The organism is Halomonas sp. AOP13-D3-9, from assembly GCF_052379125.1.
GTDB lineage: Bacteria > Pseudomonadota > Gammaproteobacteria > Pseudomonadales > Halomonadaceae > Vreelandella.
Genome location: NZ_JBQSYH010000028.1, coordinates 1 through 46,069, shown reverse-complemented (window position 1 = coordinate 46,069; position 46,069 = coordinate 1). Strand labels below are relative to the sequence as shown.

The 46,069-nt window shown below is 53.9% G+C and carries 50 protein-coding genes and 1 pseudogene; 26 read left to right on the top strand and 25 right to left on the bottom strand.

Translation table 11 applies throughout. From position 1 onward, the window contains the following. From ACT3UM_RS23190 to ACT3UM_RS23180, 3 genes and pseudogenes are all read left to right on the top strand, one after another. Nucleotides 1-123: CcdB family protein (locus ACT3UM_RS23190; RefSeq protein WP_498902368.1), on the top strand; the 123-nt coding region annotated here is incomplete at its 5' end. A 124-nt stretch (nt 124-247) separates the two neighbouring features. Then, nucleotides 248-469: a TA system antitoxin ParD family protein gene (locus tag ACT3UM_RS23185; protein WP_007113097.1), complete on the top strand. Its 222-nt coding sequence runs from the start codon at nt 248-250 to the stop codon at nt 467-469. Continuing rightward, nucleotides 462-751: pseudogene (locus tag ACT3UM_RS23180) on the top strand (type II toxin-antitoxin system RelE/ParE family toxin). Before ACT3UM_RS23185 ends, ACT3UM_RS23180 begins: the two are co-directional and overlap by 8 nt. Nucleotides 752-835: 84 nt before the next feature. Here the strand turns inward: ACT3UM_RS23180 and ACT3UM_RS23175 are convergent. Continuing rightward, the gene (locus ACT3UM_RS23175) at nt 836-1,156 is read right to left on the bottom strand and encodes a VOC family protein (RefSeq protein ID WP_498902367.1); all 321 of its coding nucleotides are present in this window, start codon (nt 1,154-1,156) and stop codon (nt 836-838) included. Nucleotides 1,157-1,703: 547 nt separating this feature from the next. On the opposite strand from ACT3UM_RS23175, the gene ACT3UM_RS23170 reads away from it, so the two are divergent. After that, a complete protein-coding gene (locus tag ACT3UM_RS23170) occupies nt 1,704-2,330 on the top strand; it encodes an OmpW/AlkL family protein (RefSeq protein WP_498902366.1) in 627 nt (208 codons plus the stop codon). Between the two features lie 80 nt (nt 2,331-2,410). Here the strand turns inward: ACT3UM_RS23170 and ACT3UM_RS23165 are convergent, their stop codons facing one another. After that, nucleotides 2,411-2,746 carry a YqcC family protein gene (locus tag ACT3UM_RS23165; RefSeq protein ID WP_022522982.1) on the bottom strand — a complete coding sequence of 112 codons (336 nt, stop codon included), beginning with the start codon at nt 2,744-2,746 and terminating at the stop codon, nt 2,411-2,413. A 328-nt stretch (nt 2,747-3,074) separates the two neighbouring features. Here ACT3UM_RS23165 and ACT3UM_RS23160 point away from each other — a divergent pair, with 328 nt between their 5' ends. The 4 genes from ACT3UM_RS23160 (at nt 3,075) to ACT3UM_RS23145 (ending at nt 6,074) form a co-directional block, all read left to right on the top strand. Further along, nucleotides 3,075-4,112: a DUF3549 family protein gene (locus ACT3UM_RS23160; RefSeq protein ID WP_498902365.1), complete on the top strand. Its 1,038-nt coding sequence runs from the start codon at nt 3,075-3,077 to the stop codon at nt 4,110-4,112. Nucleotides 4,113-4,148: 36 nt separating this feature from the next. Further along, complete coding sequence (locus tag ACT3UM_RS23155) at nt 4,149-4,589, top strand: ATP-dependent zinc protease family protein (RefSeq protein ID WP_498902364.1); 441 nt, start codon at nt 4,149-4,151, stop codon at nt 4,587-4,589. 41 nt (nt 4,590-4,630) lie between these two features. Continuing rightward, a complete protein-coding gene (gene rimK, locus ACT3UM_RS23150; RefSeq protein WP_035580267.1) occupies nt 4,631-5,539 on the top strand; it encodes a 30S ribosomal protein S6--L-glutamate ligase in 909 nt (302 codons plus the stop codon). 88 nt (nt 5,540-5,627) lie between these two features. After that, nucleotides 5,628-6,074, top strand: a complete 447-nt coding sequence (locus ACT3UM_RS23145; RefSeq protein WP_035580270.1) for a hypothetical protein — start codon at nt 5,628-5,630, stop codon at nt 6,072-6,074. Here ACT3UM_RS23145 and ACT3UM_RS23140 read toward each other — a convergent pair. From ACT3UM_RS23140 to ACT3UM_RS23110, 7 genes are all read right to left on the bottom strand, one after another. Continuing rightward, nucleotides 6,071-6,793, bottom strand: a complete 723-nt coding sequence (locus ACT3UM_RS23140; protein ID WP_498902363.1) for a SanA/YdcF family protein — start codon at nt 6,791-6,793, stop codon at nt 6,071-6,073. The genes ACT3UM_RS23145 and ACT3UM_RS23140 overlap by 4 nt on opposite strands. A gap of 18 nt (nt 6,794-6,811) precedes the next feature. Then, a complete protein-coding gene (gene sufT / locus ACT3UM_RS23135; protein ID WP_498902362.1) occupies nt 6,812-7,381 on the bottom strand; it encodes a putative Fe-S cluster assembly protein SufT in 570 nt (189 codons plus the stop codon). A 36-nt stretch (nt 7,382-7,417) separates the two neighbouring features. After that, nucleotides 7,418-8,698: a cysteine desulfurase gene (locus ACT3UM_RS23130; protein ID WP_498902361.1), complete on the bottom strand. Its 1,281-nt coding sequence runs from the start codon at nt 8,696-8,698 to the stop codon at nt 7,418-7,420. Nucleotides 8,699-8,724: 26 nt separating this feature from the next. After that, nucleotides 8,725-10,065 (bottom strand): Fe-S cluster assembly protein SufD, encoded by a 1,341-nt coding sequence (gene sufD, locus ACT3UM_RS23125; protein WP_498902360.1) that lies wholly within the window; start codon nt 10,063-10,065, stop codon nt 8,725-8,727. Beyond that, entirely contained in the window at nt 10,062-10,811 is a 750-nt protein-coding gene (sufC, locus tag ACT3UM_RS23120) for a Fe-S cluster assembly ATPase SufC (RefSeq protein ID WP_308323654.1), read from the bottom strand. The genes sufD and sufC overlap by 4 nt, the downstream gene beginning before the upstream one ends. Before the next feature lie 74 nt (nt 10,812-10,885). After that, entirely contained in the window at nt 10,886-12,328 is a 1,443-nt protein-coding gene (gene sufB, locus ACT3UM_RS23115; RefSeq protein WP_035580285.1) for a Fe-S cluster assembly protein SufB, read from the bottom strand. Between the two features lie 78 nt (nt 12,329-12,406). Continuing rightward, nucleotides 12,407-12,871 carry an SUF system Fe-S cluster assembly regulator gene (locus tag ACT3UM_RS23110; RefSeq protein WP_035580287.1) on the bottom strand — a complete coding sequence of 155 codons (465 nt, stop codon included), beginning with the start codon at nt 12,869-12,871 and terminating at the stop codon, nt 12,407-12,409. Nucleotides 12,872-13,167: 296 nt separating this feature from the next. On the opposite strand from ACT3UM_RS23110, the gene ACT3UM_RS23105 reads away from it, so the two are divergent. Beyond that, the gene (locus tag ACT3UM_RS23105) at nt 13,168-13,368 is read left to right on the top strand and encodes a putative motility protein (protein WP_498902359.1); all 201 of its coding nucleotides are present in this window, start codon (nt 13,168-13,170) and stop codon (nt 13,366-13,368) included. An 83-nt stretch (nt 13,369-13,451) separates the two neighbouring features. Here the strand turns inward: ACT3UM_RS23105 and ACT3UM_RS23100 are convergent, their stop codons facing one another. From ACT3UM_RS23100 to ACT3UM_RS23090, 3 genes are all read right to left on the bottom strand, one after another. After that, nucleotides 13,452-13,793, bottom strand: a complete 342-nt coding sequence (locus tag ACT3UM_RS23100) for a zinc ribbon domain-containing protein YjdM (RefSeq protein ID WP_498902358.1) — start codon at nt 13,791-13,793, stop codon at nt 13,452-13,454. Between the two features lie 77 nt (nt 13,794-13,870). After that, nucleotides 13,871-14,347, bottom strand: a complete 477-nt coding sequence (locus ACT3UM_RS23095) for a YbhB/YbcL family Raf kinase inhibitor-like protein (protein WP_498902357.1) — start codon at nt 14,345-14,347, stop codon at nt 13,871-13,873. A gap of 78 nt (nt 14,348-14,425) precedes the next feature. Beyond that, nucleotides 14,426-14,800 (bottom strand): thiol-disulfide oxidoreductase DCC family protein, encoded by a 375-nt coding sequence (locus ACT3UM_RS23090; protein ID WP_498902356.1) that lies wholly within the window; start codon nt 14,798-14,800, stop codon nt 14,426-14,428. A 93-nt stretch (nt 14,801-14,893) separates the two neighbouring features. On the opposite strand from ACT3UM_RS23090, the gene ACT3UM_RS23085 reads away from it, so the two are divergent. Together ACT3UM_RS23085 and ACT3UM_RS23080 are read left to right on the top strand one after the other, a co-directional pair. Then, nucleotides 14,894-15,370, top strand: a complete 477-nt coding sequence (locus ACT3UM_RS23085) for a flavodoxin family protein (protein ID WP_498902355.1) — start codon at nt 14,894-14,896, stop codon at nt 15,368-15,370. Nucleotides 15,371-15,505: 135 nt separating this feature from the next. Further along, nucleotides 15,506-16,594, top strand: a complete 1,089-nt coding sequence (locus ACT3UM_RS23080) for a histone deacetylase family protein (protein ID WP_498902354.1) — start codon at nt 15,506-15,508, stop codon at nt 16,592-16,594. Nucleotides 16,595-16,830: 236 nt separating this feature from the next. Here the strand turns inward: ACT3UM_RS23080 and ACT3UM_RS23075 are convergent, their stop codons facing one another. Next, complete coding sequence (locus ACT3UM_RS23075) at nt 16,831-17,262, bottom strand: MarR family winged helix-turn-helix transcriptional regulator (RefSeq protein ID WP_498902353.1); 432 nt, start codon at nt 17,260-17,262, stop codon at nt 16,831-16,833. A gap of 795 nt (nt 17,263-18,057) precedes the next feature. On the opposite strand from ACT3UM_RS23075, the gene ACT3UM_RS23070 reads away from it, so the two are divergent. The 5 genes from ACT3UM_RS23070 (at nt 18,058) to ACT3UM_RS23050 (ending at nt 21,646) form a co-directional block, all read left to right on the top strand. Then, nucleotides 18,058-19,440, top strand: coding sequence for an MFS transporter (locus tag ACT3UM_RS23070; protein WP_498902352.1), 1,383 nt, complete (start codon nt 18,058-18,060; stop codon nt 19,438-19,440). Nucleotides 19,441-19,600: 160 nt separating this feature from the next. Further along, a complete protein-coding gene (locus ACT3UM_RS23065) occupies nt 19,601-20,245 on the top strand; it encodes a DsbA family oxidoreductase (protein ID WP_498902351.1) in 645 nt (214 codons plus the stop codon). A gap of 51 nt (nt 20,246-20,296) precedes the next feature. Continuing rightward, a complete protein-coding gene (locus ACT3UM_RS23060; protein ID WP_498902350.1) occupies nt 20,297-20,620 on the top strand; it encodes a DMT family transporter in 324 nt (107 codons plus the stop codon). Between the two features lie 67 nt (nt 20,621-20,687). After that, nucleotides 20,688-21,080, top strand: coding sequence for a DMT family transporter (locus tag ACT3UM_RS23055; RefSeq protein ID WP_498902349.1), 393 nt, complete (start codon nt 20,688-20,690; stop codon nt 21,078-21,080). A gap of 83 nt (nt 21,081-21,163) precedes the next feature. Beyond that, on the top strand, nt 21,164-21,646 hold the full coding sequence (locus ACT3UM_RS23050; RefSeq protein ID WP_498902348.1) for a nucleoside deaminase: 483 nt from the start codon (nt 21,164-21,166) through the stop codon (nt 21,644-21,646). 185 nt (nt 21,647-21,831) lie between these two features. Here the strand turns inward: ACT3UM_RS23050 and fadA are convergent, their stop codons facing one another. Both fadA and fadB read right to left on the bottom strand, forming a co-directional pair. Next, nucleotides 21,832-23,010 (bottom strand): acetyl-CoA C-acyltransferase FadA, encoded by a 1,179-nt coding sequence (gene fadA, locus ACT3UM_RS23045; protein WP_035580305.1) that lies wholly within the window; start codon nt 23,008-23,010, stop codon nt 21,832-21,834. Between the two features lie 23 nt (nt 23,011-23,033). After that, nucleotides 23,034-25,229, bottom strand: coding sequence for a fatty acid oxidation complex subunit alpha FadB (gene fadB / locus ACT3UM_RS23040; RefSeq protein WP_498902347.1), 2,196 nt, complete (start codon nt 25,227-25,229; stop codon nt 23,034-23,036). A 309-nt stretch (nt 25,230-25,538) separates the two neighbouring features. Here fadB and ACT3UM_RS23035 point away from each other — a divergent pair, with 309 nt between their 5' ends. Together ACT3UM_RS23035 and slyA are read left to right on the top strand one after the other, a co-directional pair. After that, nucleotides 25,539-26,693, top strand: coding sequence for a DUF5924 family protein (locus ACT3UM_RS23035; RefSeq protein ID WP_498902346.1), 1,155 nt, complete (start codon nt 25,539-25,541; stop codon nt 26,691-26,693). Nucleotides 26,694-26,769: 76 nt separating this feature from the next. Continuing rightward, nucleotides 26,770-27,222: a transcriptional regulator SlyA gene (gene slyA / locus ACT3UM_RS23030; protein WP_498902345.1), complete on the top strand. Its 453-nt coding sequence runs from the start codon at nt 26,770-26,772 to the stop codon at nt 27,220-27,222. Here the strand turns inward: slyA and ACT3UM_RS23025 are convergent. Next, complete coding sequence (locus ACT3UM_RS23025; protein WP_498902344.1) at nt 27,201-27,767, bottom strand: preprotein translocase subunit YajC; 567 nt, start codon at nt 27,765-27,767, stop codon at nt 27,201-27,203. The genes slyA and ACT3UM_RS23025 overlap by 22 nt on opposite strands. A 196-nt stretch (nt 27,768-27,963) precedes the next feature. Here ACT3UM_RS23025 and ACT3UM_RS23020 point away from each other — a divergent pair, with 196 nt between their 5' ends. Further along, on the top strand, nt 27,964-28,416 hold the full coding sequence (locus ACT3UM_RS23020; protein ID WP_498902343.1) for a universal stress protein: 453 nt from the start codon (nt 27,964-27,966) through the stop codon (nt 28,414-28,416). A 62-nt stretch (nt 28,417-28,478) separates the two neighbouring features. Here the strand turns inward: ACT3UM_RS23020 and ACT3UM_RS23015 are convergent, their stop codons facing one another. Then, nucleotides 28,479-30,395 (bottom strand): ATP-binding cassette domain-containing protein, encoded by a 1,917-nt coding sequence (locus ACT3UM_RS23015; RefSeq protein WP_498902342.1) that lies wholly within the window; start codon nt 30,393-30,395, stop codon nt 28,479-28,481. Nucleotides 30,396-30,580: 185 nt separating this feature from the next. On the opposite strand from ACT3UM_RS23015, the gene ACT3UM_RS23010 reads away from it, so the two are divergent. Further along, the gene (locus ACT3UM_RS23010; protein ID WP_498902341.1) at nt 30,581-31,576 is read left to right on the top strand and encodes an AraC family transcriptional regulator; all 996 of its coding nucleotides are present in this window, start codon (nt 30,581-30,583) and stop codon (nt 31,574-31,576) included. Nucleotides 31,577-31,581: 5 nt separating this feature from the next. On the opposite strand, the gene ACT3UM_RS23005 is transcribed toward ACT3UM_RS23010, so the two are convergent. Genes ACT3UM_RS23005 through ACT3UM_RS22985 form a run of 5 tightly spaced genes read right to left on the bottom strand, consistent with a single transcriptional unit; the run spans nt 31,582 to nt 38,516 of the window. Then, nucleotides 31,582-33,234: a fatty acid--CoA ligase gene (locus ACT3UM_RS23005; RefSeq protein WP_498902340.1), complete on the bottom strand. Its 1,653-nt coding sequence runs from the start codon at nt 33,232-33,234 to the stop codon at nt 31,582-31,584. Nucleotides 33,235-33,275: 41 nt separating this feature from the next. Next, a complete protein-coding gene (gene bktB / locus ACT3UM_RS23000) occupies nt 33,276-34,463 on the bottom strand; it encodes a beta-ketothiolase BktB (protein ID WP_498902339.1) in 1,188 nt (395 codons plus the stop codon). A gap of 46 nt (nt 34,464-34,509) precedes the next feature. After that, entirely contained in the window at nt 34,510-35,652 is a 1,143-nt protein-coding gene (locus ACT3UM_RS22995; protein WP_498902338.1) for an acyl-CoA dehydrogenase family protein, read from the bottom strand. 2 nt (nt 35,653-35,654) lie between these two features. Further along, entirely contained in the window at nt 35,655-37,223 is a 1,569-nt protein-coding gene (locus tag ACT3UM_RS22990; RefSeq protein ID WP_498902337.1) for a fatty acyl-CoA synthetase, read from the bottom strand. Between the two features lie 39 nt (nt 37,224-37,262). Further along, nucleotides 37,263-38,516 (bottom strand): ABC transporter substrate-binding protein, encoded by a 1,254-nt coding sequence (locus ACT3UM_RS22985; RefSeq protein ID WP_498902336.1) that lies wholly within the window; start codon nt 38,514-38,516, stop codon nt 37,263-37,265. 237 nt (nt 38,517-38,753) lie between these two features. Here ACT3UM_RS22985 and ACT3UM_RS22980 point away from each other — a divergent pair, with 237 nt between their 5' ends. Beyond that, nucleotides 38,754-39,605, top strand: coding sequence for a TatD family hydrolase (locus tag ACT3UM_RS22980; protein ID WP_035580345.1), 852 nt, complete (start codon nt 38,754-38,756; stop codon nt 39,603-39,605). Between the two features lie 13 nt (nt 39,606-39,618). Further along, nucleotides 39,619-40,098 carry a hypothetical protein gene (locus tag ACT3UM_RS22975; protein WP_022522953.1) on the top strand — a complete coding sequence of 160 codons (480 nt, stop codon included), beginning with the start codon at nt 39,619-39,621 and terminating at the stop codon, nt 40,096-40,098. A gap of 32 nt (nt 40,099-40,130) precedes the next feature. Here ACT3UM_RS22975 and ACT3UM_RS22970 read toward each other — a convergent pair whose 3' ends face one another. Then, nucleotides 40,131-40,724, bottom strand: a complete 594-nt coding sequence (locus tag ACT3UM_RS22970; protein ID WP_442905673.1) for an elongation factor P hydroxylase — start codon at nt 40,722-40,724, stop codon at nt 40,131-40,133. Between the two features lie 138 nt (nt 40,725-40,862). On the opposite strand from ACT3UM_RS22970, the gene ACT3UM_RS22965 reads away from it, so the two are divergent. The 3 genes from ACT3UM_RS22965 to ACT3UM_RS22955 all read left to right on the top strand — a co-directional run bounded on the left by ACT3UM_RS22965 (nt 40,863) and on the right by ACT3UM_RS22955 (nt 44,094). Continuing rightward, nucleotides 40,863-42,278, top strand: coding sequence for an MATE family efflux transporter (locus ACT3UM_RS22965; RefSeq protein WP_498902335.1), 1,416 nt, complete (start codon nt 40,863-40,865; stop codon nt 42,276-42,278). Nucleotides 42,279-42,280: 2 nt separating this feature from the next. Continuing rightward, on the top strand, nt 42,281-43,270 hold the full coding sequence (locus ACT3UM_RS22960; protein WP_498902334.1) for a DUF3080 family protein: 990 nt from the start codon (nt 42,281-42,283) through the stop codon (nt 43,268-43,270). A 128-nt stretch (nt 43,271-43,398) separates the two neighbouring features. Then, a complete protein-coding gene (locus ACT3UM_RS22955) occupies nt 43,399-44,094 on the top strand; it encodes a hypothetical protein (RefSeq protein ID WP_498902333.1) in 696 nt (231 codons plus the stop codon). A 181-nt stretch (nt 44,095-44,275) separates the two neighbouring features. Here ACT3UM_RS22955 and tusA read toward each other — a convergent pair whose 3' ends face one another. Next, nucleotides 44,276-44,530 carry a sulfurtransferase TusA gene (tusA, locus tag ACT3UM_RS22950; RefSeq protein ID WP_498902332.1) on the bottom strand — a complete coding sequence of 85 codons (255 nt, stop codon included), beginning with the start codon at nt 44,528-44,530 and terminating at the stop codon, nt 44,276-44,278. A 29-nt stretch (nt 44,531-44,559) separates the two neighbouring features. Here tusA and ACT3UM_RS22945 point away from each other — a divergent pair, with 29 nt between their 5' ends. Continuing rightward, a complete protein-coding gene (locus ACT3UM_RS22945; protein WP_007113141.1) occupies nt 44,560-44,847 on the top strand; it encodes an antibiotic biosynthesis monooxygenase family protein in 288 nt (95 codons plus the stop codon). A gap of 19 nt (nt 44,848-44,866) precedes the next feature. Here ACT3UM_RS22945 and rlmM read toward each other — a convergent pair whose 3' ends face one another. Next, the gene (gene rlmM, locus ACT3UM_RS22940) at nt 44,867-45,937 is read right to left on the bottom strand and encodes a 23S rRNA (cytidine(2498)-2'-O)-methyltransferase RlmM (RefSeq protein WP_498902331.1); all 1,071 of its coding nucleotides are present in this window, start codon (nt 45,935-45,937) and stop codon (nt 44,867-44,869) included. Nucleotides 45,938-46,069 lie beyond the last annotated feature (132 nt).

Here is a 46,069-nt window from a genome sequence, read left to right as displayed (position 1 = left end):
CTCTTACTCACTCCGCAGATTTCTTCAGTGCCAGCAAAGCACCTAAAAAATCCCGTCGGCTCCCTCTCGCACTTCAGAGATCGCATTATTGCCGCACTGGATCTCGCGGTCACTGGCATTTAACGCCGCGCTTTGCGGCTGCTTTGTAGCGCCAGCGGAAAAGCAGTTCGCTAACAACACCTTGTTACAATTTGCCACAATTGTGGCGCCTTTCTACAATTTAGCCAAATCTACGTTGGAGGTACAGATGGCTACTAACAGCATTCGCTTAGATCAAAACCTTATTGAAAAGGCCACGATTATAGCCAAAGCGCTTAATCGAACTCCTCCCAAGCAAATAGAGCACTGGGCGAAAATCGGCGAGATGATGGAAGATAACCCCGACTTACCCTATGAGTTTGTGAGGCAGGCCATCATCGCGCAGGCCGAACGGGATGCCGGAAAACTGGAGGCCTACGATTTTGGTTAAGGCCACGAGTGTATTACAAACCCCTACATTCAAAAAAGCGGTAAAGAAACTCAAGCCCAACCAGAAACAGGATCTTGATTTGGCCGTTAAGGAGCTTATGACCAACCCTAGCATCGGAGAACAAAAGAAAGGTAATTTGGCCTTTCTACGAGTCCATAAGTTCAAAATGAATAAGCAGTTCACACTGCTGGGTTACAGCTTTGACGATGGCGCTCTTGTCCTTGAATTGATGGCCCTGGCTCACACGAAAATTTCTACCGCGATCTCAAACGGAAGAAGTGACGTTGTAACGCCTAAGCGCATCGGTGGTCTTGTTGTAGCGGAACGGAGACATAACAATCCGTGTGACGCGCATTGTTATGGTCATTATTCCCTAAGCTCAACCTTTCTCCCATCAGGATCTCGAACGATGCAAACCTGTTTGCCATTGGATTCTTGCTGGGTTGCAGTTGCCATCTGGGAGAGAACCTGCGGTATGTGCTTTACCGAAAAACCAACTCTGGTATTTCCTACCGTCTCGTTCTCCGCCAAGGGATAAAGCTCAAATACGAAACCGGCATTTTGCGACGAATAGTGCGAAGGCCCGCCCCCGTGTTTTTCCTTGACGAAGGTAAACCCTAGTAGTTCATAAAACTGCTTACTCGTCTCCAATTCTTTGCACCGCAGGACAAGGAGATTAAGTTTCATAGCCCACCCGAAAACCATAACAGTTTATTTCTAAGCATGCGTATTTTTCTAGAAAGCCTAACACCATAAAAAACCTTCAAGGTATTGATAGAAATAAAAAAACCAATCTCCACTGCAACGCTTGCTAGAAAAATGCGCAAGCTCATAATCATTTCTGACTATCTTTTCGCATTGCCTGTAAACATGAACAGATTCTTCACAATTCACTGCTTTAAATTGGTTTTATAATAAATGCCAGAAAATTTGAGCACGCCTTTTGCTGAGCGTACCAGAAAAACACGCACCACAGACTCAAAATACTTCATATAATAGAACATATGCCTAAGCTCATGAGTTATCAAAATAGCCAGCAGCCCGCTCCTGAATTAGACCTCCCTGGGCACCACCCTTCCGCCAATAACACCTGTCGAATAACCCTTGCCCTGGATCAATAATCCACTCTCTGGATCTCGTTACACTTGCTTCATCGTTAAGCGGCTATCGAATAGCCACCCAACTTTTCAACGAGTCGTTTGAAGCTGACTGTTTTAACACCAGGAGTGACCCCATGCGTAAAGCCGCCCTGCCTACCCTACTTGTAACCACTGTTGCCGCTGCGGCAATCATGACCAGCAGCCAGGCATTCGCCTATGGCGCTGGCGACTTTTTCACCCGCGTCGGTGTGGCCAAAGTCGCCCCTAAAAGCGACAACGGTTCACTGGCCAACGGTGCATTGTCCGTGGATGTACAGGATAAAACCGATTTCGCGTTCACCTTGGGCTATCGCTTCCACGATAAAGTTGGTGTGGAACTGCTGGCGGCGTTACCGTTCGAGCACGATATTCATTTGAACGACGCTAATATCGCTTCCACCAAGCATCTACCGCCGACCTTAACGCTGCAGTACTACCCGCTGGGTGGCACTCAGTCCCGCGTACAGCCTTATGTCGGTGCGGGCATTAACTACACCCACTTCTCCGATGAAGAGCTGACGATTGGTGATTTAGACCTGGATGATTCCTGGGGTGCAGCGGGCCAGGTAGGCGTTGATCTACTGATTGATGATCACTGGGCGCTGAACGCCGCGGCTTGGTACATCGATATCGATACCGATGCCAGCGTTAATGGTGCGGGAGTTGGTACCGTTGAGATCGATCCTCTTGTGGTCATGGCAGGCCTCAGTTACCGCTTCTAAGCCGCCTGCAAAACCGCTAGCGGATGTTATCCACAAAGCCTGCCTCACGGCGGGCTTTGTGCGTTTAGTGGTATGCCGCTTTAAGTGCTTTCAGTGACGATTTGGTCGACCTTCTCTACCGCACGCACAATCAGCAGTTGGTGGTGGGCGGGTGTTTTTTCCTGCTGCAAGTAGGCTGCCACGGCGGGGGCTACCTCGCATTTAGCGGGCATGGCGGCACGCGCATCCATCAGGGCATTCAAGCGGGCAATAAACACAAAGCGTATCCATTGCGGCAGCGACATGGTGTCGATGCAAAACGGCTGCTGGCTGGCAAATGCCTCTGCATCGGGTGTTGGCATGCGCCATAGATCGGCGGCTTTCATCGACGCTTCTAGCTCTAAAAGCGCTGTCTGCAGCGGTTGGTAAGTACTCATAAAGTCGCTTGTCACTACCTTGAGAAATGAATAAGTGTATCGTCTACCCATTATCCCCACTCAGCGAGCGCCTTGCCAACTATCAACGCTTGCGAGAAGTTATCCATAGACTCACAGAAAACCTGCACGAGCCTGTGGATAAACTATGGAAAGGTGTCGCAGCGCCTGCTCTCATGGGGCTTTGGCAAAGTTGATTAATTTTTAACCGCATTGTCATTAATGCTAATGCCTTAAGGCACTGTCATTAACACCATGTTTTATCAGTCACTGCGGCTGACAGTGCCACATCAGCAAGGTAGAGTGCAGGCTTGCAACGCGGAAGGATGTCATGCAACCGATTCAAACCCTTGATGAGTTTTTTACCCGCAGCGGCGGCGAGGTTTCCCTTTACCATATGGGGCGCCATGTCGTGCCCTGCCCACGGGAGTCACTGGCGACTTTTGAAAGTGGCGAAATGGCCTGGCCAGAACCCTGGCAAGGCCAAGCGCGCTTAGCCATTGTGTTTCGGCTTGGCGATATGCCCGAACCGGCTATCTGGTTCTTAGCCTTGCCGTTGGATGAGCAGGGCATGATAGCCCCCGCCCAGCGCGATGCGTTTTTAAACCGGCTGCTGGAAACACTGGGGCGCGCGGTTTCTAACGTGGGTCGTGAAGAAACAGCGGACGTAGATCACTTAATGAAGGATAATCCCCTCGCCTTCACGCCTAGCGTCACTTTCCAAGCCATGCTCAATGCCCGTGCTACCCACGAGAGGGGGCTGTCGGCCAGCCAACATTTTGAGCCGGTTGAGGCCTACTTGAGTGGCCAACAAACGATTGATTGGCAGGCGCTGGGATTACAAGGGATTGCCGATTACGTCGTTCGTATGGAAACGCTTGACGCTGATTCGTTGGCGCCGCGTCTGCCTGAACTACCCACCGCCGTTATCCACTCCTTGTGCTACTGTTTAGAGCACCAGCCATTGCCACAGGCGTTAGTCGACGCACTGCAGCGTCGCGGCGAAGCCGCCGCACAAGCGGGCGACATTGAAACCCTGTGTGCCTGTCTGCGCGCAGTGGGTAATACGGACGCATCAGCGGTGGGCGATTGGTATACGGCCTTACTCAATGACACCGCGGCCTGTGTGCCGGATGTTCTGGCGGCCATCGCCGGTCGTGGCTGGGGCTATTTGGAAGACGCGCAGCGCCTGCCGCTTTTTCTGCAACGCTTAGCGGAAGAAGAGCGTAGCGACTTTGCCGCCGTGGTACGTGATATTGCGTTAATACCCAGGCTACGCTTACCGGTCATGATGGCACTGCGGGATGCGCCTACTGGCTCCCCTATTCAACGCCGTTTGACCCTGATGATGTCACAGAGGAATGCTTGATCCGATGTTGTCACTTTTAATTGCAAGGAGTGAGCCGTGAAGGAATTACCCTATCAGGCCAAAGCGGTCATTGGCCGCCGCGAGATGGTGACGCTACCTGAGCTAGGGCTTCACCTATGCTGCAAAGCAGACACCGGCGCACGCACTTCTGCGCTGCATGCAGAAGAGATAGAGACACATGAAGACGAACATGGTCAACTGTGGGTAAGTTTTATTACTCACAGCGGTGGCCCGGAGACGCCGGCCCACCGCTACAGTTTGCACTTGCATGACCGGCGCCAGGTCACCAGCTCCAACGGTCATAGCGAGTGGCGTTATGTGATACGTACTCCCATGCAGATGGGCGATTTGAATTTTCCTGTTGAACTGTCGCTTACTGACCGCAGCAATATGCGTCACCCGATGCTACTAGGACGCCGCGCCATGCGCCGCCTGCTGGTTGCTCCGGGTGCTGCATTTTTGCACGGTGAGCCTTAACCCCTTATTAGTCGCCTTAATCTAGGCTCGGAGTCTTCTATATGCATATCGCTCTGCTGTCACGTAATCGCAATTTGTACTCTACCCGCCGCTTGGTTGAAGCCGCAGAGCAGCGTGGGCACACCGCCCGCGTGGTGGACACGCTGCGCTGCTATATGAGCATTACCTCGCACCACCCTTCGATTCACTATAAAGGCCAAGAGATTGAGCCTTTCGATGCGGTGATTCCGCGCATTGGTGCCTCCGTCACCTTTTACGGCTGCGCGCTGTTGCGTCAGTTTGAAATGATGGGCACCTACGTTATCAACGATAACGTCTCTATTACCCGCTCACGGGATAAGCTGCGCTCACTGCAGTTGCTGTCGCGCAAAGGGTTGGGGTTGCCGATTACCGGCTTTGCCCACTCACCCGACGATATTCCTGATCTGATCACCATGGTCAAAGGAGCACCGCTGGTCATCAAGCTGCTTGAAGGCACCCAGGGGATTGGCGTGGTATTGGCGGAGACTAACCAGGCCGCAGAATCGGTGATTCAGGCGTTCATGGGCATGAAAGCCAATATCATGGTGCAGGAGTACATCAAAGAGGCGCGTGGCGCCGATATTCGCTGCTTTGTGATCGGCGATAAGGTCGTCGCCTCAATGAAGCGTCAGGCGGCGGATGGCGAGTTCCGCTCGAATCTACACCGCGGTGGCTCGGCCAGCGTGATCCGGATCACCCCTGAAGAGCGTTCAACGGCTATTCGCGCCGCCAAGGCCATGGGCCTGCGCGTCGCCGGTGTCGACTTGCTGCGCTCTAATCACGGCCCGGTGATCATGGAGGTCAATTCTTCGCCTGGTTTGTTCGGCATTGAGAACGCCACCGGCAAGGATATTGCGGGAATGATCATTGAGCATATTGAAAGAAACGCCACGCCAGCCCGTAAAGCGCCGCCCAAGCCTAAAGGCTAAGGCAAGATTGTAAAAATAATCCGATTCAGGGGTGGCAAATCGTCGCTGTCACCCCCACAATCTGCGTCACCGAAGGAGGTAGACGCTCATGTTTCTCGATAATCGCCAAGTGGCGATGGACAGCGTATTGGAAGCGCTGGCCGATAGCATTGATTATTTCCAAGACAATATTGAACGCCTGCGCCCCTCGCTGCGTGACGCTTTAAAGCCGCATTACACAGCACGGCTTAAGCAGATGCGCCAGTTGCAGGATCTTGCCCGTGCGCATCTAAAAATGCTGCCCAGGGACGCGGACGTTGAGCGCGATGATTTTTTATGGCTGTGGAGTCGCCTAAAAAGCTTCGTCGGCAACGATAGCCAAGTATTGATCAATGAGCTATTGGAGCAAGAGCGGGTGTTAATGCAGGCGCTCTCCTCGCTGTATACCCACCCACTACCCGATCCGATCGAACCGGTGGTAGAGGAGTGTATGCAGGGGTGCCGTAAGCTTATCCGCGAGCTTTATGCGCTGCAAAAGCGCAAAACGCACCGTTAAGGGGCTGCAAAGCGCTCGTTTAGCGAAGGCAGGATAAGATCGATGGGCGCCCGCCTAGGTAACTCGATGGGCTCGGGCGTACCGAGAAAATAGGGCTCCCTCCCCCATACATAGAGATCTCCCAGGGTGGCCACACGCGCTGCCCATTCGCGTAGCTTTAAACGCCACCCCACGGTTACCGTAGGGTCATCTGCCACGCAGCCAGTGACGTCGATACCTAGCGCACGACCAATATAGACCGCGCGGGGAAGATGCCAGCTCTGGGTGATCAGCAGGGCTTTCTCAAGTTGAAAGACATCCCGGGCACGCGCCAGCGTGTCATAGGTGCTAAAGCCCGCAAAATCCATGGTCAACTGCTCAGGCGCGACCCCACGTCGATACAGCTCACGCCACATTGCCCGTGGCTCGTTATACGCCTGAGTACGATTATCCCCTGAAAGCAACAGATGCTCGACCTGGGACTGTTCAATTAAGGTAGCAGCGGTTCGCATACGCGCATGGAAGTGCGGGTTTCGTCCCCCTCTGCGCGTCCAATGAGACGTGCCAAAGACAATCCCCACCTCTGCCGGGCGGCACTGCTGTGGCTGACGCTCAATATAAGCCGCAGTCGTCGCGAGCACCCAAAAATTACCACCTATAAACAGCAATGTCGCCAGCAGCAATAGTGCTCCTAGCGACATTAATAAACGCTTTAGCCATATTAACAAAACGTTATGCATCCAGCTCCCCAGCCGGGATTAGAACATGCCGAGTTCAAGCTTGGCCTCGTCACTCATCATGTCACGGCTCCAGGGTGGGCTGAAGACTATTTCGGTGTGCACTTTGCTGATCTGCGGCGCACCGAGAATCTTATTGCGCGCATCCGCCGCGATCACATCGCCCATCCCACAGCCGGGCGCCGTTAACGTCATGCGAATAGTGACCATCCGCTCACCACTGATTAAACGCTCAATGCGGCAGCCGTAGACCAAGCCCAGGTCAACGATATTAACCGGGATCTCTGGGTCAAAGCAGGTACGTAGCTGCTCCCACACGAACTGTTCTATGTCTTCCTCGGTAGCCGTTTCGGGCAGCGTAGGACGTGGTAGCGACTCAAGCCCCAAGGCATCCAGATTGCGCCCCTCTACCAAGTAGAGGCGCCCTTCAAAACCGACGCTTACCGTACTGCCTTTCGCCTGCATAACGCTAACAACGCTATCTTCAGCCAGTGTTTCCGTACTGCCAAACGGAATGGCAATGGCTTCCACATCGCGCTGGAGCGGTAACTGTTGGCCACGTTCCAGACTGGCAACTTGCTCAAGATCCATAACTGTCCTTAAATGACGATTCTTAAAGAACCGACCTTAACGCACCATACCAATGACACGTTGGAGTGCTTCTACAAAGCGATCCACTTCATCAAGGGTATTATACGCCGCAAATGAAGCACGGCACGTCGCGTCGACCCCGAAATGATGCAACAAGGGTTGCGCGCAGTGGTGACCGGTACGAATAGCGACGCCAAGCTGATCGATCAGTAGACCGATATCCTGGGAGTGGGCACCCTCAACGATAAAAGAGAGCACTGCCGCTTTATTTGGCGCCGTGCCTAGAATACGCAGGCCATCAATTTTACCCACCGCCTGGGTCACGTGGTTCAGCAGCTGGCCTTCCCAGGCTCCGATCGCCGCTATGCCAGTGCTCTCCATCCACTCCAGGGCGCGGCCCAGGGCGATCACCTCCGCGATAGCGGGCGTGCCCGCTTCAAACTTATGCGGAATAGCAGCAAAGGTGGTGCCCGCATCAAAAGAGACGGTGCTGATCATCTCGCCACCGCCCTGCCAGGGTGGCATGGCTTCAAGCAGTGCCTGCTTGCCGTAAAGCACGCCTACGCCGGTCGGCCCATACACTTTATGGCCTGAGAAAGCATAGAAGTCGGCATCGATGGCCTGCACATCAACCACTTGGTGCGGTGCTGCCTGAGCGCCATCGATCAGAATCAGCGCGCCCTGCTGGTGGGCAAGGGTTGCCATCTCTTGCACCGGGTTAACGGTACCCAACGCATTGGAGACATGGTTAACCGCCACCAGCTTGGTGCGCTCACTCAGCAGCTCGCGGTAAGCGGACATATCCAACGCGCCGTTGGCCTCAACGGGAATCACCTTAATGGTAAAGCCAATCTCGGCGGCCAGCAGTTGCCAGGGCACAATATTGGAGTGATGCTCCAACATCGAAATCAGCACTTCATCGCCAGGCGCTAGATTTGCGCGCCCCCAGCTATGAACAACCAAATTAATAGCTTCCGTGGTGCCGCGGGTAAAGATGATCTGACGCGCATCTTCCGCATTAAGAAACGCCTTAACCTGTTGGCGCGTGCCTTCAAACGCCGCCGTCGCCTCATCGGCGAGGGTATGCAGCCCGCGGTGAATATTGGCGTTATAGCGCGAGTAGTAATCGCTAAACACATCAATCACCTGCTGAGGTGTCTGGCTAGTGGCCGCATTGTCTAAATAGATTAGCGGCTTGCCGTGCACCTCACGGCTCAGCACCGGGAAGTCCTGACGTAGGCGCATAACATCAAAGGTCGCTTGCGCAGGGCTCGCTTGCTCAGGGCTGGGCGTTGGCTCAATAACGGGATGTGACATCAGACGCTCCTGATTGGGTAGTGGCGCTAGTCGTTAAGTGAGACAGCCGCTTCGACAAGCCCGGCAAGATTGAAGCGCTCTGGCAGCTTGCCAGCAACCGCTAATTCAACGCGCTCGGCAATCTCATCCAGAGTAACTTTGTCCAACACCTCGCCAGCAAAAGCGAGCGTGAGCAGCCCACGGGCAGTGGCTTCATCGATACCGCGCGTACGCAGCGCGTAGATTGCCTCTTCGTCTAACTGACCCGTGGTGGTGCCGTGTGAGCACTTGACGTCATCCGCATAGATCTCAAGCTCCGGCTTGGCATCAATGTGGGCGCGATCCGATAGCAGTAGGTTTTGGTTGCTCTGAAAACCTTCAATCTTCTGGCTATCGCGCTTGACGTAAACTTTGCCGTTAAACACCCCGTGGGCGCGGTCATCCAGAATGCCCTTGTAGTTCTCATTGGAGAACGTCAGCGGCGCATTGTGGTTGACCTTGGTGTGGTTGTCGACGTGCTGGCGACCCTGGCCAAAGAACAGCCCCAGGAAGTTGGTTTCCGCACCCTGGCCGTTCAAATCGCTGATCAGGTCGTTGCGCACCAGCGCGCCGCCCAGGCTCAGGTTGTAGGAGGTGTAGCGGGTATCGCGGGCTTGCTCCACGTGAATGCTAGCCACGTGCATATCGCCCAGCGGCGCTTCTTGCAGCTTGTAGTGGGCCAGGATCGCGCCACGGTCAAGCATTAGCTCACCCACCACGTTGGTGAAGTTAGTCGCTTCGCTTTCGCCGGTATAGTGCTCGATCAGCGTCGCTTCGCTGCGCCCGCCTGCTTCTACCAATACACGCGGGTGGCACATTACTGGCTGGCCCGCACGGGACAGAAACTGCAGCAGGATGGGTTTATCAACCACGGTTCCCGGGGCAATGCGAACCACGGCGCCCTCTTCCATAAACGCCGTGTTGAGCGCGGCGAAGGGCGAGAAATCAACCCCGGTTAAGCGCCCCAGCGGGCCACCCACGGCTTCGTGGTTCTCTGCTAGCGCCTTGGAGAGCGGTAACACCTGAACGCTCGAAGGTAATGAATCCACATCCGAGAGCGCCGATGAGAAAACGCCATCCACAAACGTCAGCCGGTAAGCATCAATCGGCAGCGTTAGCGCCGCGGCACTGGCCGGTGAGAACTCGGCGTTGTCGGCGAGGGCAAAGTTGCCCTGGGCGATTGAGCGCACATCGGTGTATTTCCACTCTTCATCACGGCGAGTAGGAAAACCCAGCGCTTCAAAACGCGCAGCACCCGCTTGACGACGCGCGGCGATCCAGGTGGGTTCCGCCGTGTAGTTCGAGCTGCGCGCCTTCAGCGTATCTAAAAAGGTTTGCGTATCGCTCATGCCACAGACTCCTCAATACCTTCGTACCCGTTGGCTTCCAGCTGTTTGGCCAGCTCGGCGTCGCCGGTTTTAACAATACGGCCATCGACCAGGACGTGAACCTTGTCCGGCACGATGTAATCCAGCAGCCGCTGGTAGTGAGTGACCAGCAGAATGGCGCGGTCTTCAGCGCGTAGGCTGTTAACACCATCGGCGACCACTTTCATGGCGTCGATATCCAGGCCGGAATCGATCTCATCCAGCATCGCAAGCTTCGGCTGAAGCACCAGCATTTGCAGGATCTCGTTGCGCTTTTTCTCGCCGCCGGAGAAACCTTCGTTAACGGCGCGCTGGAGGAAGCTGGCGTCCATTTTCATATAGCCCAGCTTCTCTTTGACCAGCTTCATAAACTCCGGCGCGGGCATTTCGCCTTCGCCGCGGGCTACCCGCTGGGCATTAAGCGCTGATTTCAGCAGGTAGATGTTTTTAACCCCTGGAATCTCCACCGGGTACTGGAAACCCAGCAGCAAGCCGGCCTGGGCGCGCTCTTCAATCTCCATCTCCAGCACGTCTTTGCCTTCAAAGGTAATCGTGCCCTGTGTGACTTCGTAGCCATCTTTACCGGCAATCACCGCGGATAGAGTCGATTTACCCGCGCCGTTCGGCCCCATAATGGCGTGCACTTCACCCGCCTTGATGGTCAGGGTCAGGCCTTTGAGGATTTCATTACCTTCGACGGAGACGTGTAAATCATTCACTTGCAACATATTGATTACCTTCTGATTCTGGCGAGTCGCCACGGCGACACTACTATAATTAAGTGGAATAAATAACCAGCGGTTTAGCCGACCGCGCCTTCCAGGGTCACGTTGAGCAGTGCTTCTGCTTCAACGGCGAACTCCATGGGTAGCTCTTGGAAGACGTCTTTACAGAAACCGTTAACGATCATGCTGACAGCGTCTTCTTCCGAGATACCGCGGCTCTGGCAGTAGAACAACTGGTCTTCACCGATTTTCGAGGTGGTCGCCTCGTGCTCAATGGTCGCCGTGCTGTTGCCAATTTCCTGATAAGGGAAGGTATGCGCACCGCACTTATCACCGATTAGCAGGGAGTCGCACTGGGTAAAGTTACGCGCCCCTTTCGCCCGCGGGCCGATTTTCACCAGGCCACGGTAGGATTGGTCACTCCTGCCCGCTGAGATACCTTTGGCGACAATATACGAACGCGTGCCTTCGCCAATGTGAATCATCTTGGTGCCGGTATCGGCCTGCTGACGTCCATTGGTAACGGCGACGGAGTAGAACTCGCCGATACTGTCTTTGCCGCGCAGTACGCAGGAGGGGTACTTCCAGGTAATCGCCGAGCCGGTCTCCACCTGGGTCCAGCTAATCCGTGAACGGTCGCCGCGGCAGTCGCCACGCTTGGTCACAAAGTTGTAGATACCACCGACGCCATTCTCGTCACCGGGGTACCAGTTCTGCACGGTGGAGTACTTGATGTAAGCGTCGTCTAAGGCGACAAGCTCGACCACGGCGGCGTGGAGCTGGTTCTCGTCGCGCATCGGCGCGGTACAGCCTTCCAGGTAAGAGACCTGGGCACGGCTTTCGCAAATAATTAGCGTGCGCTCAAACTGGCCGGTGTTGGCCGCGTTAATCCGGAAGTACGTAGACAGCTCCATCGGGCAGGTCACGCCTTCCGGCACAAACACAAAGGAGCCATCGGTAAACACCGCTGAGTTCAGTGCGGCAAAGTAGTTGTCCGCCACGGGGACCACGGTGCCCAAGTACTGCTTGATCAGTTCCGGGTAGTCGCGAATAGCTTCAGAAATCGAGCAGAAAATAACGCCCGCTTCGCCCAGTTGCTTCTTAAAGGTAGTGGCGACAGAAACGGAGTCAAACACCGCATCTACCGCAACGCCTGCCAGTGCTGCACGCTCATGCAGAGGAATACCCAATTTTTCATAGGTTTCCAGCAGCTTGGGATCAACTTCATCCAGGCTCTGAGGACGGTCTTCCGGGCGTTTCGGCGCACTAAAATAGGAGATCGATTGATAATCAATCGGAGGATAGTCGAGATGCGCCCAGGAAGGGGCTTTCATCTTCAGCCACTGGCGGTAGGCATCCAGACGCCACTCAAGCATCCACTCCGGCTCGCCCTTCTTTTTGGAGATAAAGGCGATGGTGTTTTCATCCAGGCCAGGTGGCAGGGTGTCGCTCTCAATATCGGTTACAAAGCCATCTTTGTATTCGCGACGAACCAACTGTTCCATTTCTTCGCTTGCCATGGTGATACCCTCCGGGCAGTTGGGTGGCGAGGTCATCGCCTTTAATAATAAATAGGGCCTGCTGTGCTTGCGCCGCTGTTAGGCAGACGCTGCCGACAGGCTGATCGTTTGAATAGGCAGCTGTACTGGCAGCTTAATCGGCGCTGTATCGGCCAGATGCGCCAGCGTTACGCTCTCTAGCAGCGTACGCATGGCCAATGAGACCCGCTGCCAGTTGTCGGCCACACCGCAGGTAGCCACAAGCTCACAATCACCTTCTGCTTGGCTGCACTCGGTCATGGCGACAGGGCCTTCAATTGCCGCAATAATATCGGCGGCGGTAATCTGCGATGCAGGCCGGGCAAGGCGGTAACCGCCTTGGGCGCCACGCTGGGAAACCAGCAGCCCTGCCCGCACCAGCATTTTGAGCGTCTTACTCACCGTCGGATGGGGCAACTGCACGGCCTCAGCTAACTCTGTCGCTGCATGCGACGCCTGGGGGTGGCGGGCAATTTGCGCCATGACCACCGCGGCATAGTCTGTCAGCCGAGAAAGCTTAAGCATGTCGACTCCCTTTATGTCATCAGTACGCAGCGAATCAAATGGTCACCACGTCAATTGAGTACCATTTTAGTCCTGTATAAATTTGATGTGAAGCCCTAGAGCAAAATGGATAGCAATTTACGCATAATATCGGCACGTTCGCCGCTAATCGCATCAAAAACAACAATCATTATCATTTAAAAAAGCTATCACTTCTGCATTTATTGCTTTGCATTGACTAGTCGTCTCTGCTAGCGTCGAGGCGTATTAGGTGCCCCTACTGTATGGTGCATCGCGATATTTGGATGAGGTGGACTATGGATGCAGCAGTTAACAACATGGTAAATGCAACGCTGGATATGAGGCATGCACAAGCCGTCCAAGAGGCGCAGTTCAGCGTTTTTAAAGAAGCGCTAGATGGTCAAGCTGCGCAGATAACGGCACTAATGGACGGCGCTGTAGAGGCTCAGTTGGCCACAAGCGGCAGCGTTGGCACTCAGATTAATACCACTGCGTAACGAATCTGACGGTAGATAAGCAAATAGCCCCCTGACTAACGCCAGGGGGCTATTTTTTCGGCTATCTGTACGGGTTTTAAGTTTTAAGCTTTCTTAACAAACTCAGATTTAAGCTTCATTGGGCCGATACCGTCAATTTTACAATCGATATCGTGATCGCCGTCCACCAAGCGAATACTTTTCACTTTGGTGCCTACTTTAACCACCAGTGAACTGCCTTTAACCTTCAAATCCTTGATCACCGTGACGCTATCGCCGTCAGCTAACATATTGCCATTGGCGTCGCGTACGCCTGATGCGTCATCTGTGCCCTCCTCTTCTGCCACCTTTGACCACTCGTGGCCGCACTCTGGGCAGACATACTGAAGACCATCGTCGTAGCTAAACTCAGAGGCACAGGCAGGACAGTTAGGCAGATCACTCATCAGAAGGCTCCATCACCAACAGTAAGAAAGCGATGGAGCCTACACGGATTACGCAAAATGTCCAGCCAACTGCCAGATCAATCCCGCTGGTAAGTGCCGACCAAGCGGTTCATACCCAACAAATTCGGTTCAACCTCTTTGAGTAGCTCAGCCAGCGTAAGTCCTTCAGGCAGCGAGGTTTGGTGATCCAGCGCCAGCACCCAAAAGTAGTAAAGATGCTTACCATGCCCTTCTGGAGGCATCGGGCCACAATAACCTGTACCGCCTTTATCATTAGCGCCGACGGTGCCCGCAGCGCTCTTTTCGGCTAATTCCTGAAGATCGCCAGGCAGGTTATAAAGCACCCAGTGGACAAAGCCGTAGCTGCCTTCCTTGACCAGTGGTGCGTCAGGATCGTGACAGATCACCGCAAACCCCTTGGCTCCTTCAGGCGCGCCCTGCCAAGCAAGCGCTGGCGAAACATCTTCGCCCTCCCCTGTGTGCTTAGCAGGGATCGCTTGATGGTCAGCAAACGCCGAGCTGGTAACCTTCATTGATGAAAGTGCAAATGCCATGCTTTTATCTCCTTGGTTTATCTGATGAGTATTTCGCACAAAGTCTAGGCTTTGTACGAACACTTTTTTGTACGAAAACTAGGTGGGCCACCGGCCTTGTTTCTTCAAGCGGCGCTTAACCCAACTATCATAAAGCGCTCGCAGTCCTGATTTAATGCCCGGCAGGCCAATGATCCAGGCGACCGGCACCAGTAAGGGGATACGCGCCATTAACAGGCGGTAAGCATCAATACCTTCAATCAGTTGGCCCTGCGCGGTTTCGACATGTAGAGATCGCAGCGCCGTGTCAGGGTCAACGCCCTTTTTCCTCAATGCCTGATGATGTTCGCTCACATCTAGCCAGCCAATGTCATCTGCGTGGCGGCCCGACCAGCGCTCATAGCGGCGCCGCTCTTGCCGGCATAGCGGGCACTGGGCATCGTAAAAGACATTGATCGATGGCTCATTGGGCATATAGGCTCTCTACTTAGCGTCACTGAAGCAGTGTGGCATTTTCAACGTTGGGTGCAACCTTTCTGATATTGACCGCTTATTCAGGCAACTGTTATGACATCTGAGTTCAAAAAACAGCTATTGGTTGTGGCCCACGCCCCTTCAGCAAATACGCAATCTCTACGCGAGGCTGCGAACAGAGGCGCTTGCCATCTTGATCTCGAACAGATGCACTGCGTGGTCAAGGCTCCCTTGGAAGCAGGCCCAGACGATGTGCTGGCCTGCGATGCCATTCTGCTCGGCACCACGGAAAACCTGGGCTATATGAGCGGCGCGCTCAAGGATTTTTTTGATCGCAGCTACTACTCTGTGCTTGAAGAGAAGCAGGGACTGCCCTGCGCGCTTTATATCCGCGCCGGCCATGATGGCACTGGCACCCAGCGCGCAGTGGAAAGCATCATTACCGGCCTGCGTTGGCGGTGGGTACAGCCACCGCTCATTTTGCGCGGCGAGTGGCAGCCTTCGTTTGCAGATCAAGTAGAAGAACTCAGTATGACCCTGGCGTTTAGTGTTGAGAGTGGCATTGTTTGAAATGTGACATTGTATAACGCTGCCTAGCCTGCCTTACTGTAGCTAAGCATTTCGTGCCCGTTGTGCGATTAAAAGACGGCAGCGCCTTGCTTACATTACTGCGGTGACTCAACGCACATACACTAGGTAGCCATTATGCATAACGTCATTGCCTTCTATGATGATCGCGTTCTCGCTCACGAGCCCAACATTGATGCCGACTTTTTACCCCAACGGATCGATAAGCGCATTCGACACCTGCTGGCAGGGCTACCGGTGCCGTGGAAATATCCCGAACATCCCGGCCGTCTGAAAGCCATTCAACAACTGCTCGAGCGAGCACCCATTGCGGGGCTGCAAACTGAAGGGGGCAAAGCGGCCACCCATGAACAACTCGCCCGGGTGCATACCACCTCTTATCTAAGCGATATTTTCAGTTTGCGCGGCAAAAATGCCTGGTTGGATGTCGACACCACGGCGGTCTCACCGGGCAGCGTAGATGCTGCAGAAGTCGCCGCAGGAACGGCCATTGCCGCGGTAGAAGCGGTAATGGAGAAGCGTACTAAAAGCGCCTTTGCCCTCGTTCGGCCACCGGGTCACCACGCAGAACCCGTTCGGGCTCGCGGCTTCTGCTTATTCAATAACGTTGCGGTGGCAGCGGCCCATGCACGCAGCGCGCTGGGCTGCGAACGAGTACTGATCGTCGATTGGGACGCCCACCACGGCAACGGCACCCAGGATATCTTTTGGGCAGAGCCCGACGTGATGTTCTTTGATATACACCGCGCCGCGCCCTTCTACCCTGGCTCAGGTCACTTGGAAGAAGTGGGCGCTGGTTTAGCTGAAGGCACCACCATCAACGTACCGTTACCGGCGGGCGCTGGCGATGAGGCATTTCTAAAGGCATTTCGCGATATCCTCGCCCCGGCTGCGGCGTGGTTTAAGCCCGATATTATTTTAGTTTCCGCCGGCTTTGACCCGCACTGGCACGATTTAGCGCTGAATGTTTCCTATGAAGGGTTTGGCGCGCTAACCGGTTTTTTACAGCAGCTAGCTGAACAGCATTGCGATGGTCGTTTGGTGTTCGTATTAGAGGGCGGCTACAACCTGGAGTCCCTGGCCAATGGCACTAGAGCGGTACTCTCCGTGCTGGCAGGCAACACGGTGCCGGTACCTGATACCTGCGGTATTGCGGAAGTCCAAGCCGCGGCGGATTTCCACCGCACGGCGTTTCAATCTGAATAGTCACTCTTTAAGCCCTCCGCTACTTAACAGCACATAACGGCACCGCAAGGGTACCGTTATGTGTGTTGCCATGCCACGCAGGCGATATCCAACATTCGACACATCAAGCGATTCACCAATACATGATGTCAAGTGGATGTAATGCCCGTGAAATTAAGGAAGGACTCAATATTGGGTTCTGTAACCATTTCCACCGTGCGCTTTACAGTAGCGCTCACTCGAACAACCATTCGCCGTCAAGTGTTGTTAACGGTAAGCTGACGCAAACAATTGACTATATGCGTATTCTCCTGGTGGCCGGATACCTCATCAAGGGCAGAATTCAGGAAATTGTCATAGTCTTTTCCAGCCTCGGCCTGTATCTGACAGCCACGATTAGTAATGACAGTATAAACGCCACGCTTATCGTTTGGACAGACATCTCGAAACGTATACCCGTTTCGCTCCATGCGTTCGACCAAACGCGTCACAGAACTCTGATTCAATCCTAGCTTCAGGGCCAGCTCTTGCATACGTAGCTCGGCATCGGGTGCTATTGAGAGCAATTGCAATGCTCTGTACTCGGTAAGTCCGAGCCCATGCTCCCTTTGCAACGCTTTGGCAACCTGACTCTCTACCGACTCAAAGACATTCCTCAATTGCTGCCAAACTACAGACTGGGGGATCATAGCGGTTCTCATCTAGGCAAGTGACGGCATTGTCACCCTTCTTTCTGCAATACTTGTGCATGCATATATTAGCCAAGATTTGGGCAATTTTTCAACCACAGCGTTTTACACAGTTACCCACCGAGCAATATTTACAACAGCTAACCACCCATTTTTCCTGTCGCACCCCCACTCATACTTCATATTTATTCCGTCCAATTGTCGCTAACCCCGCCTCTTCTCAGAAAGCGGCACTAAATATTCAAAATATTTGCATGCACAAGCATGTTGACATCGAAGGGCATCCTGCTATCCTTATGATGCTTGCACATACAAACATATTATCAAGTATCTTCAAGAACGGGCCACACGATGAAATTACCCTTACTACTCATCTCGGTTACTACCATCCAACATCTCAACGATGTCGATATCTGCACAGACGCGACAGGTTGGGCTTATGCCCCATGCTGGTCGCGGATAGAACGATTTAAATCGACACTGGCAAATCTCACCCTGAACACTGGCATGACAGTTAACACCTATAAAATGGTCGAAAATCAGAGACCAACCGCTGACCTTGTCAATATAGCCTCGCGAGATTTAACCTGGATAAAAACCATCTTATTGTTTCGAGTGATTCAGTTTCCGATATTGCAATGGCTAGCAGAACTAAAGCCAACTCAGTTGGAGTGCAATGGAGAGACTAAACAAACTTAGGCTTTGCATGGACAAATTTCATCAATATTTCGAAAAGTTGGGAAGGCCTAACTAATCAGCTGGATAAATTCTTTATGCATACCACAGGAGGTTGGGATGAACACTATAAATAATCATAGCGAGACATTAAGAAAAAAATCAAAAATTATCCTTTTAATCATTTCATTTGCACAATTTATAATTGCGCTTGATTACTCCATTGTATATATAGCCCTACCAAGTATTGCTGAAAGTTTCGAACTCAGCCCCGCCATTGGGCAATGGATAGTAACATCATACGGATTATTGTTCGCTGGATTTTTACTTCTAGGTGGAAGATTAAGTGACCGTTATGGTGATGGTAAAGTATTTATCATATCAACATCGGCGTTTGGTATTGCATCGTTATTAGGCGGCTTATCATACAATGCAGAGCTGCTATTGCTTTCACGAGGAATTCAGGGGTTAAGCGCAGCCGCTATGCAACCAGCTATAATTTCGTTGATTTCAAGCCACTTCAAGGAAGGTGATGAGCGAACGAAATCTCTATCAATATGGGGAGCAGTAGGAGCCTCTGGTCTCGTCATGGGGGTTGTATTTGGAGGTATTTTCACAGAGATTTCATGGCGTATCATTTTCCTTATCAATGTCCCGCTAATTGTAGTCTGCATCATTTTTGGAAAAAAATACTTAAAAAACCATAGCATTGAGAAATCAAGCTCCATACCCGTCGCTTCCTCTATTATTGGAACGACGATGGTACTTAGCCTAGTGCTATCAATGACACTTTTTGCTGAGAACCAGAACCCCAATCTAAATATTCTCACTTTCGCTACTGCAGGGTTAGTCCTTTTGTTCTTTTTGACAGAGAAACATTCAAATCGTCCACTTATTGATCGCAACATTAGAAGCATACCTAATCTGCGTATTGGATGTGCCGCGAGTGCATTATACATGGCTGGAGTGGGCACTGAATTTTATGCAGTAACTACTTCACTCCAAAGCTTGCATGGAATGTCTCCATTGTCGACTTCAGTAATGTTCTTGCCTCTCTCAATTTTCATTATAATCGGCAACATTTTGGCTGGGAAATTAAGCAGCAAATACTCTTCAGGCAAAGTTCTTTTCTGGGGTTTCGGCACGGCATTCATTGGCATTCTCTTGATTGCTCACACCCTAGATCATAAAAATTGGTTATTTTACTTTGTAGCCGGACTGATTGTGAGCGGACTAGGCCATGGAATGATTTATACGTCAAAATTTGCTTTGGGTATTCGAGGGATACCAGAAAGCCAAAAAGGTGCCGCTAGTTCACTTATGGTGACTAGTCAGTATACCAGTGGCGCTATCGCGCTAGCCCTATTAGTCATCGTGTTGAACTCAAACGATGAAACTGAAGCTTTATCCTATCAGACGGGCTTTGTTTTACTTGCACTTTTTTGCATCATTGGGTGCGTAGTTTCATTATTCGATGATAAATTGAACGTTAAAGATTCTTAGATCGATGAAAAACAATCATTATCGCAAATTTCCGATAGCCTCATCGCCCACCCCAGGTTTGGCATCATAGTCATTCATAATGATCCTACCCCAGAGATAGACTCAGACTTGAGCCACAATTTAGTCACAAATACATGCATGTACAACCATAGGAAAATATATGGCAAAGCAAATCACCCTCTACACCGATTACGTCTGCCCGTATTGCCTTCTGGCGGAGCACTTCGTCGAAGAAGTGATCCAGGGACAGGACATCGGGATCACATGGCGACCCTACGAGCTGCGGCCCGCACCGGTAGCGACTCTGCGCGTCGAAGATCCTTATTTGCCACAGGTCTGGAAGCAGTCTGTCTATCCAATGGCCAAGCGCTTAGGGGTGCCGATTAAGTTACCGGCTATCTCGCCTCAGCCACGTACCGACAAAGCATTTGAAGTTTTCGCCATGGCAGACGAGCGAGATTTGGGTCATGCGTTTTCGATGCGCGCTTTAAAAGCTTTCTTCCAGGAGGAGAAAGATATCAGCAACCCGGAAGTACTTGCCGATCTGGGGGCAGAGGTAGGCCTCGAGCGGAAGTCTGTACTTACCGTACTGGCCAAGGGTACCTACAGGGAGCGTCATCGCGAGGCCTTACGTCATGCCCAGGAAGACATGGCCATCACGTCCGTGCCCACCATTGTAGTTGGCACGCAGGTTTTCCGTGGTGTGCCGTCACTGGAAGCGCTGCGCCAGGCCATCGATCAGTTCACGACCGAAACCGACCACGAGCAGCAACCCGACACCTCGGACGCAGGTAATGCCTGCTAGTCCATGACAACCGGGCTAAACACACGCTTCAACACCCCAGGAGTAAACATCATGATCAGTTGGCTATATCTCGGCATCGCCGTCCTTTTTGAAATTGCCGTCGCCTTCTCGGCAGGGAACGCACAGGGGTTCACACGCCTATGGTGGACCATCGCCACCCTTGTCAGCGGGGCAATCGCCACTTTCTTCCTCAGCCTCGCTCTGCTTGAGTTCGATGTCGGGGTAGGTTACGCCATTTGGACATCTGCCGCAGGTGCCGGGATCGTCATCCTGGGGGCGATATTCTTCCAGGAACGGCTCAACCTGAGAAAACTGTCGGGTATTGCCATGGTTATTGGCGGTGTTATCGGGCTTCGGCTGAGTGGCGCAGCGTAAGGACACATCAAGCAGTGACCGCAATCGCGGTACCAATGAAATCAGCACTAAACCAAAGGGAAACGACATGACTAACCAATCCAAGCCCCAAGCCAATAACGGGCGTGCATGGATCGCGCTACTGCTCGCCAGCACTTTCGAAATCGTTTATGCCTTGAGCGTCGCCGGTAGCGAAGCCTTTAGCGTTCTGAGTTGGTCGATATCAGCTATCGTCTTCTTCCTGCTCACGCTGTATGCCCTAAGCGTCGCCCTGAAAACAATTGATGTCGGCATTGGCTATGCCGTATGGGCAGGCATCGGCTCAATAGGTGCGGTCGTGTTTGGCAGCATTTTGTTCGATCAATCATTCACATTGGTTCAGGGATTCTGGCTTACCGTCATTATTGCTGGTGTTATCTGGCTGAAACTGGCCAGCAGTGAAAAACTGCAAACCGATGAGCCAAGTACCTTATCGTCTTAAACACATAAAAACTCCCGAAAGGGCAAGCTGCCGTCATCCGCTTGTCCTTTCAGGGATTTTCCACTAAGTCGGGGGGACAAGTGATGCCCATTAGCCCTACTGTACGCTTCTCGAAGCTTATGGAAGAGGTGGTTACCTACTCCTGTGAGCATGTTCGCAATGGCGGCATACCTTTCACTGCCTTTGTCGTCGATGCCGCCGGAACGGTTCTGGGGCATGGCGTAAACCGCGTTCTTGAACATAATGATCCGACCGCCCATGCGGAGGTCGAGGCCATCAGAGACGCGTGTCGTAACATCGGCGTCAGCCAATTGCGTGCGAAGACGCTCCTGGCGTCGGGCGAGCCCTGTGCCATGTGCTACTTGAACGCACTGTTTGCAGGTATCAACGAGGTGATTTATGCGGTCGATCGCGATGGCGCCGCCAAGGCGGGCTTCGATTACCGCGGCTCCTACCAGATGCTGGCGCATTTCCCCGACCAATGGCCGATGAAGGTACACAAGCACGCCACCACTCAGGCACTTGAGCCGTTCAACCTTTGGAGAAGAAAAAGGAGTTTGCAGTGAGTGTCCCACTAGACCTGGTTCAGGCCGGGAAACTGCCTCACCCTGTTACGCTGAGAGAATGGTGCCGTTCGATCCGCACCGGCCCGGCGGTTCAAGAAGGTAAGTTCCGAGTCGCGCCCCAAATAAAAACGGCACCTTGCAGTTTATAACCACAAGAGTGCCGTTTTAGTACCTAAGCACTACGGTTATTTCAAGCGTTCAAACACCGTCGCAACGCCCTGCCCCATACCAATGCACATGGTCGCCAAGCCCAGGGTGGTATCGCGCTGCTGCATCACGTTCAGCAGCGTGGTGCAGATACGCGAACCGGAGCAGCCCAGCGGGTGCCCGAGGGCAATCGCGCCGCCGTTCAGGTTCACTTTGTCATCCATTGCATCCAGGAAGCCGAGATCTTTCAGCACCGGGATACCCTGAGCGGCAAAAGCTTCGTTGAGCTCAACGGTTTGAATATCCGCCGCGGAGAGGCCGGCGATTTTCAGCGCTTTTTTAGACGCGGGCACCGGGCCATAGCCCATGATGGACGCATCGCAGCCTGCCACGCCGGTAGAGAGCACTTTCGCGATGGGCTCTAGGCCCAGCGCTTGAGCACGCTCATAGCTCATTACCGCCATCGCCGAAGCACCCACAGAGAGCGCCGATGAGGTGCCCGCCGTGACAGTACCGTTGCGCGGATCAAATACCGGCTTCAGATTCGCCATGGACTCAAGGGTGGAGTCGCCACGAATAACCTCGTCGCGCTGAACCATGACTCTAAAACCGCGCTGGTCGTGGCCTTCGACGCCGATAATTTCGTTATCGAAGTAGCCCTTCTCCATCGCCGCCTGAGCGCGCTGGTGAGAGCGCACGCCAAACTTATCCTGCTCTTCCCGGGAAACGCCGTGCATTTTGCCCAGCAACTCGGCGGTCAGGCCCATCATCATCGCCGCTTTGGCCGCATACTTGCTAGCCGCCGGGTTTACATCAACGCCGTGGGCCATGGGTACGTGCTCCATATGCTCCACACCGCCGATGATAAAGAAGTCGCCCATGCCCGCTTTGATATTGGCAGCGGCGATATGCAGTGCCGTCATTGAAGAGCCACACAAACGGTTAACGGTTTGCGCGGGCACCGAGCGCGGAATGCCGGTCATAATCGCCGCATTACGAGCAATGTTCATCGACTGCTCAAGCGTCTGGTTTACACAGCCCCAGATCACATCATCGACCTCAGAAGGATCTAGATTAGGATTACGGGCAAACAGCGCCTGCATAGCCGCAGCAGAAAGGTTCTCTGCACGAACATTGCGAAAAGCGCCGTTTTTGGCTTTCGCCATGGCGGTACGAACACCGTCTACCACCACAATATCTCTCGGATTCAAACTCATCATATATCTCCTGCGCGTGGTGGTTAGGCTTGGTTGGCAGAGCTGGCAGCGCTGTCACTGGAATAGAATTGCTCGTTGTTCTGAGCCATCTGACGCAGCTTGTCAGTGGGTGCATAAAGCGGCCCCAGCTCGTCGGCCAAGCCTTCTGCCAGCTTTACGAACTTTGCAACGCCCATGGCGTCGATGTAGCGCAATGCACCACCACGGAACGGCGGGAAGCCGATACCATAGATCAACGCCATATCGGCTTCGGCGGGCGTGGCCACGATGCCATCTTCCAAACAGCGCACGGTTTCCAAACACAGCGGTACCATCATGCGCGCGATGATGTCCTCATCGGAAAACTCTTTATGCTCTTTCACCACCTCTTTAACCAAGGCGTAAGCGGCTTCGTCGGTGACTTTCTTCGGCTTACCCTTCTTGTCCTCTTCGTAGGCGTAGAAGCCCTTGTCGTTCTTCTGGCCTAAACGGTCATTGTCGTACATGACCTGAATGGCGGTTTTACCGTCGCGTGCCATACGGTCAGGGAAGCCTTCCGCCATGACGTCATTGGCGTGAACCGCGGTATCCAGACCGACCACATCCAGCAAGTAGGCCGGGCCCATGGGCCAACCGAACTTCTCCATGACTTTATCAACGTGCTGGAAGTCAGCGCCCTGCTCAACCAGGAAGCTAAAGCCGCCAAAGTAAGGGAACAGTACCCGGTTGACCAGGAAGCCCGGGCAGTCGTTAACCACAATCGGGGTTTTACCCATTGCCCGCGCGTAGGCCACGGTAGCGGCAACGGCGGCATCCGAGGTTTTCTCGCCACGAATCACTTCCACCAGCGGCATACGGTGCACGGGGTTAAAGAAGTGCATACCACAGAAGTTTTCCGGCCGCTTGAGGTTTTGCGCCAAGCGGTTAATGGAAATCGTCGAGGTATTAGAGGTCAGAATGGTGTTGTCGCTCACCTTCTCTTCTACTTCCGCTAACACAGCGCCTTTAACCTTGGGATTTTCAACCACCGCTTCGACGACGAGATCAACATTTCCAAAATCACCGTAGGAGAGCGTTGGGCGAATATTGCTGAGTTTTTCAGCCATTTGCTCGGTGGTCAGCTTGTTTCGCTCTACCTGCTTGGCAAATAGCTTACGGGCTTCTTTAAGCCCCAGCTCTATGGCGTCGTCCTTGATATCTTTCATCAGGATCGGGGTGCCTTTGGATGCGCTCTGGTAAGCGATACCGCCGCCCATGATACCCGCACCCAGCACCGCCGTTTGCTTAACTGGCTGCGCCTGCTTCTCATACTTGCTGGCTTTCTTCTTGACCACTTGGTCGTTGAGGAACAGGCCCACCAAGTTAAACGCTACGCTGCTTAGCGCCAGTTTGGCGAAAGCTTTGGCTTCAATCGCCTGGGCACGGCCACGCTCTTCACCTGCGCCTTTTTGGATCACTTTGATCGCTTCAACCGGCGCCGGATAATGGGGCCCCGCTTTACCGGCGACATAACCTTTAGCGGTTTCAAAGGCCATCATCTGCTCAATGGGGTTGAGCTTCAGCGGGCTGGTCTTTTCAGCGCGACGGGCTTGATAATCCAGCTCACCAGCGTTGGCACGATCCAGAATATCCAGCGCAGCCTCTTCCAGCTGTTCGGCCGTCACCACCGCATCCACGGCACCTACTTTTAGCGCGGCATCGGCGCGGTTTTCGGTGCCACCGGCAATCCACTCGATGGCATTATCGGCGCCGATAATGCGCGGCAGGCGAACACAGCCACCCCAACCGGGTAGAATGCCGAGTTTGGTTTCTGGTAGGCCAATCTTGGCTTTCTCACCCATCACACGAAAATCGGTGGTCAGCAATACTTCACAGCCACCACCCAGCGCCAATCCATTAATCGCCGTAACGGTGGGGAACGGCAGATCTTCGATAGCGTTAAAGATAGCGTGCACCTTGAGGTTCATCTCCTCCAGGTAGGCTTCGCCTTTATCAAACAGGCTGTGAAACTCGGTGATATCGGCGCCCACGATAAACACATCTTTCCCGCTAGCAATCAGTAAGCCTTTTAAGCCGTTTTCAGCTTGAATGGCCTTCACCGCCTCATCCAGCTCTGCTATCACAGCGCTGGAGAGCTTATTAACGGACTCATCTTTCAGATCGAAAGTGAGCATTGCGATATCATTGCCACTCGGGGTGTCACGACGTGTCACCGTGATGGCGTTGCCTTGATAAATCATCCGCGCTCTCTCCACATTTTCGGGCTGGCTCTGAAAAGAGAACCCGCCACGTTTTTCATACGGCTTCTATAGACTTTCATACGGTCGTTTGATTGCCTTAGCTTGGTTGAGTTGCCTGATAACGTCAAGCCCAGACTTTTGGCTAATTTACTCATTTTGTGAGACCAGCTCTCTCCGGCATCCGTTCATAGAGCGTCGTCTGAGTGAATGTAACCGATCCCGCCATAAACATGGATTTGCAGTAGATCAGCGTTAATCCTGACAGCCTGTTAGAATCGCGCTTCCTTTTACTTTGCAGGTTATCTTGTTATGGGCGCACTGCTCACGCCTTCACGTATTGAAGCCATTCAGCAGCGAATTGAACGCATTGTCGAACGCCTCAAGCCCTGGAGCTGGCTTTGGCCACCAATGGCCTTTGCTGCCGGGCTAAGCAGTTTCTTTTTAGTTGATCGCCAACAGTGGTTAGGCGCAGCGCTGGCGCTGGGATTACTGTTTGCCTGGACGCTACTGCTTTCCGAAGGCTTGATCAGCCGCTGGTTGTCGCGCCGGGGTCACCCCACGCCACCCCGGGGCGTAACCACTTTTATTGCCCAGATGATTCACCAGGAGACACTTTTCTTCACCCTGCCGTTTATCTTAGTCACCACGGTGTGGAATAGCGGGCAAACGCTGTTTGCGCTGCTGGTGGGCGGTATGGCACTACTGTCGATTATCGATCCACTCTACTTCAAAGTCGCGGAGCGCTGGCGCAGCCTGTATTTCGTCTTTCATGCCCAGTGCGTCTTTCTGGTACTGCTGGTCACGCTACCCATCATGGTGCATCTAACCACTGGCCAAAGTCTGCTACTGGCCCTGGGAATCACCATTTTGGTAGCTCTGCCAAGCTTTTGGCACTTGCTTAAGCAGCGCTCGCTCAAACGCTGGTGCGCTTTTTTTGCGTTGACGCTGCTACTTGCCTATGGAGCTTGGCTTGGACGCATCTGGGTGCCACCCGCTAGCCTATGGATGACCAGCAGCGCGCTGTCTCCCGGTTTTGATGTGGAACAGCGCCTACCTCAGGGCTCTATGGCATTAACGCCGCAAGCGATTAGCGAGAATGGCCTGTATGTTTATACCGCTATTCGGGCACCACGCGGCTTAAGTGAAACCATTACCCATACTTGGCATCATAATGGTGAGCCCATGGACGTTGTGGAACTTAATATCGACGGTGGACGTGAGCAGGGCTATCGCGCCTGGAGTCACAAACAAAACTTCCCCGAAGACCCTACTGGAGATTGGCGTATCGACATAATGACTGGGACTGGCCAACGCTTAGGGTTGATACGCTTTGAAGTGTCGGCAGATACTCAGCATGCCTCGTTGGCAGATGGCGAAATACGCGCCAGTGGCCTAAGTGGATTAAACTTACGGCGATTTGTGCCTGGTCGTCCTAACGATGAAGAGGCGCGACCAGAAGATTGAAGGGTTAAGCACCTTGCATTCAGCGGCGCAGCTTATGACAATTCCTATACTCAAACTTATTGGCAGCTAGTTACCTATGGCTTCAACGATTGGATTTCGCATCGCACGTTTGCCTCATTTATGGCGCTCCATCCTGGATCGCCGCTTGGCGCCGTTGGGCTTAACCCAAACACGCTGGGTGACGCTGTATCACCTGTGGCGCCTGGGCGAAGGCCATCCGCAGTGCGATCTTGCCCGTGTCATTGGTGTTGAGGCGCCCTCGCTGGTGCGCACCCTCGGTCAGCTTGAGGAGCAAGGCCTGGTTGAGCGACGCGCCTGCGACAATGACCGTCGTAGTAAGCGTATTTATCTTACTCCTGCCGCTATGCCGCTGTTGGAACAGATCGACAGCGTTGCCCAACAGGCGCGCAAGGAGATGTTCGCTGGCTTAAGCGAGGAGAACCTTGAGCAACTCAACGATTGGTTGGCGGTAATTGAAGCGAATGGACTGGCGATACAAGCACGGGATCAAGACAGCCCGGCTTCTTGATCACTGGCTTTAAGCGACACCTGTTCAGTGCCCTTCAGTGGTTGGCTGAAAGGCTGGTCGGCATGACCACGCAGTGCATCCCGCAGTTGATGAAAGTCGGGTAGATAGGTCGCGAATCGCTCCGCAGTTTGCGACTCCCACCACCAAAGCGTCAGCGCATAAGGCGTTGATTGCACCACCAGCGCGTCCTGGGGTAAGCGTTCAAGCAACGCTTTCAAAGGTGCCTCCGCATCGAAGGGCAATGGTCGCAGGGGGGCTATCCGCCAGCGCCAGCCTGCGTAATAGGGAGCTAAGGCCTCACTGGCATTGCTGTCTCTTACCAGCAGAAAATCCGGGCCGGGCCCTTCCTGGGGATAGAACCAGCGGTAGGCGGGCATGGTGCCTCTAAAATGGTGCAGCGGCGGCTTTTCCAGTTTGATGCTGACACCCTGCTTTGAGGCTTGCGAACGCAGCGACTGTTGACGCTTTTGCCGCGGGCTGGGCTTTAGCCACATCACTGGTGCAATGACGAGCATCAAAATAAACACAATAATAAACCAATCCATCTCTACATTTCCTCCTACATAAGCCACACTGTATTACACTACTCTAAAAGCCAAGGCTCAGGTCGCTGTTTTGACTCAAGTCATTGTTAAAACGCTTGCTATTGTTAAAAACGGACACGCCATCTAAAGTAAAGGTCATTGAACAAAGAGCTTTTTTCTTTGTTAACTAGTGCTATCCATGCCAAGGAGATACGCCATGAGCTATCACCACATTTTAGTTGCCGTTGACCTAACCAAAGACTCTCACAAGATTCTGGAACGTGCCGTTGCGATCGCTGAACGTAACGAGCAAGCCAAAATCTCCATTATGCATACCCTGGAACCGCTTGGATTTGCTTACGGTGGCGATATCCCCATGGACTTGACCAGCATCCAAGACCAGTTGGATGAACACGCTAAAAAACGCTTGGCCGAAATTGCCGCCCCACACATTGCCGAGCCTGATCAGCACGTTGTCGTTGGTATGCCCGATACCGAAATCCACCGTTTTGCCGAAGAGCACGATGTGGACTTGATCGTGGTGGGCTCCCACGGCCGCCACGGCTTCGCCCTGCTGTTGGGCTCAACCTCTACCGGTGTGCTGCACGGCGCCCGGTGCGATGTCCTTGCGGTACGCGTGGGTAAAAAAGGCGAAGAAAGCGACGAGTGATCAACGACGCTACACCGCTGACAAAAAAGGCGCCCACACGGCGCCTTTTAACGTTACTGAGCTTATTCCCCAGCAGCCATCGCTTCCAGTTCCATCCAGCGCTCCATGGCGACTTCTAATGCATTTTGCACTTTCTCAAGTGTTTGCAGCTTAGCTGTAACGGCATCCGCGTCCTGCTGATAGAAAGCAGGATCACCGATCTCACTCTCTAACGCCTCGATTTCCCCCTCAAGACGCTCGATTTCAGCGGGCAATGCATCTAGCTCACGCTGCAGATTATACGAGAGCTTGACGCTTTTCTTAGCCGCTGAGGCAGGTGCTTCAGCGACTTTTTTGGGCGCTTCTGAAGTAGGCTCGGTATGCTGCCGCGCCGCGCCTTCCCAAGGCGCCGGTGGCAGCTTGCCACCTTGGCGAATCCAGTCGGTGTAGCCGCCCACGTATTCACGCACCACGCCGTCACCCTCAAAGGCGAGCATGCTGGTGACCACGTTATCCATAAAGGTTCGGTCGTGGGAGACCAGCAGCAGCGTGCCATCGAAATCGAGCAGCAGCTCTTCAAGCAGCTCCAAGGTTTCCATATCGAGATCGTTGGTCGGCTCATCGAGCACCAGCACATTGGCTGGCTGGGTGAACAGCTTGGCTAACAGCAGGCGGTTGGACTCACCGCCAGAGAGCGCTTTTACCGGCTGGCGAACTCGCTCGGGCGTGAATAGAAAGTCCTGCAAGTAGCTCATTACATGGCGGTCTTTGCCGCCTACGCTAACGCGATCGCTGCCCTGGGCAACGTTGTCATAAACCGTTTTTTCCAGCTCAAGCCCGGCGCGCAGCTGGTCAAAATAGGCCACTTTTAGGTTGGTGCCCATCTGCACCTTGCCTTCACTGGGTTCCAACTCACCTAGCAAGATTTTCAGCAGTGTGGTTTTGCCCGCGCCGTTACGGCCCAGGAAGCCGATACGATCACCGCGCAGTACTTCAAGATTAATGTCGCGCAGGATCACCTCATCGCCAAACCGCTGGGTGACGCCTTGCAGCTCTACCACACGCTTGCCGGTACGCTCGCCGCGATCCACCGTTAGGTTGGCATTGCCCTGGCGTTCACGACGCTGGCTGCGCTCGTTGCGCATCGCTTCCAGCGCCCGCACCCGGCCCTCGTTGCGGGTACGTCGAGCCTTAACCCCCTGACGAATCCAGGCTTCTTCCTGGGCAAGCTTTTTATCAAACTCGGCGTTCTCCCGCGCTTCTACTTCCAGCTCATGCTGCTTGCGGGCCTGATACTCTTCGTATTTGCCGGGGTAGCGCCCTAGCTGGCCACGGTCCAGTTCAAGAATATTGGTCGCTAGCTTGGAAAGAAACGCCCTATCGTGGGTAATCAGCAGTACCGCGCCATTAAAGGCCAGCAGTTGCTCTTCCAACCAGGCAATGGTGTCTAGGTCCAAATGGTTGGTAGGCTCGTCGAGCAGCAGCAGATCAGGTTCGGCCACCAGCGCCCGCGCCAGCGCTACTCGGCGGCGCCAACCACCGGAGAGCGAGCTCATCTCAGCCGCGGGGGGTAGGCCTAAACGGGTAAGCACGGTGTCGATACGCTGGTGGAACGACCAGCCATCAATGGCTTCCAGGCGCGTTTGCAGGGTCGCCATGCGATTCATATCGGGGTCGGGATCATTAATAAGATGATCGTACTCCGACAACAGCTCCCCCGCTTCCGGCAGGCCTTGGGCCACCATATCAAAAATGGTTAGACCGGATGACTCAGGTAACTCTTGAGACAGTACGCCTATTTTCAGGCCAGGTGCGCGCCAGATAGAGCCGTCATCGGGCAGGATATCCCCCGCGACCAGCTTCAGCAGGGTGGACTTGCCGGTGCCGTTGCGCCCGACCAGCGCCAGCCGCTCGCCTTTTTCAACCGTCAGGTCGGCGCGATTGAGTAGTACATGGGTGCCGTAGGCGAGTTGCAGCTGTTCGAGTCGTAACAGGGTCACGCGGTGTCCTCCTTAATCGTGAGGCGCACAGTGTAACGCATGAGCGCGCCGGGAGGGGGAACGTTATAGCACTGAACCGTATGGAGCAGAGACCACCAGCGTGGTAACGTTTTCCCAGCAAATAAAGTAACCCTATTAAAAGACATTTTTTTAAAGGCGGGCTGACAGTGACGGTGACCGTCTCAATGCATTTTGTAAACGAGCTGTTTAAAGGTTTACCCAACAGCGATACGTCGCCCACCCGCTACCTGGAACGGGCGGGGATCTCGCCCTTTTTACTTTCGGCTCCCCATGGTCGCGTCACCGTTGAGCAGTTTGCCGAACTCTACCGCAGCTTAGTAAACGAACTGGATGACGAAACACCCGGTTTTTTCTCCCGCCCGCTGCGTGGTGGCACCCTAAAACTGCTCTGTTTAAGCATGCTGGATGCACCCAACCTGCAGGTGGCGCTGCATCGCTATACGCAGTTTTTTCGTATACTGCTTGATGACTTTGGCTATGCGTTTACCCTTGAAGATGACTTGGCCCGCATGGCGTTGGTGGAGCATGCGCCCTTGGTGGGCAGCCGCATCTTAATTCATGAGCTAATGCTCAAGCTGTTTCATGGCATCGCGTCGTGGATGATTGCGCGTAAAATTCCGCCTATTTTAATGGAGTGCGCTTACGCCCAGCCACCCCACAGTGCTGATTATCTTTACTTTTATCCTGGCACGGTGCGCTTTGAACAGCCGCAAACCGCTATCTATATTGATCGCAGTTTGCTTGATCACCCTATCCGACAAACCAAGAAGCACCTGGGCGCTTTTCTCAAACGTGCCCCGGCGGACTGGTTCTATGTATCATTTGCCGATCGCCTGCTCACTCACCGGGTGCGGGAACACCTTTCACGCCATTTGTTGACGGCAGGTTCAGTGCATAGCGCCGCTGATGCGCTACATATGTCAGCACGCACGTTGGCGCGGCATTTAAAAATGGAGGGCACCCACTTTCAAGCGGTCAAGGATGAGTACCGCCGCGATGTCGCTATTCAGGCACTCACCTGCAGTGAGAAGCCCCTTGTCAATATTGCAGAAGCATTGAGTTTCGAGGATCTAGCCTGCTTTAGCCGGGCTTTTAAAACCTGGACAGGCAACTCCCCCGCCGCGTATCGCAAAGCGCGCACGGCGGGCAGAGTTAATTGATACCTTTAGATCTCGGTACGGATACGTTTTTTATCCAGCTTACCTACGCTGGTTTTGGGTATCTCATCGACGAAACGGATCATGCTGGGAATCGCCCAGCGGTTGAGTTTACCTTGGGCGACAAACTGCTCTAGAAACGCCTGCACGGTTTCCGTCGTCGGTGGGTTGTTTAGATCAACAGGAACGGCTAGCGCGGCCGGTCGCTCCCCCCACTTATCGTCCGCCACCCCAATCACCGCCACTTCGGCAATGCCTGGGCACTGGCTGATATAGCTCTCCAGCTCTAACGACGAGAGCCACTCGCCGCCGGTTTTAATCACATCTTTAATGCGGTCGCTAATGGTCAGAAAGCCCCGCTCATCAAGCGAACCCACATCCCCGGTATGCAGCCAGCCGTCGCGCCATAGCTCCGCACTGCGTTTCTCCTCTTTGTAGTAAGCCTGGGTCAGCCAGGGCGCTTGAAGACGCACTTCCCCAACGCTTTTACCATCACTGGGGAGCGGCTCGCCGTCCGCGTCAACCACCTGCAACTTGACCAGCGGAATTGGCAGGCCCGCTTTACAGCGCCAGGGTAGCTGGGTCTCAAAATCAGCGTCACCAATATCCCGCGGTAGAATATCGGCGGTGAGCAGCGGGCAGGTTTCCGACATACCGTAAGCACTGCGGGTATCGATCCCCAATGCCCAGGCCTTGCTTGCCAGCGCTTGGGTTAACGCACTCCCGCCCACCAACACTTTCCAGCCGGAGAGATCGACCTGCTTTGACGCAATCGCTTCGGCGCTCACCACCATATTGAGCAACGTTGGCACGCAGTGGGAGAAATCAACTTTCTCGCTAACCAATAGCTTGACCAGCATTTCCGGCTCGTAGCGGCCTGGGTAAACCTGGGTAGCCCCCATCAACGTGGCGGTATACGGTACCCCCCAGGCATGAACGTGAAACATGGGGGTAATCGGCATATACACCTTGTCGCGATTGAGCAGCTCAAAACCGGGGGCCTGGAAAGCGCTGGCCTCGTTCAGGGTATGCAGCACCAACTGGCGATGGGTGAAGAAAACCCCTTTGGGGTTACCCGTAGTGCCGGTGGTATAGAACAGCGTGGCAACAGCATTTTCATCAAAGGTTGGGAAGTCGTAATGGGTGGGCTGCTGGCTTAGCAGTGCCTCAAACTCGCCTACCAGTGGCAGCGTGGTATCGACTGTTTGCGGAGCCTCCTGGCACAGCAGATAGCCACGCACCTGGGGAAGCTTATCGGCCAGCGGCTCAAGCAGCGGCACAAACTCTTCGTGCACGAACACAAATACGTCTTCGGCGTGCTCCATGGTGTAGAGAATTTGTTCCGGGGCTAGGCGTACATTCACCGTGTGGAGCACTGCGCCGATCATCGGAATGGCAAAGAAGCACTCCAGGTAGCGATGGCTATCCCAATCCAACACCGCCACCACGTCGCCTGCTTGTACGCCTTGAGACGTCAGCGTGTGGGCCAGTTGGTGTACCCGTTCGCGAAAGCGCTCGTAGCTGTGGCGGCTCTGATCCCGGTAGACAATCTGGTTATCGCCCGCCATGCGCACGCCCGCCTCCAGCAGGTCGCCAATCATCAAAGCAGGGTTTGTCGCCGAGGCCGCGGCGGGTAAAATTTTCGGGGTAACTGAAGACATAAACACTCCTGTGAGCTTGTTCTTGTTTAAATAAAGGCGTTTTAGCCGCGCTCGATCAGCAGGGCGATCCCCTGCCCGCCACCAATGCATAGCGTTATCAATCCGTAGCGACCGCGAATACGCTCCAATTCGTGAAGGGCTTTAAGAATCAGAATAGCCCCCGTGGCCCCTACCGGATGCCCCAAGGCAACCGCGCCGCCGTTAGGGTTTAGCTTCTCTAGGGGGAAGCCCAACGTTTCCGCCACCGCCATGGCTTGGGCAGCAAAGGCTTCATTCGATTCAATCACATCAATATCGTTGATACTAAGCCCCGCCTGCTGCAGGCAGCGTTTGACCGCAGGAATCGGCCCGAGGCCCATTAGCTTCGGATCAACGCCAGCAGTGGTGGCAACACGTAGATGCGCCCTGGGCGTTAGGCCGCGCTGTGCGGCTTCATCGCTATGGGCCAGCACTAACGTGGCCGCGCCATCGTTGATACCCGAAGCATTCCCTGCGGTCACCACGCCATCTTTTTGGAAGGCGGGTTTAAGCCGCACTAAATCGCTAAGTTGGACGCCATCGCGCACGTGTTCATCGCGGGAGAAAAGTACCGTTTGCTTACCTCGGCTGACTTCCACCGCTACAATTTGCTCGTCAAAGCGGCCTTCCGCGATGGCACGCGCCGCTTTTTGATGGCTCTCAAGGGCAAACTGATCCAACTGCTCACGGCTTAGGCCATACTGTTTAGCGATGTTCTCGGCGGTGCAGCCCATATGGCCGCTGCCAAAAGGATCACTCAAGATGCCTAGGGTTAAATCCTGGACGTTCACATCCCCCATACGCACACCGTTGCGCGCGTGGGGAGGCAGCAGATACGCCCCTCGCGACATCGACTCAGCGCCCCCTGCTAGCGCTAAGCGGCTATCCCTCATGGCGATCTGCTGGGCGGCGGACACAACCGCTTGCACGCCCGAACCACACAGCCGATTGACGTTGAATGCCCCCGCCTCTTTCGGCACGCCTGCTTCGAGCGCAATATGGCGCGCCAGATAGGCATCCTGGGGCCCGGTGGTAATAATGTGGCCGTATACCGAGTGGTCGATATCGCCGCCCTCAACGCCTGCCCGCCGCAACGCCTCTTTGGCGGTGATCGCCCCCAGCTCAAACGGCGCCATTGTTGACAGCGAACCGCCAAAACCACCGATCGCGGTACGCGCACCGCCTAAAATTACTACATCATCCAACCGCATGGTGCTCTCCTGTATTCAAGCGCTTCGCTATATCCAGGGCGCTTCGCTAGGCCACTTTGCCCAACAGCGAACGCGCGACGACTTCTTTCATAATCTCCGAGCTACCGGCGTAGATGGTCTGCACCCGAGCATCTAGATAGAAGCGTGAAATGGGGTAGTCGTGGGTGTAGCCATAACCGCCAAACAATTGCAGGCAGCGATCCACCGCTTGGCACTGCAGCTCGCTTAGCTGCAGTTTTAGAATCGCCGCATCCGTGCTGCTCATGGTGCCTTGGCGGTACTTTTCGACGCAGTGCTCAAAGTAGGCCCGAGCGACGTCCAACTGGGCTTTGATCTCGGCTAAGGTAAAGCGGGTATTTTGAAAATCCGCGACCCGCTGACCAAATGCTTGGCGCTGCTGCACGTACTCCAAGGTCAACGCCAGCGCGCCCTCTACGGCACCTAACGCCTGCGCTCCTACGCCCAGGCGTTCACGGGGTAGCTCCTGCATTAAGTAGCGAAACCCAGCACCCTCTTCACCCAGCAGCGCATCATGGGGTAGCTGCATCTGATCAAAGGCAAGCTCGGCGGTGTCGCTGGCGTGCTGACCGATCTTTTTAATCGGCTTACCCCGCGAGAAGCCAGATAAGTGGGTATCGACCAAAAACAGCGAGACCCCTTTGGCACCGGCGGCGGGATCCGTTTTGGCACACACAATGACTAAGTCGGCAAACTGGCCGTTGGTGATAAAGATTTTGCTGCCGCTTAACTCCCAGCCCTCGGCAGTGCGCTTTGCGCGGGTTCTCATTGACGCAAGATCACTCCCCGCATGGGGTTCGGTCATGGCGATGGCGCCAAGATATTCACCACGAGCCATGGCAGGCAGCCACTGCTCCCGCTGAGCAGCTGTTCCCAAATTTTGTAGGTAGGGCATCACGATATTGGCGTGAATATTATAAGCGCTGGCCAGGCCACCAAACCCTTGGCGGGACAACTCTTCCAGCGCCAGCTGGGTGATGGCAATATCAGCGCCCGATCCGCCATGCTGTTCGTCCAGGTCAATACCGAGCAGGCCCGCAGCGCCTAGCGCATGCCACAGTGAGCGGGGTATTTCGCCTGCGGCCTCCCACTCATCATAGTAAGGGGCGACCTCCTGGCTTAGGCAGCGTTTGATCATGGCGTGAAACAGTTCGGTCGTTTGCGCGTCCATGCTTACCCCTTAAGGTCTTGACGTAGATGGCGTTTGAGGATTTTGCCTGCGGTACTTTTGGGCAGCGCATCGGCAAAGAGGATGTATTTAGGCACTTTATAAGGCGCCATCAGCGTTTTGGCGTGATGGATCAGCTCCTCCTCGCTTGCCTCTTGGCCCTCTTTCAATACTACTACCGCCGTGATGGCTTCGATCCACTTCTCGTCGGGCTGACCGATCACCGCCACTTCGGATACCGCCGGGTGCTTAAACAGCCCCTCCTCTACCTCACGGCTAGCCACCAGTATGCCCCCGGTATTAATCACGTCTTTAATGCGATCGACGACATACAAGTAACCCGCTTCATCGAAGTAGCCCACGTCCCCCGAATGGAACCAGCCGCCTTGAAACGCCTCTTCGGTCATCGCCGCTTTATCCCAGTAGCCCCTCATAAGCTGGGGTGAGCGGTGGACGATTTCTCCATGTTCGCCAGGAGGGACATCGTTCATCTCAAGGTCAACAATGCGGGTTTCCACCGTCAAAATGGGCCGCCCGGCTGAAGCGGGCCGTTCGGCGTGCTCTTCAGGGCGCAGAACGGTCGCCAAGGGGGCGATTTCGCTCTGCCCATAGCAGTTATAGAGCCCTACGCCCGGTATCCGCTGCTGCATCTCTTCCAGTACCGGTACCGGCATAATCGAGGCGCCGTAATAGGCTTTATTGAGTGCACTTAGGTCAAAGCGCTCAAATTCAGCGTGGCGCAGCAGGCTAATCCAGACCGTGGGCGGGGCAAAAAATGATGCGATCTGGTGCTCAGCTATAGCGCTTAAGCACAGCTCGGGAAGCGGCGCCTCTAGCAAATACACGGGCGCGCCCAACAACAGCGCGGGCATTAAGAAAACGTGCATTTGCGCGGAGTGGTAAAGCGGCAGCGCGGCAAGCATGGACTCGCTGCCTTTGATATCCAGCTCGACCATGCAGGCCATATATTCGGCCATCAGTGCCTGATGGGTCATCATCGCGGCTTTTGGCGCAGCGGTAGTGCCCGAGGTATAGAGCAGTTGCGCAAGGCTTGCGCCATCAACCGTTACACTGGATTCTTCACTACTGTCTTCTTCACTACAGGGTTCTGACGTTGCATGAGCGAGGACATCGAAGCTGTTTGCACCCTGCCCCTGGCCCGCGTGCAGGGTTCCCATCAGGGCTAGATCCAAGTCTGCGGTGGCAACAGTTACTTTGTCGGCAAGACTCACATCGCTGAGTAAACCTGCTGCTCCCGACTGATCAAGGATGTAGCGCAGCTCATCACTACTTAAGGCGAAATTGATCGGCACATGCACCAATCCGGCCTTAGTCGCGGCCAGCCAGGCGATGACGTAGGCGTCGGAGTTTTTGCCATATACCGCTAGTCGATCTCCTGGGGTAAGCCCTGCTGCCAGCAGGCCGTTGGCAACGCGGTTAGCTGCTTGGTTGAGTGCTGAGTAGCGCCATTGACGTTCACCAAACACCAGCGCCAACTGATGTGAATATTTTCGAGCGCTGCGGTTTAGAGCAGCCCCAATGGTATTTTGCTGAATAACAGACGTTTCAGACATGCCAAATCCTCTGAATTGTTGTAGTGAATTGGCAGCGACTTAACTGTTGACCAGCGGACAGACACTTTCTGATAGCGGACGGAAGGCCTCTTCTGCCGGAATGGTACGGATGATGTGAAAGAGGTCATCTTCGTCTTGGGACTCTTCGGGGGTTTTAACTTCCACTAAATACATATCGTGGACCATACGGCCATCTTCACGAATATAGCCACCGGTGGCGAAGATATCGTTGATGGGGGTATCGGCCATTTGCTGACGCACGGTTTGCGTATCATCAGTTCCAGTGGCTTCAATCGCCTCAAGGTAGTGGCGCGTGCTGGAGTAAAGACCCGCATGTACCATGGTGGGCATGCTGCCGGTACGCTCACGGAAGCGCTCCGCCCAAGCGCGGGTTTCGTCGTTCAAGTCGTAGTACCACGCTTTGGTGAACTGCAGGCCTTGGGCGTTTTCCAGCCCGATGCTACGTATATCAGTGCTAAACAGCACCATGCCCGCCAGAATCTGCCCCGCTTGGGTAATGCCGAACTCACCTGCTGTCTGCACCGCGTTAATCGTATCGCCGCCAGCGTTATTCAGCGCAATAACATCAGCACCGGACGCCTGGGCCTGAAGCATAAACGAGGAGAAATCACTGCTGGGGAAAGGGTGGCGGGCGCTACCCACGATGGTACCGCCATTTTCAGTCACGACGCGAGTAACATCCGCTTCCAGCGCATGGCCAAAGGAGTAGTCGGCACTCAGCAGGTACCAGCTTTTATGCCCCTCATCGGTAATCGCTTTTGCGGTACCGTTGGACATCGCCCAGGTATCGTAAACCCAGTGAATATGGTTGGGTGAGCAGTGCTCATTGGTAATAGCTGAAGAGACAGCGCCATTCACCAGCCCAAGCTTATCTGCCTCTTCCAACAGGCTTACCGCGGCCAAGGTGACAGAAGATGCCACCAGCCCGGTGACCATATCGACGTTCCTCTCATCGATCCACTCACGTACGACGCTTGAGCCTACATCCGGGCTGTTGCGGTCATCGGCACTGAAGACCACGATATTAGCGCCGTTGACGCTGCCGCCCACATCTTCAATCGCCATATTGATGGCATCTTCACCCAAGGGGCCAATGGGGTCGCGATAAACGCCGGACATATCGGCTAAATAGCCAATGCGTATTTCGTTATCAGAAATATTCTCAGCGGCAACGGCAATAGGTGCATAGCTGGCCGTCAGAACGGCAGCAGCGAGAGTTGAAGTAGCAAAGCGGTAAGACGAACGATGAGATGAACGATAAGATAGTTGCATTGTTATGTGGCTCTCTTTTGTTGTTATTAAAGGTTGTCATTGAATCCATCGCAGTGACGTAGCACGCAATAGCTTGGGTTCATCTTAGGCGGTAATAAGCCATGGCTGTTTACCTATCAAGCCAGTTTTTTTGCAATTCGTGCCATATCTACACCCTTGCCAGTTTCAACACACCATTAGTCGATGCTTGCGCATACCGTTACAATGGTACTTTTGCCTATTGAACGGGAGACACCTTTGGCCACCGCTTATGCCGATGACTTTTTACCCGAAGCACTCCAGTTTCGTCCTGACACACCCTTGGTGGATATTGGCGCAAACCTGACTCATGAAAGCTTTGGTCGCGATCTTGAGGCGGTTATCCAGCGCGCCCAGGCGGCGCAGGTAACGACCATGATCGTCACCGGCACCGACCTTGCCCACGCCGAGCAAGCGGTTGCGCTGGCCAAGCAGTACCCTGGCCTGTACGCCACAGCAGGCGTTCACCCCCATGACGCTAGCCAGTGGGACAAACCCCTTGAGCGCGCCATGGGGGCTCTGCATGCCATGCCGGAAGTCGTCGCGGTGGGTGAGTGCGGGCTGGATTTCAACCGCAATTTCTCAACGCCCCAGCAACAGGAGCGTGCCTTTGAAGCACAGTTGGCGCTTGCGGTGGAAAGCGGTTTGCCGCTGTTTTTACACGAGCGAGATGCGGGCCAGCGGATGCGTGAAATACTGCATGCGTGGCGAGATGATATCAGTCACGCAGTGGTGCACTGTTTTACCGCCGATCGCGATACGCTGTTTGGCTATCTCGACCTAGACTTGCATATAGGCCTAACTGGTTGGATTTGCGACGAGCGACGCGGACATCATCTACGCTCATTAGTAGGTGATATTCCATTAACGCGTTTGATGGTAGAAACCGACTGCCCGTACTTGCTGCCCCGCAACCTCCCGGCGAAGCTAAAGGGTCGTCGACACGAACCGGCGTTGCTGCCGTGGATTGTCCGCGAGATTGCCCAGTGGCACGGTATTAGCGAAGCTGAGTTAGGGGCGGCAACCACACAGACCGCCCAGCGTTTTTTCCGTCTACCCACGGAATCTTAACAGGAGTATTAGCGTGGCCGATTATCCAGGATTTATAGCCATTGAAACGGGCGAAGACGATGGCCTCCCGCTAGCCATTGCCTGGTCACTGCCCGATGGCCGAGTAAAGCAAACATTGATTCAGCCAGACGATAGCTGGATCAAAGAAGATACCAATGCCATGGGCGCCTACAGCATGGAAGAGCTGGAGAGCCTGGGGGTTAGCCCGCTAGAGGTCATCCGCGAGCTGGAGAACGATCACTTCTCCGCTACCCTGTATACCAGCGACAACGGCGACGACGAAGCGGCGCTGGCGCGGCTGTTTGACACCTATGGGTTAGACCCTTTCGTGGAGTTAGCCCCAGCCTCAGTGCTTTACCCTTCCCTCACCCCAGGCGAATGGCACCGCCAGCGGCGTGAAACGTTCAGCGAGCTAGGATTAGAGCCGATGCGCCCTGAACATGAGTTGGAAGTGATGCTATCGATGCATCAACGCTTAACAGAAGAGGACTAAACAGAGGACTAAGCACAGCGCTAAGCAAACGACTATGCAGTGACCGCAGAGTCCGTGTTATCCATTTTATCCATCGTGGCATGCGCCTGGGCCACCGCCTCTGCAAGCGTCTCCTGGTGACAGTAGAAGCGCTCAAGCGCCATCAGGAAGGCGTTGGCCCGGGCTGGCAAGCCATCTTCCCAGTAGCGCTGGGCGCGGGCCTCTACTCGCGCCGCAAAGGCCTCAACATCTACCTCTATATCGCCGCCTAAATTATCTACGCTGACATGAAAATCGCGACCACAGGCACGGGTGAAGATAGACTCTAACGCCTGTGGCGCAATCTCAGCCTGCTCAAACGCTTTTTGCTGTTCAGCATCTCGCCCATCAGGGCAATACCAGTAGCCGTAATCTTCGAGCTGACGCCGCTCTGCCCCTGCAATGCACCAATGGCTGATTTCGTGCAGCGCACTGGCATAGTAGCCACGAGCGAAAATTACCTGGTGATAGGGAGTTTCGCCGTTGGCGGGACGATAGAGTGGCTCATCGCCGCCGCGAATCAATCGAGTTTGATAACGCTCAGCAAAAACCCCATCAAAAAGCGCGGTAATATCGGCAAGCGTCCATCGATCCTGCGTGTCACTCACATTGACCTCATTTGTCATCGATTTTGGCGCATTATACCTGCCCTGTTGACGCAAGCTAACGTCTAGCCACCATAAGCGTGACGCACCTGCTAATATAACGACTTTTCGTGAATAACTTTCCCCATCAGGAGCCAACAAGTGGGCGGCTTTACTCAACAACTGAAATCGATCTACTGGCCAGAAACACGCTCTTTGATGTTCTTAGCGCTGCCTATTTGCGGCGCTCAGCTGGCTCAGGCCGGAATGAGTGTCGTCGATGTAATGATGACAGGCCGACATGATGCAACGTCACTCGCCGCCGTATCGGTAGGCTCTAGCCTATGGATGCCGTTGATGCTGTTTATAACCGGCACGCTGATGGGCCTTACGCCCATCGTTGCGCATTTACTGGGCGGCCAGCGCAACGCTGCTATTCGCCCGGCAGTTCATCAGGCGCTTTGGATTGCGCTACTGTTAGGTGCCGTAGCAGCAGTGCTGCTCTGGTCTGCCGTTATGCCCATATTCAAGGCAATGGACGTGCCTCCTGCGGTCGCGGATCAGTCTGCTGCCTACCTTTCTGCCGTCGCCTTTGGTATGCCGGGCATTGCCCTCTTTCAAGCGCTTAGGGCTTTTTCCGATGGTATGAACCATACCCGGCCAGCCCTTTGGATTAGCTTGGTCGGCTTAGCGGTCAATATTCCTGCCAACTACCTATTGATCTACGGCGGCGAGGGGTTAGTGAATCTCTTCGGCACCTGGATCCCTAGTAGCCTGCAACAACTGCCTGCCTTGGGGGCATTTGGCTGTGGTATTGCGACGGCCCTCTCAATGTGGACGATGGCACTCGCGATGGCCTACTACACGCGCCGAGGACGTACTTATAAAAGCGTCGCTATATGGCAACAGCTAACGCCTCCCCAATGGGTCGGCATTCGCGAGCTCATAGTGGTGGGTGTTCCCATTGGCGTGGCTATTTTTGTCGAAGTTACCCTGTTTACCTTTATTGCGCTGTTTATTGCCAGTTTTGGCGAAGTCACCGTGGGCGCTCACCAAATAGCGCTTAGCTTCACCACCATTTTGTTTATGCTGCCGATGTCGTTGAGCATGGCGCTGACCGTCAGGGTGGGTAATACACTTGGACAGCAGCGTCTGACGCTAGCCCGCCAAGTTGCCTGGAACGGCATTGTGGTCAGTGTTTGTGTCGCCGTATTTAACAGCATCCTGCTATGGGTAACCGCTGTGCCGGTCATTTCGCTTTACACTTCGAATGCCGAGATTCAAGCGCTAGCGCTGTCGATCATTGCCCTAGCGGTTATTTTTCAACTTTCTGACTCGCTGCAGGTCAATTTAGCGGGCGCATTGCGTGGCTATAAAGATACCCGCATTGTCATGGTAATTACGGTGCTCTCTTACTGGATTGTAGGCTTGGGTGGTGGACACTGGCTGGGCTCTCTTGGAGTGGGTGACCTAGCCCCACTCGGCGTTCATGGCTACTGGATTGGCTTGATTGCTGGCTTAAGCACTGCGGCACTGCTACTTGGCTGGCGTTTACAGCGCATTAGTATTCGGGGGTAGGCATGGCTCGATGGAGAATTTTTTCTCTAGCAATAGCGCTAAGCGCCCTGCTGGTTGGCTGTGGCGACAACCCCGCTGAGCAGCAGTGGCAGGCCTACCACCAACAACTCGCCGATGACCTCGCACAGCCAGGCATTGAACGAGCTGACCCAGTTAATATTGGTGACTTCCCTGAGCGCTCCGAGCGGCTTATTGACATTCCCGAAACGCGAGATAGCCTGCTGAATGTTTACGCACTGCGCGAATGTCAAATCACTTCGCTAGTCGCCGCACGTAACAACCAACTGGGGCGTGTAGCCCCGCCTAGCCAACAGTGGTTATATGAGCGCACGCTATGGCAGCGACTAAGCGCCTGCTTAAATAGCCAAGTTCCCGATCAGTTAAGCGATGCAGACCGAACCCGCCTAGAACAATTAACAGCGACTAAAACAGCCCAGCTGCCCGCGGTAAGTTGGAACGCTATTTTTGACTCCAGCGAGTGGATTAAAAGCTTTGCACGGGCAAGCCAGCCTTTAAGCAATGTTGATGAAGTCGCTCTTACCAGCCAGCTTGACGCCATCGAATACTTGCAACAAATGACTGACCACCAGTTTGATCTTGACTGGCAGCAAGACTCTGCAACGCTTGAGAACCATTTAAAAACCCTCCAAGAGCGGCCCCTAACCGCCGAAGTGCTGCGCACCCTGCTACTCGCCTCTCAACGCTTAACAGAAGCAAATGCATTGCTAACTCAGCACAGCGATGCCACACACTGTTTAAGGGGCTGGGAGACACCATCGGTTGAGCCCTTAGCAAGTACAGCCAAGCAGTGGTTAACAGCGATCAATCGTTTAATTGACGCGCAACAGGTAGACAAACCACTGGCGATCCAACGCTATCAAACACGCTGGCTCTCGCTGAATAATGCCCAAGCGCCCTGGGGCCAGTTTCAGCGAGCACTCACCGAACATCAAGCGCTACGAGCGCGCTTTGCACCTTGCTCAAACAATTAAAAATCGCAGAACCCTTAACCTTATGAGCAACATGTGCTATTGGTGAGTAATGAAGCTAGGTGAATAAAGACGCAAACTAAGCATCTGCTTCACCAATGTGATGACCACGCAGCACAAGGAGGGACACAATGGGCGCATCCCTGTCACCCCGCTCTGCCCAGGTCATCGACCTGGAAACTGTGCGCCAGCGTCAGCAGGCGCAAAAGTGCCTAGTCCGTTTAGCCCCTGAGCTAGATGGCCTAGAGATGGTGTACCAACTCGCTGCGAGTCCCGATACCTACTATGGCTTGCCTATTTTGGCCTGGGGATTAAGGGAGGATGGTAGCGTCATTGGCTTGGTGCCGTGGATGGAAACCCTGGCAGCCTGCCATGATCTGAATAGCCAGGAGAACGGCTATTTTGTGGGTTATCGTGATCCTGAAACAGAGGAAATTTTTGATACACCACCAGATCACAAATACCACGAGCTAGTCGCTGCAGCTGAATACTTTGATTATGAGGCTTCTGGCGAAGTGACCCTCATCCAGCAAATCCCTGATACCTTGGGCACCCACGCGCTGTGCATGAATCACCCCAACTCACCCTGGCATATGAAGCCCGTTTACGGCTGGCGCCTCTACAGCGACGGCAGCCTAGACGCGCTACTTGCAGATGAGAGTAAAGCGGCGATGACGCCGATTTTGTTAGGGGATAAGTGCCTGTACAGTGCCCACGCCCGCCATCAAACGGTTTACTTTTTCCAGCGCCATATCGCCAATCGTATACTGGAAGAAGATCCGGCAACGCTTGATGCGCTAGCCATGATGGTAGTGGCTAGTGATTAACTGGGCAAAATTAGTGCTATGACTGAGTGCTATGACTTAGCGCTGCGACCATCGGCGAGGCCAATATCAATCAGTTGATGTGGGCCTCGCTTGGGTTTTCGCGCTATTTTGATGAGCTATTTCTAAGAGCTGTTTAGAAAAGCTATCTCAAAGGGCTGACTCAAAGGGCTATCTCAAAGGGCTATGCCAAACGAATAAAGTAGAGGTAGTTATTCTCAGAGGAGGTGTTCTGCTCAAGCAGTTCATGCCCTAAAAACTGACAAAACTTGGGCACATCTCGCGTGGTAGCCGGGTCGGTGGCAATCACTTTGAGCACTTGGCCTGATGCCATATCGCGCACTTTGTTATGCATCAGCATAATCGGCTCTGGGCAGTAGAGCCCCGTGGTGTCTAATACCGCGTCAAAGCTGGGTAACGTACCCGTATTATCAGCCATCAATATCCTCGATGTAGGAAACAGAAAGTATGATTAAAGTTATCATCGAACGGCGAATTATGCCCGGTCTTGAAGAAGAATTTGAACAAGCAGCGCGGGAGGCAATGCGCGTTTCCCTAGGCGTAAGGGGCTTCATCGGTGGTGAAACACTGGTAGAACTGGGTCATACTGATCGTCGACTGATGATTACCAAATGGCGTGACATCCGCGCTTGGAAGGAGTGGCACTCAAGCGAAGCGCGGGCAATGGCCATGCAGCGTATTTTACCGCTGTTAACTGAAGATGAAACTATCCGGATTTACGAACCTGGCTATTAAATAGCGTTTGCTTAATCTATCAATTTCTTAACCGCACATGCACCGTCACCTCTTCACGGTCATGATAGAGGTGACGGCACGAGATACTGGCATGCACCCCTGCTTTTTCCAGCGACTCTTCCAGTGCCGTTAGGCAGCGTGTGACCTCATCCCAGCGCTTTTTCATGGGCAGTTTAAGGTTAAAGATCGCCTCTTTGCACCATTTCCGAATCAGCCAGCGCTCCACCATGGCCAATACCCGTACGGGTTTATCAACAATATCGCACACCAGCCAATCTAGGCGCTGCGGAGGCTCCCAGGTAAAGCCATCTTCTTTAAGATGATCTATCTGCCCAGTCTTCATCAACTGCGTGTCCATGGGGCCATTATCGATGGCGTACACGTACATGCCTCGCTGAACAAGTTGCCATGTCCAGCCGCCCGGGGCGGCGCCCAAGTCAGCTGCCTGCATATGCGGTGCAAGGCGCGTCTCCCACTCTTCTCTAGGGACAAACTCATGCCACGCCTCTTCCAATTTCAGCGTTGAGCGGCTGGGGGCGCGTGAGGGAAAGCGCAATCGACGAATACCATTAATTAAATCGCTGCGATTGCCTGGGAAGCTCATCGCCAGTTGAACCTGATCGCCATCAGTCCAGAAAATATGTAAGCGTCGTGCGCCCGCGCTGCGCCTTAACGCACCACGCTTTTTCAACATACTTTCCAGCGGCTTGGTAAGCGCCTTAATCAGCCCAGCCAGCGCTTTACCATCGTTGGTGTCCGGCGTTTCATGCCAAATCTCTTCAAAGCTCCAACGGCTGTTTTTTACCTGCTCCAGGATAGCGGTCAGACGGTCGTCACGTGATAGAGTGAGTGCAGGTAGAGCAGCCAAGCTTTGCCGCGCAAATATTAGCTTTTTAAACGCTGCCTGGCGGTGTAAATCATTCACTGCATCACCATCGACACGCGTTAAGCTTACCCATCCTTCACCGTAGGAAGCTTCACAGGCTACGTCGTTTAATGCTGCGTGATGCTGCATTTCTGCTAAGGCATCATTTTCAAACCCTGGACGGCAGTAGACGAGCCACGACGTAGGTACTATTTCACTCACCACTTCACCTCTATTCCGACCATCACTAACGGTGACGGCTAGCTAGTTAATTGGGTCGCATCATAGCATTTATTCAGCACTATTTATTTTCTTCCGCCCAACAAAAAACCCAGCCAATTGGCTGGGTTTCTTGTT

Excerpts from the sequence above, each read along its gene's own strand:
- ACT3UM_RS23185 (WP_007113097.1), top strand. The coding sequence starts at position 248 with ATGGCTACTAACAGCATTCGCTTAGATCAAAACCTTATTGAAAAGGCC.
- ACT3UM_RS23175 (WP_498902367.1), bottom strand. The coding sequence starts at position 1,156 with ATGAAACTTAATCTCCTTGTCCTGCGGTGCAAAGAATTGGAGACGAGT.
- ACT3UM_RS23170 (WP_498902366.1), top strand. The coding sequence starts at position 1,704 with ATGCGTAAAGCCGCCCTGCCTACCCTACTTGTAACCACTGTTGCCGCT.
- ACT3UM_RS23165 (WP_022522982.1), bottom strand. The coding sequence starts at position 2,746 with ATGAGTACTTACCAACCGCTGCAGACAGCGCTTTTAGAGCTAGAAGCG.
- ACT3UM_RS23160 (WP_498902365.1), top strand. The coding sequence starts at position 3,075 with ATGCAACCGATTCAAACCCTTGATGAGTTTTTTACCCGCAGCGGCGGC.
- rimK (WP_035580267.1), top strand. The coding sequence starts at position 4,631 with ATGCATATCGCTCTGCTGTCACGTAATCGCAATTTGTACTCTACCCGC.
- ACT3UM_RS23145 (WP_035580270.1), top strand. The coding sequence starts at position 5,628 with ATGTTTCTCGATAATCGCCAAGTGGCGATGGACAGCGTATTGGAAGCG.
- ACT3UM_RS23140 (WP_498902363.1), bottom strand. The coding sequence starts at position 6,793 with ATGCATAACGTTTTGTTAATATGGCTAAAGCGTTTATTAATGTCGCTA.
- sufT (WP_498902362.1), bottom strand. The coding sequence starts at position 7,381 with ATGGATCTTGAGCAAGTTGCCAGTCTGGAACGTGGCCAACAGTTACCG.
- ACT3UM_RS23130 (WP_498902361.1), bottom strand. The coding sequence starts at position 8,698 with ATGTCACATCCCGTTATTGAGCCAACGCCCAGCCCTGAGCAAGCGAGC.
- sufD (WP_498902360.1), bottom strand. The coding sequence starts at position 10,065 with ATGAGCGATACGCAAACCTTTTTAGATACGCTGAAGGCGCGCAGCTCG.
- sufC (WP_308323654.1), bottom strand. The coding sequence starts at position 10,811 with ATGTTGCAAGTGAATGATTTACACGTCTCCGTCGAAGGTAATGAAATC.
- sufB (WP_035580285.1), bottom strand. The coding sequence starts at position 12,328 with ATGGCAAGCGAAGAAATGGAACAGTTGGTTCGTCGCGAATACAAAGAT.
- ACT3UM_RS23110 (WP_035580287.1), bottom strand. The coding sequence starts at position 12,871 with ATGCTTAAGCTTTCTCGGCTGACAGACTATGCCGCGGTGGTCATGGCG.
- ACT3UM_RS23105 (WP_498902359.1), top strand. The coding sequence starts at position 13,168 with ATGGATGCAGCAGTTAACAACATGGTAAATGCAACGCTGGATATGAGG.
- ACT3UM_RS23100 (WP_498902358.1), bottom strand. The coding sequence starts at position 13,793 with ATGAGTGATCTGCCTAACTGTCCTGCCTGTGCCTCTGAGTTTAGCTAC.
- ACT3UM_RS23095 (WP_498902357.1), bottom strand. The coding sequence starts at position 14,347 with ATGGCATTTGCACTTTCATCAATGAAGGTTACCAGCTCGGCGTTTGCT.
- ACT3UM_RS23090 (WP_498902356.1), bottom strand. The coding sequence starts at position 14,800 with ATGCCCAATGAGCCATCGATCAATGTCTTTTACGATGCCCAGTGCCCG.
- ACT3UM_RS23085 (WP_498902355.1), top strand. The coding sequence starts at position 14,894 with ATGACATCTGAGTTCAAAAAACAGCTATTGGTTGTGGCCCACGCCCCT.
- ACT3UM_RS23080 (WP_498902354.1), top strand. The coding sequence starts at position 15,506 with ATGCATAACGTCATTGCCTTCTATGATGATCGCGTTCTCGCTCACGAG.
- ACT3UM_RS23075 (WP_498902353.1), bottom strand. The coding sequence starts at position 17,262 with ATGATCCCCCAGTCTGTAGTTTGGCAGCAATTGAGGAATGTCTTTGAG.
- ACT3UM_RS23070 (WP_498902352.1), top strand. The coding sequence starts at position 18,058 with ATGAACACTATAAATAATCATAGCGAGACATTAAGAAAAAAATCAAAA.
- ACT3UM_RS23065 (WP_498902351.1), top strand. The coding sequence starts at position 19,601 with ATGGCAAAGCAAATCACCCTCTACACCGATTACGTCTGCCCGTATTGC.
- ACT3UM_RS23060 (WP_498902350.1), top strand. The coding sequence starts at position 20,297 with ATGATCAGTTGGCTATATCTCGGCATCGCCGTCCTTTTTGAAATTGCC.
- ACT3UM_RS23055 (WP_498902349.1), top strand. The coding sequence starts at position 20,688 with ATGACTAACCAATCCAAGCCCCAAGCCAATAACGGGCGTGCATGGATC.
- ACT3UM_RS23050 (WP_498902348.1), top strand. The coding sequence starts at position 21,164 with ATGCCCATTAGCCCTACTGTACGCTTCTCGAAGCTTATGGAAGAGGTG.
- fadA (WP_035580305.1), bottom strand. The coding sequence starts at position 23,010 with ATGAGTTTGAATCCGAGAGATATTGTGGTGGTAGACGGTGTTCGTACC.
- fadB (WP_498902347.1), bottom strand. The coding sequence starts at position 25,229 with ATGATTTATCAAGGCAACGCCATCACGGTGACACGTCGTGACACCCCG.
- ACT3UM_RS23035 (WP_498902346.1), top strand. The coding sequence starts at position 25,539 with ATGGGCGCACTGCTCACGCCTTCACGTATTGAAGCCATTCAGCAGCGA.
- slyA (WP_498902345.1), top strand. The coding sequence starts at position 26,770 with ATGGCTTCAACGATTGGATTTCGCATCGCACGTTTGCCTCATTTATGG.
- ACT3UM_RS23025 (WP_498902344.1), bottom strand. The coding sequence starts at position 27,767 with ATGGATTGGTTTATTATTGTGTTTATTTTGATGCTCGTCATTGCACCA.
- ACT3UM_RS23020 (WP_498902343.1), top strand. The coding sequence starts at position 27,964 with ATGAGCTATCACCACATTTTAGTTGCCGTTGACCTAACCAAAGACTCT.
- ACT3UM_RS23010 (WP_498902341.1), top strand. The coding sequence starts at position 30,581 with ATGCATTTTGTAAACGAGCTGTTTAAAGGTTTACCCAACAGCGATACG.
- ACT3UM_RS23005 (WP_498902340.1), bottom strand. The coding sequence starts at position 33,234 with ATGTCTTCAGTTACCCCGAAAATTTTACCCGCCGCGGCCTCGGCGACA.
- bktB (WP_498902339.1), bottom strand. The coding sequence starts at position 34,463 with ATGCGGTTGGATGATGTAGTAATTTTAGGCGGTGCGCGTACCGCGATC.
- ACT3UM_RS22995 (WP_498902338.1), bottom strand. The coding sequence starts at position 35,652 with ATGGACGCGCAAACGACCGAACTGTTTCACGCCATGATCAAACGCTGC.
- ACT3UM_RS22990 (WP_498902337.1), bottom strand. The coding sequence starts at position 37,223 with ATGTCTGAAACGTCTGTTATTCAGCAAAATACCATTGGGGCTGCTCTA.
- ACT3UM_RS22985 (WP_498902336.1), bottom strand. The coding sequence starts at position 38,516 with ATGCAACTATCTTATCGTTCATCTCATCGTTCGTCTTACCGCTTTGCT.
- ACT3UM_RS22960 (WP_498902334.1), top strand. The coding sequence starts at position 42,281 with ATGGCTCGATGGAGAATTTTTTCTCTAGCAATAGCGCTAAGCGCCCTG.
- ACT3UM_RS22955 (WP_498902333.1), top strand. The coding sequence starts at position 43,399 with ATGGGCGCATCCCTGTCACCCCGCTCTGCCCAGGTCATCGACCTGGAA.
- tusA (WP_498902332.1), bottom strand. The coding sequence starts at position 44,530 with ATGGCTGATAATACGGGTACGTTACCCAGCTTTGACGCGGTATTAGAC.
- ACT3UM_RS22945 (WP_007113141.1), top strand. The coding sequence starts at position 44,560 with ATGATTAAAGTTATCATCGAACGGCGAATTATGCCCGGTCTTGAAGAA.